Source organism: Nonomuraea sp. B10E15 (genome assembly GCF_039871615.1).
Taxonomy (GTDB): Bacteria; Actinomycetota; Actinomycetes; order Streptosporangiales; family Streptosporangiaceae; genus Nonomuraea.
In genome coordinates, this window is sequence record NZ_JBDPMB010000022.1 from 1 (window position 1) to 55179 (window position 55179).

The 55179-nt window shown below is 70.2% G+C and carries 57 protein-coding genes, 2 tRNA genes, 1 rRNA gene and 1 riboswitch (1 of these 61 only partly in view); of the genes, 30 read left to right on the plus strand and 30 right to left on the minus strand.

Going from position 1 to position 55179, the window contains the following annotated elements:
- From ABGB14_RS39495 to ABGB14_RS39525, 7 genes are all read right to left on the minus strand, one after another.
- Nucleotides 1-109 (minus strand): 16S ribosomal RNA (locus ABGB14_RS39495); the annotation flags it as partial.
- A gap of 430 nt (nucleotides 110-539) precedes the next feature.
- Nucleotides 540-3104, minus strand: a complete 2565-nt coding sequence (locus ABGB14_RS39500) for a valine--tRNA ligase (protein WP_347648984.1) — start codon at nucleotides 3102-3104, stop codon at nucleotides 540-542.
- An 81-nt stretch (nucleotides 3105-3185) separates the two neighbouring features.
- Entirely contained in the window at nucleotides 3186-4469 is a 1284-nt protein-coding gene (gene clpX, locus ABGB14_RS39505) for an ATP-dependent Clp protease ATP-binding subunit ClpX (RefSeq protein ID WP_132516300.1), read from the minus strand.
- Nucleotides 4470-4653: 184 nt separating this feature from the next.
- The gene (locus ABGB14_RS39510) at nucleotides 4654-5277 is read right to left on the minus strand and encodes an ATP-dependent Clp protease proteolytic subunit (RefSeq protein WP_132516299.1); all 624 of its coding nucleotides are present in this window, start codon (nucleotides 5275-5277) and stop codon (nucleotides 4654-4656) included.
- Between the two features lie 10 nt (nucleotides 5278-5287).
- A complete protein-coding gene (locus ABGB14_RS39515) occupies nucleotides 5288-5920 on the minus strand; it encodes an ATP-dependent Clp protease proteolytic subunit (protein ID WP_132332989.1) in 633 nt (210 codons plus the stop codon).
- Between the two features lie 383 nt (nucleotides 5921-6303).
- Nucleotides 6304-7695, minus strand: coding sequence for a trigger factor (gene tig, locus ABGB14_RS39520; RefSeq protein ID WP_347648985.1), 1392 nt, complete (start codon nucleotides 7693-7695; stop codon nucleotides 6304-6306).
- Between the two features lie 167 nt (nucleotides 7696-7862).
- The gene (locus ABGB14_RS39525; RefSeq protein ID WP_347648986.1) at nucleotides 7863-8729 is read right to left on the minus strand and encodes a helix-turn-helix transcriptional regulator; all 867 of its coding nucleotides are present in this window, start codon (nucleotides 8727-8729) and stop codon (nucleotides 7863-7865) included.
- Between the two features lie 234 nt (nucleotides 8730-8963).
- On the opposite strand from ABGB14_RS39525, the gene ABGB14_RS39530 reads away from it, so the two are divergent.
- From ABGB14_RS39530 to ABGB14_RS39540, 3 genes are all read left to right on the plus strand, one after another.
- Nucleotides 8964-9443 carry an ATP-binding protein gene (locus ABGB14_RS39530; protein ID WP_347648987.1) on the plus strand — a complete coding sequence of 160 codons (480 nt, stop codon included), beginning with the start codon at nucleotides 8964-8966 and terminating at the stop codon, nucleotides 9441-9443.
- A 97-nt stretch (nucleotides 9444-9540) separates the two neighbouring features.
- On the plus strand, nucleotides 9541-10263 hold the full coding sequence (locus ABGB14_RS39535) for a helix-turn-helix domain-containing protein (protein WP_347648988.1): 723 nt from the start codon (nucleotides 9541-9543) through the stop codon (nucleotides 10261-10263).
- Nucleotides 10253-11200: a VOC family protein gene (locus tag ABGB14_RS39540; protein ID WP_347648989.1), complete on the plus strand. Its 948-nt coding sequence runs from the start codon at nucleotides 10253-10255 to the stop codon at nucleotides 11198-11200. Before ABGB14_RS39535 ends, ABGB14_RS39540 begins: the two co-directional genes overlap by 11 nt.
- Here ABGB14_RS39540 and ABGB14_RS39545 read toward each other — a convergent pair.
- The 3 genes from ABGB14_RS39545 to ABGB14_RS39555 are packed head-to-tail and all read right to left on the minus strand — an operon-like array spanning nucleotide 11197 to nucleotide 12925.
- The gene (locus tag ABGB14_RS39545; protein WP_347648990.1) at nucleotides 11197-11709 is read right to left on the minus strand and encodes a DinB family protein; all 513 of its coding nucleotides are present in this window, start codon (nucleotides 11707-11709) and stop codon (nucleotides 11197-11199) included. The two genes, ABGB14_RS39540 and ABGB14_RS39545, sit on opposite strands and share 4 nt — an antisense overlap.
- An 11-nt stretch (nucleotides 11710-11720) precedes the next feature.
- The gene (locus ABGB14_RS39550) at nucleotides 11721-12470 is read right to left on the minus strand and encodes a hypothetical protein (RefSeq protein ID WP_347648991.1); all 750 of its coding nucleotides are present in this window, start codon (nucleotides 12468-12470) and stop codon (nucleotides 11721-11723) included.
- Between the two features lie 38 nt (nucleotides 12471-12508).
- Nucleotides 12509-12925, minus strand: coding sequence for a DoxX family protein (locus tag ABGB14_RS39555; protein WP_347648992.1), 417 nt, complete (start codon nucleotides 12923-12925; stop codon nucleotides 12509-12511).
- Between the two features lie 311 nt (nucleotides 12926-13236).
- Between ABGB14_RS39555 and ABGB14_RS39560 the strand changes: the two genes are divergently transcribed.
- Nucleotides 13237-13737, plus strand: a complete 501-nt coding sequence (locus ABGB14_RS39560) for a hypothetical protein (protein ID WP_347648993.1) — start codon at nucleotides 13237-13239, stop codon at nucleotides 13735-13737.
- A gap of 323 nt (nucleotides 13738-14060) precedes the next feature.
- Here ABGB14_RS39560 and ABGB14_RS39565 read toward each other — a convergent pair.
- Nucleotides 14061-14137 (minus strand) — tRNA-Pro (locus ABGB14_RS39565).
- Between the two features lie 89 nt (nucleotides 14138-14226).
- Here ABGB14_RS39565 and ABGB14_RS39570 point away from each other — a divergent pair.
- Nucleotides 14227-14297 (plus strand) — tRNA-Gly (locus ABGB14_RS39570).
- A gap of 67 nt (nucleotides 14298-14364) precedes the next feature.
- On the opposite strand, the gene ABGB14_RS39575 is transcribed toward ABGB14_RS39570, so the two are convergent.
- Entirely contained in the window at nucleotides 14365-15009 is a 645-nt protein-coding gene (locus tag ABGB14_RS39575) for an SAM-dependent methyltransferase (RefSeq protein WP_347648994.1), read from the minus strand.
- Between the two features lie 83 nt (nucleotides 15010-15092).
- Between ABGB14_RS39575 and ABGB14_RS39580 the strand changes: the two genes are divergently transcribed.
- The 4 genes from ABGB14_RS39580 (at nucleotide 15093) to ABGB14_RS39595 (ending at nucleotide 19074) form a co-directional block, all read left to right on the plus strand.
- A complete protein-coding gene (locus ABGB14_RS39580) occupies nucleotides 15093-15716 on the plus strand; it encodes a uridine kinase (protein WP_347648995.1) in 624 nt (207 codons plus the stop codon).
- Nucleotides 15717-16038: 322 nt separating this feature from the next.
- The gene (locus ABGB14_RS39585) at nucleotides 16039-16818 is read left to right on the plus strand and encodes a DeoR/GlpR family DNA-binding transcription regulator (RefSeq protein WP_347648996.1); all 780 of its coding nucleotides are present in this window, start codon (nucleotides 16039-16041) and stop codon (nucleotides 16816-16818) included.
- Entirely contained in the window at nucleotides 16815-17897 is a 1083-nt protein-coding gene (gene galT, locus ABGB14_RS39590) for a galactose-1-phosphate uridylyltransferase (RefSeq protein ID WP_347648997.1), read from the plus strand. Before ABGB14_RS39585 ends, galT begins: the two co-directional genes overlap by 4 nt.
- Before the next feature lie 66 nt (nucleotides 17898-17963).
- Nucleotides 17964-18106: riboswitch (cyclic di-AMP (ydaO/yuaA leader) on the plus strand.
- 5 nt (nucleotides 18107-18111) lie between these two features.
- Nucleotides 18112-19074 carry a hypothetical protein gene (locus tag ABGB14_RS39595; RefSeq protein WP_347648998.1) on the plus strand — a complete coding sequence of 321 codons (963 nt, stop codon included), beginning with the start codon at nucleotides 18112-18114 and terminating at the stop codon, nucleotides 19072-19074.
- A gap of 19 nt (nucleotides 19075-19093) precedes the next feature.
- On the opposite strand, the gene ABGB14_RS39600 is transcribed toward ABGB14_RS39595, so the two are convergent.
- Nucleotides 19094-19792, minus strand: a complete 699-nt coding sequence (locus ABGB14_RS39600; RefSeq protein ID WP_347648999.1) for a response regulator transcription factor — start codon at nucleotides 19790-19792, stop codon at nucleotides 19094-19096.
- Nucleotides 19789-20997: a sensor histidine kinase gene (locus ABGB14_RS39605; RefSeq protein WP_347649000.1), complete on the minus strand. Its 1209-nt coding sequence runs from the start codon at nucleotides 20995-20997 to the stop codon at nucleotides 19789-19791. Before ABGB14_RS39605 ends, ABGB14_RS39600 begins: the two co-directional genes overlap by 4 nt.
- 201 nt (nucleotides 20998-21198) lie before the next feature.
- On the opposite strand from ABGB14_RS39605, the gene ABGB14_RS39610 reads away from it, so the two are divergent.
- Nucleotides 21199-22023: a hypothetical protein gene (locus ABGB14_RS39610; protein WP_347649001.1), complete on the plus strand. Its 825-nt coding sequence runs from the start codon at nucleotides 21199-21201 to the stop codon at nucleotides 22021-22023.
- Between the two features lie 13 nt (nucleotides 22024-22036).
- Here the strand turns inward: ABGB14_RS39610 and ABGB14_RS39615 are convergent, their stop codons facing one another.
- Nucleotides 22037-23341 (minus strand): site-2 protease family protein, encoded by a 1305-nt coding sequence (locus ABGB14_RS39615; RefSeq protein ID WP_347649002.1) that lies wholly within the window; start codon nucleotides 23339-23341, stop codon nucleotides 22037-22039.
- A 155-nt stretch (nucleotides 23342-23496) separates the two neighbouring features.
- Between ABGB14_RS39615 and ABGB14_RS39620 the strand changes: the two genes are divergently transcribed.
- Nucleotides 23497-24093, plus strand: a complete 597-nt coding sequence (locus ABGB14_RS39620; RefSeq protein WP_347649003.1) for a response regulator transcription factor — start codon at nucleotides 23497-23499, stop codon at nucleotides 24091-24093.
- Between the two features lie 114 nt (nucleotides 24094-24207).
- On the opposite strand, the gene ABGB14_RS39625 is transcribed toward ABGB14_RS39620, so the two are convergent.
- On the minus strand, nucleotides 24208-25323 hold the full coding sequence (locus tag ABGB14_RS39625; protein ID WP_347649004.1) for a PP2C family protein-serine/threonine phosphatase: 1116 nt from the start codon (nucleotides 25321-25323) through the stop codon (nucleotides 24208-24210).
- Nucleotides 25324-25441: 118 nt separating this feature from the next.
- Here ABGB14_RS39625 and ABGB14_RS39630 point away from each other — a divergent pair, with 118 nt between their 5' ends.
- Both ABGB14_RS39630 and ABGB14_RS39635 read left to right on the plus strand, forming a co-directional pair.
- On the plus strand, nucleotides 25442-26671 hold the full coding sequence (locus ABGB14_RS39630) for a GNAT family N-acetyltransferase (RefSeq protein ID WP_347649005.1): 1230 nt from the start codon (nucleotides 25442-25444) through the stop codon (nucleotides 26669-26671).
- Between the two features lie 15 nt (nucleotides 26672-26686).
- Nucleotides 26687-26833, plus strand: coding sequence for a hypothetical protein (locus ABGB14_RS39635; RefSeq protein WP_347623940.1), 147 nt, complete (start codon nucleotides 26687-26689; stop codon nucleotides 26831-26833).
- Here the strand turns inward: ABGB14_RS39635 and ABGB14_RS39640 are convergent.
- Entirely contained in the window at nucleotides 26830-27297 is a 468-nt protein-coding gene (locus ABGB14_RS39640) for a ribose-5-phosphate isomerase (protein WP_347649006.1), read from the minus strand. The two genes, ABGB14_RS39635 and ABGB14_RS39640, sit on opposite strands and share 4 nt — an antisense overlap.
- Before the next feature lie 91 nt (nucleotides 27298-27388).
- Between ABGB14_RS39640 and def the strand changes: the two genes are divergently transcribed.
- On the plus strand, nucleotides 27389-27874 hold the full coding sequence (gene def, locus ABGB14_RS39645; protein ID WP_347649007.1) for a peptide deformylase: 486 nt from the start codon (nucleotides 27389-27391) through the stop codon (nucleotides 27872-27874).
- 9 nt (nucleotides 27875-27883) lie between these two features.
- A complete protein-coding gene (locus ABGB14_RS39650; RefSeq protein WP_347649008.1) occupies nucleotides 27884-28612 on the plus strand; it encodes an SDR family oxidoreductase in 729 nt (242 codons plus the stop codon).
- Nucleotides 28613-28637: 25 nt separating this feature from the next.
- On the opposite strand, the gene ABGB14_RS39655 is transcribed toward ABGB14_RS39650, so the two are convergent.
- Both ABGB14_RS39655 and ABGB14_RS39660 read right to left on the minus strand, forming a co-directional pair.
- Nucleotides 28638-30041, minus strand: coding sequence for an aldehyde dehydrogenase family protein (locus tag ABGB14_RS39655; RefSeq protein ID WP_347649009.1), 1404 nt, complete (start codon nucleotides 30039-30041; stop codon nucleotides 28638-28640).
- Nucleotides 30042-30170: 129 nt separating this feature from the next.
- The gene (locus ABGB14_RS39660; protein ID WP_347649010.1) at nucleotides 30171-30791 is read right to left on the minus strand and encodes a disulfide bond formation protein DsbA; all 621 of its coding nucleotides are present in this window, start codon (nucleotides 30789-30791) and stop codon (nucleotides 30171-30173) included.
- A 90-nt stretch (nucleotides 30792-30881) separates the two neighbouring features.
- Between ABGB14_RS39660 and pepN the strand changes: the two genes are divergently transcribed.
- The 3 genes from pepN (at nucleotide 30882) to ABGB14_RS39675 (ending at nucleotide 35821) form a co-directional block, all read left to right on the plus strand.
- Nucleotides 30882-33443, plus strand: a complete 2562-nt coding sequence (gene pepN, locus ABGB14_RS39665; protein WP_347649011.1) for an aminopeptidase N — start codon at nucleotides 30882-30884, stop codon at nucleotides 33441-33443.
- 94 nt (nucleotides 33444-33537) lie between these two features.
- Nucleotides 33538-34815 carry a serine/threonine-protein kinase gene (locus ABGB14_RS39670; protein ID WP_347649012.1) on the plus strand — a complete coding sequence of 426 codons (1278 nt, stop codon included), beginning with the start codon at nucleotides 33538-33540 and terminating at the stop codon, nucleotides 34813-34815.
- Between the two features lie 55 nt (nucleotides 34816-34870).
- Complete coding sequence (locus tag ABGB14_RS39675; RefSeq protein ID WP_347649013.1) at nucleotides 34871-35821, plus strand: hypothetical protein; 951 nt, start codon at nucleotides 34871-34873, stop codon at nucleotides 35819-35821.
- A 15-nt stretch (nucleotides 35822-35836) separates the two neighbouring features.
- Here ABGB14_RS39675 and ABGB14_RS39680 read toward each other — a convergent pair whose 3' ends face one another.
- Nucleotides 35837-36199, minus strand: coding sequence for a DUF5130 family protein (locus tag ABGB14_RS39680; protein ID WP_347649142.1), 363 nt, complete (start codon nucleotides 36197-36199; stop codon nucleotides 35837-35839).
- A gap of 7 nt (nucleotides 36200-36206) precedes the next feature.
- Entirely contained in the window at nucleotides 36207-36497 is a 291-nt protein-coding gene (locus tag ABGB14_RS39685; protein WP_347649014.1) for a hypothetical protein, read from the minus strand.
- A gap of 239 nt (nucleotides 36498-36736) precedes the next feature.
- Here ABGB14_RS39685 and ABGB14_RS39690 point away from each other — a divergent pair, with 239 nt between their 5' ends.
- From ABGB14_RS39690 to ABGB14_RS39700, 3 genes are all read left to right on the plus strand, one after another.
- Nucleotides 36737-37564: a nuclease-related domain-containing protein gene (locus tag ABGB14_RS39690; RefSeq protein WP_347649015.1), complete on the plus strand. Its 828-nt coding sequence runs from the start codon at nucleotides 36737-36739 to the stop codon at nucleotides 37562-37564.
- A 205-nt stretch (nucleotides 37565-37769) separates the two neighbouring features.
- A complete protein-coding gene (ilvD, locus tag ABGB14_RS39695; RefSeq protein ID WP_347649016.1) occupies nucleotides 37770-39608 on the plus strand; it encodes a dihydroxy-acid dehydratase in 1839 nt (612 codons plus the stop codon).
- Nucleotides 39609-39715: 107 nt separating this feature from the next.
- Nucleotides 39716-40210: a WYL domain-containing protein gene (locus ABGB14_RS39700; protein WP_165974528.1), complete on the plus strand. Its 495-nt coding sequence runs from the start codon at nucleotides 39716-39718 to the stop codon at nucleotides 40208-40210.
- 78 nt (nucleotides 40211-40288) lie between these two features.
- Here ABGB14_RS39700 and ABGB14_RS39705 read toward each other — a convergent pair whose 3' ends face one another.
- From ABGB14_RS39705 to ABGB14_RS39715, 3 genes are read right to left on the minus strand one after another with little or no spacing between them, the layout of a single operon-like run.
- Nucleotides 40289-40492 (minus strand): zinc ribbon domain-containing protein, encoded by a 204-nt coding sequence (locus tag ABGB14_RS39705; protein WP_347649017.1) that lies wholly within the window; start codon nucleotides 40490-40492, stop codon nucleotides 40289-40291.
- Nucleotides 40493-40548: 56 nt separating this feature from the next.
- The gene (locus tag ABGB14_RS39710) at nucleotides 40549-41343 is read right to left on the minus strand and encodes a GNAT family N-acetyltransferase (protein ID WP_347649018.1); all 795 of its coding nucleotides are present in this window, start codon (nucleotides 41341-41343) and stop codon (nucleotides 40549-40551) included.
- A 44-nt stretch (nucleotides 41344-41387) separates the two neighbouring features.
- On the minus strand, nucleotides 41388-41894 hold the full coding sequence (locus tag ABGB14_RS39715; RefSeq protein ID WP_347623960.1) for an HNH endonuclease: 507 nt from the start codon (nucleotides 41892-41894) through the stop codon (nucleotides 41388-41390).
- Between the two features lie 281 nt (nucleotides 41895-42175).
- Here ABGB14_RS39715 and ABGB14_RS39720 point away from each other — a divergent pair, with 281 nt between their 5' ends.
- The 4 genes from ABGB14_RS39720 to ABGB14_RS39735 all read left to right on the plus strand — a co-directional run bounded on the left by ABGB14_RS39720 (nucleotide 42176) and on the right by ABGB14_RS39735 (nucleotide 46113).
- Nucleotides 42176-44233 carry a prolyl oligopeptidase family serine peptidase gene (locus ABGB14_RS39720; RefSeq protein WP_347649019.1) on the plus strand — a complete coding sequence of 686 codons (2058 nt, stop codon included), beginning with the start codon at nucleotides 42176-42178 and terminating at the stop codon, nucleotides 44231-44233.
- 10 nt (nucleotides 44234-44243) lie between these two features.
- The gene (locus ABGB14_RS39725; protein ID WP_347649020.1) at nucleotides 44244-45044 is read left to right on the plus strand and encodes a helix-turn-helix domain-containing protein; all 801 of its coding nucleotides are present in this window, start codon (nucleotides 44244-44246) and stop codon (nucleotides 45042-45044) included.
- Entirely contained in the window at nucleotides 45041-45391 is a 351-nt protein-coding gene (locus ABGB14_RS39730) for a VOC family protein (protein WP_347649021.1), read from the plus strand. The genes ABGB14_RS39725 and ABGB14_RS39730 overlap by 4 nt, the downstream gene beginning before the upstream one ends.
- A gap of 71 nt (nucleotides 45392-45462) precedes the next feature.
- Nucleotides 45463-46113, plus strand: a complete 651-nt coding sequence (locus tag ABGB14_RS39735) for a DUF6461 domain-containing protein (protein ID WP_347649022.1) — start codon at nucleotides 45463-45465, stop codon at nucleotides 46111-46113.
- Nucleotides 46114-46119: 6 nt separating this feature from the next.
- Here the strand turns inward: ABGB14_RS39735 and purU are convergent, their stop codons facing one another.
- On the minus strand, nucleotides 46120-46974 hold the full coding sequence (gene purU / locus ABGB14_RS39740) for a formyltetrahydrofolate deformylase (RefSeq protein WP_347649023.1): 855 nt from the start codon (nucleotides 46972-46974) through the stop codon (nucleotides 46120-46122).
- A 341-nt stretch (nucleotides 46975-47315) separates the two neighbouring features.
- Here purU and ABGB14_RS39745 point away from each other — a divergent pair, with 341 nt between their 5' ends.
- The 4 genes from ABGB14_RS39745 (at nucleotide 47316) to ABGB14_RS39760 (ending at nucleotide 50192) form a co-directional block, all read left to right on the plus strand.
- Nucleotides 47316-48272 (plus strand): inorganic phosphate transporter, encoded by a 957-nt coding sequence (locus ABGB14_RS39745; RefSeq protein WP_347649024.1) that lies wholly within the window; start codon nucleotides 47316-47318, stop codon nucleotides 48270-48272.
- A gap of 26 nt (nucleotides 48273-48298) precedes the next feature.
- Complete coding sequence (locus ABGB14_RS39750) at nucleotides 48299-48955, plus strand: DUF47 family protein (protein ID WP_347649025.1); 657 nt, start codon at nucleotides 48299-48301, stop codon at nucleotides 48953-48955.
- An 81-nt stretch (nucleotides 48956-49036) separates the two neighbouring features.
- Complete coding sequence (locus ABGB14_RS39755) at nucleotides 49037-49765, plus strand: YbgA family protein (RefSeq protein WP_347649026.1); 729 nt, start codon at nucleotides 49037-49039, stop codon at nucleotides 49763-49765.
- Nucleotides 49758-50192, plus strand: a complete 435-nt coding sequence (locus ABGB14_RS39760; protein WP_347649027.1) for an NUDIX domain-containing protein — start codon at nucleotides 49758-49760, stop codon at nucleotides 50190-50192. The genes ABGB14_RS39755 and ABGB14_RS39760 overlap by 8 nt, the downstream gene beginning before the upstream one ends.
- Here ABGB14_RS39760 and ABGB14_RS39765 read toward each other — a convergent pair.
- From ABGB14_RS39765 to ABGB14_RS39775, 3 genes are read right to left on the minus strand one after another with little or no spacing between them, the layout of a single operon-like run.
- On the minus strand, nucleotides 50173-50916 hold the full coding sequence (locus ABGB14_RS39765) for an MBL fold metallo-hydrolase (RefSeq protein ID WP_347649028.1): 744 nt from the start codon (nucleotides 50914-50916) through the stop codon (nucleotides 50173-50175). The genes ABGB14_RS39760 and ABGB14_RS39765 overlap by 20 nt on opposite strands.
- The gene (locus tag ABGB14_RS39770) at nucleotides 50913-51701 is read right to left on the minus strand and encodes a hypothetical protein (protein ID WP_347649029.1); all 789 of its coding nucleotides are present in this window, start codon (nucleotides 51699-51701) and stop codon (nucleotides 50913-50915) included. The genes ABGB14_RS39765 and ABGB14_RS39770 overlap by 4 nt, the downstream gene beginning before the upstream one ends.
- Before the next feature lie 16 nt (nucleotides 51702-51717).
- The gene (locus ABGB14_RS39775; protein ID WP_347649030.1) at nucleotides 51718-52344 is read right to left on the minus strand and encodes a helix-turn-helix domain-containing protein; all 627 of its coding nucleotides are present in this window, start codon (nucleotides 52342-52344) and stop codon (nucleotides 51718-51720) included.
- Nucleotides 52345-52422: 78 nt separating this feature from the next.
- On the opposite strand from ABGB14_RS39775, the gene ABGB14_RS39780 reads away from it, so the two are divergent.
- Nucleotides 52423-53349 carry a zinc-binding dehydrogenase gene (locus tag ABGB14_RS39780; RefSeq protein WP_347649031.1) on the plus strand — a complete coding sequence of 309 codons (927 nt, stop codon included), beginning with the start codon at nucleotides 52423-52425 and terminating at the stop codon, nucleotides 53347-53349.
- Between the two features lie 41 nt (nucleotides 53350-53390).
- Here the strand turns inward: ABGB14_RS39780 and ABGB14_RS39785 are convergent, their stop codons facing one another.
- Together ABGB14_RS39785 and ABGB14_RS39790 are read right to left on the minus strand one after the other, a co-directional pair.
- On the minus strand, nucleotides 53391-53843 hold the full coding sequence (locus ABGB14_RS39785) for a hypothetical protein (RefSeq protein WP_347649032.1): 453 nt from the start codon (nucleotides 53841-53843) through the stop codon (nucleotides 53391-53393).
- Nucleotides 53844-53858: 15 nt separating this feature from the next.
- A protein-coding gene (locus ABGB14_RS39790; RefSeq protein ID WP_347649033.1) for a tetratricopeptide repeat protein crosses the window boundary here: on the minus strand, nucleotides 53859-55179 show its 3' portion. It continues 317 nt past the right edge of the window; 1321 of the gene's 1638 nt are visible here — the last part of the coding sequence; its start codon lies off the right edge, out of view; its stop codon occupies nucleotides 53859-53861.

Sequence of the window (55179 nt, forward strand, 5' to 3'; positions counted from 1 at the left end):
TACTCACCCGTTCGCCGCTCGAGTACCCCGAAGGGCCTTTCCGCTCGACTTGCATGTGTTAAGCACGCCGCCAGCGTTCGTCCTGAGCCAGGATCAAACTCTCCAAAAAAGGTCTGAACCCAACTAAAAAAAAGGAATCCATCAACCGACAAACGTCGATCAACGGGGTTGTGCATCATGCACTGGCTTTTAACACACTGTTGAGTTCTCAAGAAACGCACGCGTACATCCCCGCTGGAATCTTTGACCGACTCCAACGTGGAGGCTCACACTTCGTTTCCTCTAGATTACCCTATTCGGACGATTCTTGTCAAACCGCCCGATCCGGGATCTTCCGGACGTGCCCCGCTTGGAGGCAACCCTGCTAACTTACTCCAACATCCGGCCGTTGTCCAACCGCGTGGCCGGACCGCCCGAAAGTCGGGGTTGATCAGAGGGGTGTCGGGGTTGACTGCCCCGCCTCAAAAACTGTAGCAGCCCCGGCGGGGTCGAAGGTCCGTTCTCAGGTAACGAATAGACCTTCCCTTCGGGGCCGCGGTTCAAACCCCGAGCCGGGCGAGCTGTGCCTCGAGCCGTGCGATGTCGGCTGACGCCTGCTCGGCACGGCCCCGCACCTTGGCCACCACGTCGTCCGGTGCCTTGGCCATGAACTGCTCGTTGCCCAGCTTGGCCGCCACCTGCGCGGCCTCCTTGCGTGCGGCGGCGAGGTCTTTCTCCAGCCGCTTACGCTCGGCCACGACGTCGATGGCGCCCGCGGTGTCGATCTCCACGGACACCTTTCCGACCGTGAAGCGCGCCGTGGCACTGAACGACTCCGGCGGCGCCGTGAGGCGCAGCAGCGCGCGGATCGCCGTCTCCTGGCCGGCCAGCGGCGTGCCGGCCAGCCCGAGGCGGGCGGCCACCTTCTGGCCGGGCTTGAGCCCTTGATCGGAGCGGAACCTGCGCACCTCGGTCACCAGCTCCTGCAGCGCGCCGATCTCGGCCTCGGCCGCGGCGTCGGTGTAACGGCCGTCGGCCTTCGGCCACGACGCCACGACGACGGACGCGCCGCCGGTCACGGCCCGCCACAACTCCTCCGTCACGAACGGCACCAGCGGGTGCAGCAACCGCAACAGCGCGTCGAGCACGTGGCCGAGCACGAGCCGGGTGTGCTCCCGGCCCTCACCGAGCTGGATCTTGGCCAGCTCGAGGTACCAGTCGCAGACTTCGTCCCAGGCGAAGTGATAGAGCAGGTCGGAAGCCTTGGCGAACTCGAACTCCTCGAACGCGGCGTCAACGGCCGTGACGACCGACTGCAGGCGCGAGAGAATCCACCGGTCTGCCGGGGTCAGCTCGGCGTCGTCGAGGGTGCCCACGGTGGCGCCGTTCATCAGGGCGAACCGGGTGGCGTTCCAGATCTTGTTGCAGAAGTTGCGGGAGCCCGCCGCCCATTCCTCGCTCACCGCGACATCGGCACCGGGGTTGGCGCCGCGCAGCAGGGTGAACCGGGTGGCGTCGGCGCCGAAGCGCTCGATCCAGTCGAGCGGGTCGACCACGTTGCCGAACGACTTGGACATCTTCTTGCCGTACTGGTCGCGGACCATGCCGTGCAGCGCGACGACGCGGAACGGCGGCTCGCCGTCCATGGCGTACAGGCCGAACATCATCATGCGCGCGACCCAGAAGAACAGGATGTCGTAACCCGTGACCAGAACGGAGGTCGGGTAGAAGCGCTGGAGCTCGGGTGTCGAGTCGGGCCAGCCGAGGGTCGAGAACGGCCACAGCCCTGAGGAGAACCAGGTGTCGAGGACGTCGGAGTCCTGGGTGTAGCCGGCGGGCGGCTCCTCGTCGGGGCCCACGCACACGACCTCGCCACCAGGGCCGTACCAGACCGGGATGCGGTGGCCCCACCAGAGCTGGCGGGAGATGCACCAGTCGTGCATGTCGTCGACCCAGTCGAAGTAGCGCTTGGCCAGCTCGGGCGGGTGGATGCGGGTGCGGCCGTCGCGAACGGCGTCGCCAGCGGCCTTGGCCAGCGGCGAGACGTTGACGAACCACTGCAGCGACAGCCGGGGTTCGACCACGGTCTTGCAGCGCGAGCAGTGACCGACCGAGTGCAGGTAGGGTCGCTTCTCCGCGACGATGCGGCCTTCGGCACGCAGGGCGGCGACCACGGCGGGCCGGGCCTCGAAGCGATCGAGCCCCTGGAAGGGCCCGTGCGCGGTGATCACGCCGCGCTCGTCCATGACGGTCAGCGACGGCAGCGAATGGCGCCGCCCGATCTCGAAGTCATTGGGGTCGTGGGCGGGGGTCACCTTGACCGCGCCGGTGCCGAACTCGGGGTCGACGTGCTCGTCGGCGACCACAGGGATCATGCGGCCGGTGAGCGGCACCTCCACGAGCGTGCCGATCAGGTGCGCGTAACGCTCGTCGGAGGGGTGCACGGCCACGGCCGTGTCACCGAGCATGGTCTCGGCGCGCGTGGTGGCGACCACGATCTCGTCGGAGTAGCGGATCGAGATGAGCTCGCCTTCGTCCTCGCTGTGCTCCACCTCGATGTCGGACAGCGCGGTCAGGCAGCGCGGGCACCAGTTGATGATGCGCTCGGCGCGGTAGATCAGCCCGTCGTCGAACAGCTTCTTGAAGATCGTCTGCACGGCCCGCGAGAGGCCGGGATCCATCGTGAACCGCTCGCGTGACCAGTCGACGCCGTCTCCGAGCTTGCGCATCTGGCTGAGGATCCGGCCGCCGGACTCCTCCTTCCACTCCCAGACCCGCTCGACGAACGCCTCGCGGCCCAGGTCGTGGCGTGACAAGCCCCGCTTGGCCAGCTCGCGCTCCACGACGTTCTGGGTGGCGATGCCGGCGTGGTCCATGCCCGGCAGCCACAGGGTCTCGTGGCCTTTCATCCGCGCGTGTCGCGTCAGCGCGTCCTGGACGGAGTGGTCGAGCGCGTGCCCGATGTGCAGGACGCCCGTCACGTTGGGCGGCGGAAGGACGATGCTGTACGGCTCGCGTGTGCTGCCCGGGTCGGCTCGGAAGTAGCCTTCGGACACCCAGCGCTCATAGCTCCGGGTCTCGACGTCGGCCGGTGTGTATTGAGTAGGCAGCTCTGGCGTTGTCACAGTGACCAATTCTAGGGAGGCGGGAAAGCGGAACGCCCCATGGTTCGCGACCACGGGGCGTCCGGTGTGAACGGCTGCGGCTCAGGCCGACTTTTCGCGCGGCGTGCGCTGCTGCTTGGCGGCGAGCTGGTCGCGCGGGACGAGAGTCGGGATCGCGTGTTCCAGCACCGACTCGCGGGTGATGACCACGCGGGCGACATCCTGCCTGGAGGGCACTTCGTACATGACGGACTGGAGCACCTCCTCCAGGATGGCGCGCAGCCCGCGGGCGCCGGTGCCGCGCAGGATGGCCTGGTCGGCGATGGCCTCGAGGGCGCCGTCGGTGAACTCCAGCTCGACGCCGTCGAGCTCGAGAAGCTTGCGGTATTGCTTGACCAGCGCGTTGCGGGGCTCGGTGAGGATCTGGATGAGCGCCTCGCGGTCGAGGTTGTGCACCGAGGTGATGACGGGCAGGCGGCCGACGAACTCGGGGATCATGCCGAACTTGAGCAGGTCTTCCGGCATCACGTCGCCGAAGACGTCGGCGGTGTCGACCTCTTCCTTCGACCGGATGATGGCGTTGAAGCCGATGCCCTTCTTGCCGATGCGCGACTCGATGATCTTTTCCAGACCCGCGAAGGCACCGCCGCAGATGAACAACACGTTGGTCGTGTCGATCTGGATGAACTCCTGGTGGGGGTGCTTGCGGCCGCCCTGCGGAGGCACCGAGGCCGTGGTGCCCTCCAGGATCTTCAGCAGCGCCTGCTGCACACCCTCGCCCGAGACGTCGCGCGTGATCGACGGGTTTTCGCTCTTGCGGGCGATCTTGTCGACCTCGTCGATGTAGATGATGCCGGTCTCGGCCTTCTTCACGTCGTAGTCGGCGGCCTGGATGAGCTTGAGAAGGATGTTCTCGACGTCCTCGCCGACGTAGCCGGCCTCGGTCAGCGCGGTGGCGTCGGCAATGGCGAAGGGCACGTTGAGCATCTTCGCCAGGGTCTGCGCCAGCAGCGTCTTGCCCGAACCCGTCGGCCCGAGCAACAGGATGTTGCTCTTGGCGAGCTCGAGGCCGTCGTCTCTGCCCCGGTCGCCGGACTGCACCCGCTTGTAGTGGTTGTAGACCGCCACCGAAAGAGCCTTCTTCGCCTTGTCCTGACCGATGACGTAGGCGTCGAGGAACTCGTAGATCTCCCTCGGCTTGGGCAGGTTGTCCCACTTGAGCTCGGAGGACTCGGAGAGCTCCTCCTCGATGATCTCGTTGCAGAGATCGATGCACTCATCGCAGATGTAGACGCCTGGACCGGCAATGAGCTTCTTGACTTGCTTCTGGCTCTTTCCACAGAACGAGCACTTCAGCAGGTCTCCCCCGTCGCCGATGCGTGCCACCCCAGATACTCCTTTGCGTGGGACCGCCCTGCTCACGCGAGCAGTGTCTCCGGACATCCTCCGGACTAGGCCGAACCGCTCAGGTTTCGACGTTACCGTCTTCTGGGCCCTCAGTGAGCCCCCTAGCGGCGAGTCGCACCGGAACGTGCCCTCTTGGGCAGCGCTCCGGCGCGTCACGTCTCGTCTAGGAAGCCACGGCCTGAGCTCGCTTCTTCCTGGACGGGATGATGTCGTCGATCAGACCATACGCCTTCGCCTCGTCCGCGTTGAGAATTTTGTCGCGTTCGATGTCCTTGCGGATTTCAGCGGAGGACTTGCCCGAGTGCCTCGCCACGATGTCCTCGAGGAGGGAACGCATGCGAAGGATCTCGCGGGCCTGGATCTCGATGTCGCTGCCCTGGCCGCCGCCCTCGGTGGACGGCTGGTGGATCAGCACCCTGGCGTTGGGCAGCGCGAACCGCTTGCCAGGGGTGCCGCCGGCCAGCAGCACAGCCGCGGCGGACGCGGCCTGGCCGAGGCAGACGGTCTGGATCTCCGGCCGGACGAACTGCATCGTGTCGTAGATCGCCGTCATGGCCGTGAACGAGCCGCCGGGCGAGTTGATGTAGATGCTGATGTCACGGTCGGGGTCGAGTGACTCCAGCGTCAGCAGCTGGGCCATCACGTCGTTGGCCGACGCGTCGTCGATCTGCACTCCGAGGAAGATGATGCGGTCCTCGAAGAGCTTGTTGTACGGGTTCATCTCCTTCACGCCGTAGGACGTGCGCTCGACGAAGGAGGGGAGAACGTAACGGCTTTCGATGTTCATGTCAGCTCCCCTAGGAGACCGGGCCCTGCGTGGGCACCTGCCGTGCGCTGCGCACCACGTGGTCGATGAAGCCGTAGTCCTTGGCCTCTTCGGCCGTGAACCAGCGGTCGCGGTCGGAATCGGCCTCGATCTGCTCGAGTGGCTGCCCGGTGTGGTGGGCGATCCGCTCGGCCAGCGTCTTCTTCACGTAGAGCATCTGCTCGGCCTGGATGGCGATGTCTGCGGCGGTGCCGCCGATGCCGCCGGAGGGCTGGTGCATCATGACACGGGCGTGCGGCAGGCCGTAACGCTTGCCTCGGGCGCCGGCGGACAGCAGGAACTGCCCCATCGACGCGGCCATACCCATAACGACCGTGGATACGTCGTTAGGGACGTATTCCATCATGTCGTAAATCGCCATACCCGCACTTACCGAGCCACCCGGCGAGTTGATGTAGAGCGTGATGTCGCGGTCGGGATCGTCGGCCGCGAGCAGCAGCAGCTCTGCGCAGATGCGGTTGGCGATCTCGTCGTTGACCTCCTGCCCGAGAACGATGATGCGCTCGCGAAGCAGGCGCTGGTAAAGCTGGTCCTCAAGCCGGAAGGCGGAGCCGTTCTCACGGCCTCGAGACTCAGGCTGATAGAAGGTCGGCGGGCTGGTCACAGCGTCACCTTCCGATGCGTCGTAATCGATGGGCTTTGCTTGTGACCCTAACGCCCCCGGCCCACAGGTCATGCCCGGTCCCCCGTACTGTTCGCTGACGGCGCAGGTTCGAGCGAATGGTTGCCTGTTACGCTTCTTCGGCTTGTGCGGTCTTCGTCCCCTGGTGAGGCAGCACGCGTACGGCGGCCTCTCTCAGACGTCCTGAGAGGGCGTGCGCCGCGCGACGAGCGCCGGCCCGCCGTCCGCGGGGGCCGCGGGTCCTCCTGGCGCCTCACAAGCCGTCTGAGCGCTCCGGCCCGGGCCGGAGGGCGTCCGGTCACGACGTCCGGTCACGACGGAGCCCCCGGACCGGCGGGTCCAGGGGCTCCGGTTGGCTCGGAGCGTCAGGCGTCGGCCTTCTCGCCGTCGGCCTTCTCGCCCGAGGCGTCCTCTTCCTCGACGGCCTCGCCACCGTTGATCTCGCTGTAGATGCCTTTGAGGTCGACCTCGTTGCCCTCGGTGTCGACCACCTTGGCGGCGTCGCCGAGCACGGACTTGGCCTTGTCACGGACGATCTCGACCATGGCCAGCGTGAGCTGGTCGTTGTCGGCGAGGTGCTTGGCCAGTTCGTTGGGCTGCACGCCCATCTCCATGGCCCGGCGGACCACGAAGTTGGTCAGCTCCTGCTCGGAGACGCCCAGCTCCTCGGCCTTGACGATCTTGTCGAGCACGAAGCCGACCTTGATCGCCTTGGCGGCGCTGGACTCGAACTCGGCGAAGCGCTCCTCCTCCGTCGTCTGGTAGAGGCGGAAGAAGGCGTCACGGCTCAGGCCGCTCTCGGCCACCTGGTGGTCGAGGTTGTGCTTGCGGGCGTCGACCTCGGCCTTGAGCGCGCTGTCGGGGAGCGGGATGTCGATCTTGTCGAGCACGGCGTCGAGCGCCTTGTCGCGCGCCTGCACGACCTGGTCGATCAGCTTGTTGCGGCGAGCCTGCTCGCGGATGCTGGCCTGAAGCTCCTCAAGCGTGTCGAACTCGCTGGCGAGCTGGGCGAACTCGTCGTCGAGCTCGGGCAGGACCTTCTCCTTGACCGACTTGACGTTGATGATCACGTCTGCTTCCTCGCCGGCGTTGTCACCGCCGACCAGCTCGGTCTTGAAGCTCTTCTCCTCACCCGCGGACATGCCTTCGAGCGCGGCGTCGAGGCCCTGCAGCACGGAGCCGGCGCCCACCTCGTAGGACACCTCGCTGGCCTGCTGCTCCTCGATGTTCTTGCCGTCGATCTCGGCGCGCAGGTCCATGACCACGAAGTCGCCGTTGGCGGCGGGCCGCTCGACGCCGGTGAGCGTGGCGAACCGCTGGCGCAGCGCGTCGAGCTGGGCGTTGACGTCGTCGTCGGAGACCTCGGCGGAGTCGACCGTGACCTCGACGCCCTGGTATTCGGGGACCTCGAAGTTGGGCCGGATGTCGACCTCGGCGGTGAACTCGATCTGCTCACCGTCGTCGATCTTCGTGACCTCGATGTCCGGCTGGCTGACCGGGAACACGTCGACCTCGTCGACGGCCTGGCCGTAGAGCTTGGGCACCGCGTCGTTGAGGGTCTCCTCCAGCACTACCGCCCGGCCGAAGCGCTGCTCGATGATGCGGGCCGGAACCTTGCCAGGCCGGAACCCGGGGACGCGCACCTGCTGCGCGACCTTCTTGTATGCCGCATCCATGCTGGGGCGCAGCTCGTCGAACGGCACCTCGACGGTGAGCTTGACCCTGGTCGGGCTGAGCTCCTCGACAGCGGTCTTCACGGAATGGTCTCCTTGATCAAGCTACGAGTGATCGCGGGCGCGTCTCATCGGTTTCGGCTCACGCGCCGCGCCCACATGAGCGGTGTCGGGCATGCTCCGCCACGGCGGGATCCAACGCCGACTGCCAGTCTAGGGCAGATGCACACCCGACAACGACGTCACGACTCTCAGAACTCGTCCGCGATCGTCCGCAACAGCTCGATCGTCTCGTCCGGGGTGGTGCTCACGGCGCACAGCCGCTCCATCACCTCGGTGTATCGGTCCACGTCCTCGCGCTTGTCGAGGTAGAGCGCACTGGCGAGTTGCTCGACGTACACGACGTCCGGCAGGTCGCTGTCGGGGAAGCGCAGGATGCTGAACGCTCCGCCCTCCGCGCTGTGCCCCCCGAAGCTGAACGGCATGACCTGGATCGTGATGCTCTGCTGGCGCATCAGCTCGATCAGGTGCTCGATCTGGGCTCTCATCACCTCGGCGCCGCCGATGGGCCTGCGTAACGCGGCCTCGTCGATCACCGCCCAGAAGATGGGCCCGTCGGGTTTGTCCAGGATCCGCTGGCGTTCCAGCCGGAGGTCCACCCGTCTGGCGATCTCCTCGGCTCCGATGCCCGCCGCCCCGGCGGTCACCACGGCCCGGGTGTACTCCTTGGTCTGCAACAATCCCGGCACGAACTGGACCTCGTAGGTCCTGATCCTGGCGGCGGCCTCCTCCAGGCCGACGTACGCCTGGAACCAGGTGGGCAGGACGTCGTTGAACCGGTGCCACCAGCCCGGTTCGTTGGCGGTGGCGACCAGGTCGAGCACGGCGGAACGGGCCTGCGCGTCCACGACTTTGTACAACGTGAGAAGGTCCGCCACGTCGCGTTCCTTGAACCCCACCCGGCCCAGCTCCATGCGGCTGATCTTGGATTCGGAGCCCCGGATGAGGTGGCCCGCCTCCTCGCGGGTGACGTTGTTCGCTTCCCTGAGCTTGCGCAGTTGGGAGCCCAGGAGGATGCGCAGCGCCGTCGGCCCGGAACCCGGCTGGTTCTGCGTCACTTGCTTCCTCCTATCAAGGTCCGCACACACAGTGACACCACATCGCCACGTATGACAAGGTCTCAACCTCGTGTCCGATTCGGCGGCCGTAATCCTGACGCCGCTTGCTCCTGCACAATGCAACTGCACGTGCATTTGGGTCTTGCAGCGACCCGGCCGCGTGACCCATCATGGGTTAGTGCATATTGGGCCAAACATGCACTAACGAAGGTTCAACGGGGAGGTATCGGCAGCATGGTGGAGGATCCGCTGGCCACTGCCGATTGCCTGCAGATCACCCGCGAAGTCGGTTTCGAGCACCTTCTCATGGGCGGGAAGCCGTACACGACCTCGTGCCCGCTGCCCTTCCAGGCCGACTCGGTCAAGACCGCCAGAGACGTGACCCGCTCGACGCTGCGCGGCTGGGGCCTGCACGACCTGAGCGACGACGCCGCGCTGGTGGTGTCGGAGCTGGTGACCAACGCCATCAGGTACGCGATGTACGCGCGCGGGGGGCGGGGCATCGAGCTGCTGCTCATGCGGGTCGCACCGCACGTGTTGCTGGCGGTGGCCGACCCGAGTGACGAGGTGCCGCGGCCCAAGGAGCCCGACTTCATCTCCGAGAACGGGCGCGGCCTCTACATCGTCGAAACGTACAGCCAGTGCTGGGGCTGGGACCCGCTGGCGAGCGGCGGCAAGGCCGTCTGGGCGCTCTTCCACGCTGACGCCCCTTAGAGACCCTTCAGTTCCCGCACGACCCCCTTGACCTGCTTCCATGCATGGTCATGCGCTCCTGCATGCGCATCGGCGTGACCAGAGCACTATATTGGTCATGAGTCATCAGTCATGGGAGTCGGACATGCGAGGCGAGCACGACGGGCGGGCCGACCGGATCCTCGACGCGGCCAAGGAACTGCTGCTGCGCTGGGGATACCGGCGGGTGACGATCGACGAGATCGCGAAGCTGGCCGCAGTCGGCAAGGGCACCATCTACCTGCACTGGCGCACGCGCGAGCAGCTGTTCTTCGCCGTGGCGGCCCGCGAGGCGGTCGCGATGCTGGACGCCGTGGCCGCGGCCATGCGAGCCGACCCCGACGAGATCATGCTGCACCGCTACATGCGCAGGTTCTTCCTGGAGGCGATGGGCCGGCCGGTGCTGCGGGCCCTCTTCACCAGGGACGCGGAGACGCTCGACAAGTTCCTCTCCAGCCCGGCGAGGAAACCGCTGGAGGGCGCCAAGCTGATCGCCTCGCGCGACTATCTGCGGGTGCTGGCCGGGCACGGGCTGCTGCGCGCCGGGCTGCGTCCTGAGGATCTGGACTACTCGCTGCCGACCATCGTGTTCGGGTTCTTCGCGATCGAACCGCTGCTGCCCGCCGACGTGACGCTCGGGCTGGAGGAGAAGGCCGGGCATCTGGCCGACACCCTGCGCAGGACCTTCGAGCCCGAGCGGCCGTCCGCACGCGAGCCCGCCGCCGCAGAGGTCGTCGAGATCTTCGAACGACTCTCCCATGACTTCAGGGACGCCGCCTACGGAGGCAAACATGGATCATGACATCGACGGGCTGCACCACGTCGGCCACCTCGTCCGCGACATGGACCAGGCGCTGGACCGCTACCGGCGGCTCGGGTTCAGCCTGCCTGGCCCGGCCTATCCGGTGCTCGGCGAGCCTCCCGAGCCGTTCGGCGTGGGCAACACGCACGCGTACTTCCCCGGCAACTTCGTCGAGCTGGTCACGGTCGCGGGATCCGGGCGGGTGCCGGGCGACGCCAGGCTGATCCCCCTGAAAGCTCCCTCGGAGCGGCTGACCGCGCTCAAGGAGGCCGTCCGCGGCACCGCGGCCAACCTGGAGGCCTGCCTGCGACGTTTCGAGGGCGTGCACATCCTGATGTTCGACGCGCAGGACATCGACGGGGCCGCCGCGCGGCTGGCGGCGGCCCGCGTCGGGCACGGCGGCGTCCACGCCGCGCAACGCCCGGTCGAGACGGCGGACGGGACCCGGATGGAGCCCGTCCGCTACCTGGAGATCGACAGCATCGAGCCCGGCCGGGTCCCCGAAGGGCGGGTCGGGCTGGCCGCCAACGACCGCGCCTCGGCCGGCATCAGCCACCCCAACGGCGCGCACGGGCTGGTCGAGTGCGTGCTGTGCGTGGCCGACGACGCGCTCGACGAGGCCGAGCGGCGTTACGAGCGTTACCTGGGGCGTACGGCACGGCGGGACGGGCCCGTGCGCGTGTTCGAGCTCGGAGGAGAGGCCAGGGTCACGCTGGCCGCCGCGTCGGGACTGGACGAGCTGCTGCCCGGCGAGAGCGCGGCGGCGCTGCCCGGCTTCGTGGCCTACGCGGTCGGCGTGAACGACGCCGCGCGAACCGAACGCCTCCTGCGCGCCGGAGGCATCCCGCTGGGCAGGACCTCCGCGGGGGAGCTCGTCGTGCCCGCCCGCGCGGCGTTCGGCGCCGCGATCATCTTCCGTGAGACCGCCCGCCCCTAGTCGCCCTTTGCGCCGTCGATGCGCTCGCGTAGCAGGTCGGCGTGGCCGTTGTGGCGGGCGTACTCCTCGATCATGTGGACGAGGATCCAGCGGTGGGTGCAGTCGGCGCCCCTGTGTTCGCCGGCGGCGTCCAGCGGCGCGGCGGCCGAGATGGCGCGGGCCAGCTCGATCTCCTCCCGCCACGTGGCGAACGCCTCCTCGACGGAGGCGGTGTCGACCTCGTTGAAGTCGGCGTCGTTGTCGCGGTCTTTGTCCCACAGCTTGGGGATGTCCTCGCCGTTCAGCACACGACGGAACCAGGAACGCTCCACGTGCGCCATGTGCCTGACCAGGCCCAGAAGGGACAGGGTGGAGGGCGGCGCCGAACGGAGGCGCAACTGCTCGTCCGTCAGGCCGGCGCACTTGACGGCGAGCGTGCCGCGGTGCCACTCGAGCCAGGTGTCGAGGATGCTTCGCTCGTCGCCGGCCCGGGGTGGAGGAACGCGGGTGTCGGCATTGGTGTCGGTCACGCGGCCAGACTCTACCCGGCGGCCACCTCGGGCCGCGGCCGAGCCTGGAGGAGGCGGGACGCCGCCGCGCGCACGGTGTCGTCCCTGACGGTGGCGACGAAGTCGTCCGGCGTGTCACCGCACAGGTGGCTCAGCCCTGGGGTCTCCTCCAGGAGGGACCGGATGAGCGCTCGCTGGGACGTCAGGCGGCGGGGGCGGCGGCCGGCGTCCATGAGGCACCCGTGCTTGCCCGCGTAGACGAAGGCGGGCGGGAAGTGCAGACCCGGCTCCAGCGTGAGCGGGTGCGCGAGCGTGGTCCTCGTGTAGTTGGGCTCGGTGAGGTCGAGGGCGGCCAGCTGCCGCTCGTCCAGCCAGAGCACGAACAGCCTGGACGTCTCGCCGGGCGCCTCGATCGGCGCGGCGGGCACGTAGCCCGCCCTGCTCACATGGGCCGAGACGCCGGGGGCGACGCCCGGCACGTCGGCGAGCGTCATGGGAACGACGCCGCACACCCCGCGGTCGAGGAACTTCCTGCGCACCTGGCTCGGCGCGGCGTTGGATCCGACGGCGACGACGCGGTGACGAGCCGACAGCGGCCGGCAGCCCCGGTGTGCCAGCAGTGCGCTGAGCGGCTCGCCGGCCGCGCGCCACTCCCCCGGGCTGCTGCCCGCCGGCTTGAGCGGCGCGTACGCGTCGTCGAGCAGGACCCCGGAGGTTTCCGGGATCCGGCCTGGATAGGTGAGGGGGCGGGAGATCGGGTCGTCGTCGAACAGCTTCAACATGTCCTTGCCCGTGACGGGGGGCGGGCTTCACAGTCTATTTACCGCCGGGTGACGACCGTCCACAGCCGGACCGTACTCCGCCTGCGCCCCCAGGCGATCACGGCGCAGAGCACGAGCGTCGTCAGGGGCATCACCACGCCGCCACCCGACACGAACGACTCGGTCAGCGTCGCGCCCGCCATCAGCCCGACGAACGCCAGACCCGCCAGGCCGGCCAGCCGCGGCACGAACAGCGCCACCGCCCCCGCCACCTCCAGCACGCCCACCAGGACGCGGAACCAGTCTCCGAACCCGATGGCCTCGAACGTGGACCTCGCCGGCTCGACGTTCGAGAACTTCCCCATGGCCGACATCAGGAAGACACCGGCCACGACAACCTGGAGGAACCAGAGGACGGCGGAGAGGACGCGCCCGCCGGCCGCCGTACGATCGGCCTTGCTCTCTGTGGTGGTCACGGCGTTCTCCCCTGTCGATCGGCTTCCTGCTTCGACGCTAGGGGCGGACGCGGCCGGGGAGAATCGGCCTGGCTACCCGGAAGGGGTGCACGTAGATGCACCCCTTCCGGGAGCCGGTACGTACGAAGGCCGCTCACCGATCCGGTGTGCGGGCAGCGTGGCGATCACCTCGGTGCCGGGAGCGGTCCCGCCGGAGGCATGTCCTGACCCGATCCTTCCTCCGGGCCATGAACGCTACACATACTGGAGTCGTCGCTGATTCCGGCGAAGAGTTGAGTCGCTCCCACCCGCTGCTGGACGGAGTAGTCCCGATGAGAACCGGCCTCGTCTCCGCGGCTGTCGCATTCGCGCTTGTCGCCTCACTCGCCACCGGGTGCCGTTCGGAGTTCCTTCCCAGCGAATCGCGTGTAGCTCCAGAACTCATCGCTGACCTGCGAGGTACGGGAAGGGTGCTGGCGGCCACCACGACCGAGTGGTACTGGGACGGCCTCACCGAGATCACGGACATCCTCGTGGTGGACGTCGGTGGGTCGAGCTTCCGTGAGGCCCTCGACAGGGCACTGGGCATCCTTCGAGCGCGCGGATGGAAGGCTGAGAACCCGCCGAACCTTTGGCGTACACACTTGAAGTCGGACACATGGGTCAACGTATACATCGCAGTTGAGCCGCTGATGAGCTACGACGTTGCGACTTCAGATGGGTTCAACGAACCACTCGATGCGTCCAACATGATTCTTTTCAAACGCCTGTCTGAGCAGAACACGTCCGGACATCTGGTGGTCTTGGAAGCGGAACGCCGGACGGCCACGTGAGGAGGTGCTGGCGGCCGGCCGCCCCGCCGTGGCATCGAACGGCTGCATGAGCAGACGGAAGCTGTTCCGGACGCGGGCGGGAACAATCACGGGGCGCACCGAAGCGTCGGACGATGATGATCGCCATTGGCGAGGCCACAGCAGCACAGCCGTGACCGAAGCTTGTCCACCGCAAGCAGATTCGACCTCTCGTGCAGTCCGGAGCTCTCGCCATGGACCGTATCTTCGGCGCCTCGACCCTCAGCAGTGACGCGGCATGTCACTCACTTGCGACGCAGAAGGCCACTCCCCGTCCTGGGAAGTGGCCTTCTTGCTGTTCGTGCTGGTCGGGGCGACAGGATTTGAACCTGCGACTTCTTGCTCCCAAAGCAAGCGCGCTGCCAAGCTGCGCCACGCCCCGTCTCGCCGAGTGCGCATGCGGTCCGCGACTCCGGTACGCTTACGCCCTGACGACCGGATGAAGTCTAGACCAGACTTCGACCGGTTCGCGCGGACGTAGCTCAATGGTAGAGCCCTAGTCTTCCAAACTAGCTACGCGGGTTCGATTCCCGTCGTCCGCTCACGTGAGGAGAAGGCCAGGTCATCCCGCCTCGGGGGCCTGGCCTTCGTCGTGCCGCGCACTGGTGCTCAACCGTTGCCGAGCAGGTCGTAACCGACGAACGTGAACATGCGCTCTCCCGTGACCAGGGGTTGCGGGGTGCCGGTGAAGCGGTGCGCGCCGACGCCGTAGCCGGCGTCCGGTTCCGACAGCCATTCGAGGTGGAAGCCGCGCTCCTCGAACCAGCGGCAGATCTGCGGCACCAGGTCTGGCGGCCTGCGGTGGCGCGTCCAGACGACCGTGCCTCCTGCGCGGCACAGCTGGGCGAACGTGGCGATCGTACGCTCGACGTCCTCGCCCGCGATGTTGCCGAACACGCCGCAGGCGAGCACGATGTCGGCGGGGACCATGCCCTGGTAGTGGTCGGTGAGCGCGGCGTCGGCGGTGATCACCTCGACCTGGACCAGGCCTGCCGCGCCGGCCTTCTCCTCGGCCTTCGCGGTGTTGCCCGGGTCGAGCTCCACGAGACGGGCCAGCACGTCGTCGCGGCGGGGATGGCCGTCGAGCACCTCCAGCAGATCACGGCCCTGGCCGGCGCAGAGGCTCACGAGCCTCAGCGGACCTGGCGGGCAGGCGTCGAGTGCCAGCCGGATCCGCTGCTGCACGACCCGCAATCGTCGCGCCAGGCGCGAACCGGGGTCGTCGTACTCGTCGTGCCACGCCTGCCAGTCCATGGGCGGATCTTATGATCGAGTGCACTTCCGCGACCGCGGTGCGGCGGGCAGGCCGGGTGGGGGGCGCTCGTAAGCTGGTTCCGATGCGTGCGCGACCGATCTCCCGTGACGTTCTCGTCGACGAGCTGGCCGAGCGGGTCTCCCAGTGGCCACGCGGGCGTCGGGTGCGGGTGGTCGTCGACGGGGCGCCTGCCGGACGGCCGGAAACGCTGGCCGACGACCTCGTCGCGCCGCTCCGGCTGCGCGGCCGGCCTGTGCTGCGGGTCTCCGCGGGTGACTTCCTGCGGTCCTCGTCTCTGCGGCTGGAGCACGGCAGGGCCGATCCTGACGCCTTCTACGAGGACTGGCTCGACGTCAAGGCGCTGCGCAGGGAGGTGCTGGATCCCCTGGACGAGGGCGGCTCGGGGCGGGTGCTGCCGGCTCTGTGGGACAGCCGGATCGACCGGGCGTACCGGCTGCCCTATGAGGAGCTGCCGCCGGGCGGGGTGGTGATCGTGGACGGGACGCTGCTGCTGGGGCGAGGGCTGGCGTTCGAGCTGAGCGTGCATGTGTGGTTGTCCGCGGCGGCGCTGGGGCGCCGCACGTCCGAGGAGGAGCGGTGGCGCCTGCCCGCCTATGAGCGGTACGAGCGCGAGGTGCGGCCCCAGGAGGCGGCCGACGTCGTGATCAGGGCCGATCATCCCGACCGGCCCGCGCTCCTCGTGTGACCCGGCCCCGGATCGGCCGTCCGCGACCGCCGTGCGAACGGCAGGAAACGGGCTGCCCTCTCGGGCGTCGAGCTGCCGGGATGAGGGTGGCCGCCGGCGGGCGGCCACCTGTCAGCGTGCTGTCGGGCGCTTGCCGTGGTTCGCCTTCTTCTTCTTGCGTGCCTTGCCCTTGCGTGCTCGCCTGGCCATAAGCTCGCCTCCGGAGTCGGTGTCCTCCCAACGTCTCTCGCCCGTGCTGACCAGCGCAAGCCATCCGTAGCGAACTAACATTCCCCAACAGCGTCGTGTCATAATTTGGTGGAATCTGTTGGAAGGAGCGGGCGTGCTCGCACAGCAGCGTCAGCAGACGATCCTCGAACGCGTGCGCAGCAACGGCGGTGTCCGGGTCGCCGACCTCGTACGCGAACTCGGCGTCTCCGACATGACCATCCGCCGCGACCTCGAGGTGCTGGCCGAACGCGGTCTGCTGGAGAAGGTGCACGGTGGCGCGACCGCGCTCGGCCCCGGATCGACCGAGGAGCCGGGCTTCACCGCGAAGTCCGCCCGCCAGCAGCAGGAGAAGGAGGCCATCGCGCGGCACGCGGCCAGGCTGGTACGCCCCGGCACCGCCGTGGCGCTGTCGGCGGGCACCACCACGTGGGCGCTGGCCCACCACCTCATCGGCGTTACCGAGCTGACCGTGATCACCAATTCGATCCCCGTCGCCGAGGTCTTCCATCGCAACCCGCGCGCCGACCGCACCGTCGTGCTGACCGGCGGCGTGCGCACGCCGTCCGACGCGCTGGTCGGCCCGGTGGCCGTGGCCGCGATCCGCCGCCTGCACGTGGACACGCTCTTCCTCGGCGTGCACGGGATGAGCGTGCGGGCCGGCTTCACCACGCCCAACCTGCTGGAGTCGGAGACCGACAGGGAGCTTGTGACGGCCGCGCACCGGCTGGTCGTCCCTGCCGACCACACCAAGTGGAACACGGTGGGCATCAGCACCATCGCCGAGCTGAGCGAGGCCGACGTGGTCATCAGCGACGCGGGGCTGCCCGAGGACGCACGCACCGAACTGGCCGAGCGGGCCGGAGAACTGATCATCGCGGAGGACACGCATTGAAGCGCACCGTCACCCATCTGGCAGACGGCCGAGAGCTGATCTACTTCGACCGGCGCGACGACGCCGACCGGAGCGCGATCGACCGGCGCCCGCTTGAGCCCCGGCCGGTGGCGTCCGAGCTGCGCTACGATCCGCTGACCGAGGAGTGGATCGCGATGGCCGGGCACCGGCAGACGCGGACGTTCCTGCCGACGGGCACGTCCGCCGAGTGCCCGTTGTGCCCGTCGTCGGACACCCGGGCGACGGAGATCCCTGCGTACGACTACGACGTGGCGGTGTTCGAGAACCGCTTCCCCTCCTTCTCCACGAATTTTGGGACTTATCAAGATGTGGGTGGGCTGAGTGAGGTTCGTCCGGGAGTGGGGCGGTGCGAGGTGGTGTGCTTTACCTCGGATCACTCGTCATCCTTCTCGAAGCTCTCCGACGCCCAGGTGCGGCTGGTCATGGAGGCGTGGGCCGACCGTACGGCCGAATTGTCCGGGATCGAGGGCGTGGAGCAGGTGTTCTGCTTCGAGAACCGGGGCGAGGAGATCGGCATCACGCTGGCGCATCCGCATGGCCAGATCTACGCCTACCCGTACGTCACGCCCAGAACGAAACTCCAGCTCGGCGCCGCGGCCCGCTACCAGGGCCCGGGCAACCTGTTCGCCGACGTGCTGGCCGCCGAACGTGCCGCCGGGACACGGGTGGTGGCCGGCAACGAGCTGTGGACGGCGTTCGTGCCCGCGGCCGCGCGCTGGCCGTACGAGGTGCACGTGTATCCGCACCGGCAGGTGCCGGACCTGGCGGCGCTCACGGAGGAGGAGCGTGCGGCGTTCGCCCCGCTCTACACCTCGGTGCTGCGGGCCTTCGACGGGCTGTTCGGGGTCGTGATGCCGTACATCTCGGCCTGGCACCAGGCCCCGGTGCGGCGGGACCGCGAGCTCGCGTACCTGCATCTGGAGCTCTTCAGCATCCGGCGGGCGCCCAACAAGCTCAAGTATCTGGCGGGCTCGGAGTCCGCGATGGGCGCGTTCGTCAACGACGTGCTGCCGGAAGAGGCCGCGCACATGCTCCGATCACAAGTAGATCAAGAATAGATTTCTACTTAAGGTCGCATGTCTCGTGATCTACCACTAATATCCCCTTATGCATCGGCCGTAACAGCCGTTGCACCGCCTAATCCTGGGCGAGTTGCCCGGGAGCCGGGGACCCATCGCACCTGGGGTGAATCCACATCCGTGGTAGGGATACGCAGCTCCCATACCCGAACCCGTCAGCTAACCCGGCCGGCAGAGGGAGAGGAACACCTACGTGGCGGCTTCGTCCCCCGCGAGTCTTGCCATCGGTCTCATCACCGCCGCCGCCGTCGTCGTTTCGGCGGCCCCGGCGTCCGCGGCGTCCACGGCCCCCAAACCCAAGGAGTCGGAGCTGCGCGCGCAGCTCAAGCAGCTCAACAAGAAGGTCGACAAGCTGATCGAGGCCTACAACCTCAAGCGCGTCGAGCTGGCCAAGGCGCAGAAGTCCGCCAAGGCGGCCAAGGCCCGGCTGGCCACCGCCGAAGAGGCGCTGACGACGGCCGAGAAGCGGGTCGCCGAGATAGCCCGCCTGCGCTACCAGAACGGCAACCCCGGAGTGCCCGTATTCATGTTGCCGGAGAACAGCGGCGGCGCCGCGGTGCTCAATCAGGTCACCGCCGAGCAGCAGGCGTTCGTGCAGGGCGTGGCCAGGGCGCGCGACGAGAAGAAGAAGGCCTCCGCGCAGGCCGTCGAGCTCGCCGACAAGATCCGCAAGGACGCGGCCGAGGTGGCCGATCAGCGCGACGAGGCCGAGGACGTCATCGACGACATCGAGAAGAAGCTCCAGGACCTGGTGCCGTTCGGCACCAACCGCAGGTCAGACGGCGGCTGGGCACCCGAACTCCCGTCCGGCTCCGACAACATCACGCCGCGCACGCGGCTGATGAAGGAGCAGATCGGCAAGAACTTCGCGCTGCCCTTCACCGTCGGCTGCTTCCGCTCGGGCTCCAGCGGCGAACACCCCCTGGGCCGGGCCTGCGACTTCATGATGAGCACGGGCGGCTCGATGCCCTCCGCCGCCAACGCCGCCCTGGGCGACCGCATCGCGGAGTGGGCCATCAAGAACAAGAGCAGGCTGGGCGTCAAGTACGTCATCTGGAAGCAGCGCATCAACCACGGCTCGGGTTGGAGCACGATGTCCAACCGGGGCAGCATCACCGAGAACCACTACGACCACGTGCACATCTCGATGAACTGAGGGCAGGTCGGTTCGGCGATCACCGCGTCGACGGGTTGACGAGCCCGCCGTCGTAGGCGGCGATGACGAGCTGGGCCCGGTCGCGGGCGTGCAGTTTCGCCAGGAGGCGGCCGATGTGGGTCTTGACCGTGCCGACGGTGAGGTGCAGGTGCTCGGCGATCTCGGAGTTGGACATGCCCGTGCCGACGAGGGTGAGCACCTCTCGCTCGCGCTGGGTGATGTGGCCGAGGTCACGTGTGGCCGGAGCGGGATGGGAGCGTCGCAGCACGTCGGCGATGAGCCGGCGGGTCACGGTGGGCGCCAGCAGCGCTTCGCCGGCGGCGACGACCCGGATGGCGGCCAGCAACTCGGTCGCCGTGGCGTGTTTGAGGAGGAACCCGCTCGCGCCGGCCCTGAGCGAGGCGTAGACGTAGTCGTCCTGATCGAACGTGGTGAGCATCAGCACGCGCGTGCCGGGGCCGGCCGGGTCGGCGCAGATCCTCCTGGTCGCCTCGATGCCGTCCATGTCTGGCATGCGCACATCCATGAGGACGACGTCCGGACGATGCCGGCGGGCCAGGAGCACGGCTTCGGCGCCGGTGCCCGCCTCCCCCACCGTGACCAGCCCCGGTGTCGTGTCGATGAGGAGCTTGAAACTGTCGCGTACGAGGACCTGGTCCTCGGCGAGCAGCACCCGGATGGGCGGGGACGCACCGTGCGGGGCGGCGTCGATGCTCATGCCGGGTCGCCGTTCAGGTCGTAGGGCAGCCGAGCCGCCACGCGGAAGCCTCCTTCGGGGCGCGATCCCGCGCTGAACGTGCCTCCGTATGCCTTCGCGCGTTCCCGCATCCCGATGAGGCCGTGGCCGCCGTGGCCGCCGGGTCCCTGCCGCGGTGGCCGGCCGTGGCGAGGGCCGTCGTCGACGACCTCGATCACGGCCTCCCGCCCGTCGATGTCCACGGTGACCGAGCAGCGCGTCGGCCCCGCGTGGGTGACGACGTTGGTGAGAGCCTGTTGCACGATCCGGTAGACCGACACCGCTACCGCGGGAGGGAGCGCGCCCTCTTCGCGGACGGTGAGATCCACCTCGACCCCGGCGGAGCGGGCGTGTGCGGCAAGCTCGGGCAGGTCGGCCATGCCGGGGACGAGCAGATGAGCCTGCTGGGCATCTCCGTCGGAGCGCAGGAGGTCGAGCACGCGGTGGATCTCGGTGAGCGTGCTCCGGCTGGTCTGTTCGATGACGGACAGCGCGGCACGCACCTCCTGCGGGCGGGCGTCGGCGACATGGTTGGCGACGGTCGCCTTGACCGCGATCAGGCTCATGCTGTGGCCGATGATGTCGTGCAACTCCCTGGCTATGCGCCTGCGCTCGTCGCCCACCGCGGCCTCGGCGAGGTGGCGAACGAGGCGGGCGGTCGTGTCCCGCTTCCAGCGCACGGCCGTGCCGAGCACCCATGCGCCTGCCAGCAGCACACCGATCACGCCGATCTCGACCGGCCAGTAGGGAGGCAGCTCGCTGGGCGTGTCGGCGGGCGAGAGGCCGGGGAGCACCTGCGCGTAGAAGATCAGAACAGTGATCGCCGCGGCGGCCAGGCAGGCCGCCAGGCCCGCCGCCGACCAGGCGAGGGAGGCGGTGGAGGCCACGAGGTAGAGCACGAGCACCGTCGGCAGGAACGACACCGAGAGCGCGCCCGCCGCGGCGGCGCCGGCCACGGTCGCCAGCGCGGCCGCGGCGCACGCGACAGCGAGCATGGCCCGCGGCCGGCGCCGCCGGAGCGCGACGGGAAAGCTCACGACCGCCGCGACCGGCCAGGCCGACCAGGCGGGCCATGACGGCGACGGCCCCGGCGGATCGACGAGGGTGTAGCCGACGAGCAGCGCCACGACGACCGCCGCCACCGCGTCGGCCAGACCACTCCTGCCGAGCCGCCGAGCCCAGTTCATGACGAGAAGCTATCGCCTCACCCGTCACCCGGCATCTGACCACGGTAGGACAACCGCGTCTGTCTGGGGTCGTACCCGCCTCGTGCGTGCCGCGCCAGGATGTGACCTGAGCCCGACGCGCTCCCGCCGCCCCGCCCGTCACCATGCTGCTGAGCCCGGCACACCGAGCCGCGGCGACACCGACACGACGGGCAGGAACGCATGAATGTTGAGCTTCGCCGGCGCATCACCCGGTGGCGACAGGCCGAAGCGGAGCGGCTTGCCGCCAACGCCACGGCCGCCCTGAGCCGGCAACCGCCGTTCCCCGGACGATGGGTGAGCGCCGTCGCGCTGATCGGTGGCCCCGCCCTGCTCATGACCGGGATCCTCCTACGCTCCCCGTTCCACTTCTTCTTCCCTGATCAGCTCGCCGCCTACACCGGGCACCCCGCCCTCGTCACCGCCGCCTACGCCTGCTTCGCCTGCGGGATCATCCTGCTGTGTCCCGCGATCATGACGCTGGCGCAGAGGATCGCCGCCACCAGACCGCTGTGGGGGTTGTGGGGCGGATGCCTGGTGATCGCCGGCCTGTTCACCCGGGCCTTCCAGTACGGCACCGACCACCTGGCCTTCCACCTGACCGACAGCCTGGGCCTGCCATCGATGATCAGCGGTATCGACGACTACTATCTGGCATGGCGGGACACGCGCTGGCATCCGTTCAGGACGTTGTCGGGGCCGGCCTTCCTGGGCTGGATCGTGCTGGCCATCGGCGCCTACCGCTCCGGCGCGCTGGGGCTGGGCCGTGCGGTCGCGCTCGGCCTGATGTCGGCGCTCGCGCTCGGGACGCTCAAAGGCACTCAGATCCCGCAGTCCGTCATCGCCGCGGGCGGGCTCTGCGTCGCGTTGGTCCCTCTGGGGATCTCACTGCTGCGCAGCGGTCCCCCGCCGAGCAGACGCGCCTTGATCTGGCTCGCCGTCCTTCTCGGCTGGCTCGCCCTGGGCGCGGCCTTCGGCCCTGTCGTGGCACCGTTCACGCGGGGCTGAGACAGCCCGGCCGTCAGCCCGTCAGCCGCAGCGGGTTGACCAGGTCGGCGTAGATGAGCAGGCCCGCCATGATCATCATGACGATGGCGATCGCGTAGGTCAGGGGCAGCACCTTCGCGATGTCCACGTAGCCGGGCTCGGGCCTGCGCAGGATCTTGGCGTAGGCCCGCTTGATGCCCTCCCACAGGCCACCGGCGATGTGCCCGCCGTCGAGCGGCAGCAGCGGGATGAGGTTGAACATGCCGATCGCCAGGTTGAACCCGGCCAGCAGGTTGACGAAGATGGCGATCTTCTTCTCGTTGGACAGGTCGGAGGCGAGGATCTCGCCGCCCATACGGCCCGCGCCGACGACGCCGACCGGGCCTTCGGGGTCGCGCTCCTCGCCGGAGAAGGCGGCGTGCCAGACACCGACCATCTTCTCCGGCAGGTTGAGCAGCGAGCTCGCGACCCTGCCCGTCAGCTCGCCCATGTAGCCGATGACCTGGCCCATGCTCTGCTGCTGCATGACCTCGGTGGGCAGCACGCCGAGGAAGCCGACGTTTCTGTCGATCTTCTCGGGGTCTTCGAGGTTGGGCCGGTCCTGGGCGATGAGCGTGACGGTGAGCGTCATCGGCTTGCCGTCGCGGACGATGCCGAGCTGCACGGCGCCCGCCCCGTGGGAGCGGATCAGGTCGGTGGCGACGACCCAGTCGTCGATCTTCTTGCCGTCGAAGGAGACCAGGTGGTCGCCCGGCTTGAGGCCCGCCTGCACGGCCGGGGTGAGCCGGTCACCGGGCTTGCAGACGTTGCGCTGCTCGGAGATGGGGATCACGCAGGTGTTGGTCTCGGGCGAGACGATCGGGGCCCACGTCGGCAGGCCGATGCCGACCAGCAGGATGCTGAAGAAGACGAAGGCCAGCACGAAGTTCATCGCCGGGCCGCCGGACATGATGATGACCTTCTGCCACCACTTCTTGCGGTAGAAGACGCGGTCTTCGTCGCCCGGCCGCACCTCTTCCAGGGCGGCGTCGCGGGCGGACTCGATGAGCCCCTGGAACGGGCCCGTCGCGGTGCTCCTGGCCTTGGAGGGGTCGTCACCCGGGCGGGGCGGCAGCATGCCGATCATGCGGATGTAGCCGCCGAGCGGGATCCACTTGATGCCGTATTCGGTCTCGCCCTTCCGCCGTGACCAGGCCGTCGAGCCGAAACCCACCATGTACTGGGTCACCCGCACGCCGAAGATCTTGGCGGGCACCAGGTGACCGAGCTCATGCAGCGCGATGGAGAACATCAGCCCGAGGAGGAAAAGGATGATCCCCACGAGATAGAGCCAGTTCATCGAGTCGCGCTCCACGGCAGACGGCAGGACCGGCGAAGAAATCGCCAACCCAAGGGTAGTCGAATCTGCCGCCCGGTACGGCTTGCCCGCCTTTTGGAACGCATTGACAGTACGCGATCAAACGATCACCCTAAGAGACGATGGAGGGGGAGTCCTTGATCCGCATACTGATCGCAGAGCACCTGCCCTTGGTGCGTCGTGGCCTGCTGGCCATCCTTGGAGCCGAGCCCGATCTGCGGGTCGTGGCGCAGGCGGGATGCGCGGACGACGCGGTGCGGGCGGCCGTCGAGAGCTGCCCCGATGTGGCTGTGGTCGACGCGGGCCTGCCGGGGAGCTCCGTTCTGGCCGGGCTCTCCGAGCAGGCGCCGCGCTGCAGGGTGCTGATGTTGTCGGCCGATCCCCATCCAGGGCAGGTGCGCAGGGCGCTGGCCGAGCGCGCGCTGGGATTCATGAGCCTGTGCGTGCCGCCGGAGCGGCTGGCCGAGGGGGTGCGCCTGGTGGCGGCGGGCCGCCGGGCCATCGAATCCGAGCTGGCCGCGGCCGCGCTCCAGTGCGAGACGAATCCGCTCACCAGGAGGGAGCTCGACGTGCTGCGCGTCGCGGCGGGCGGGGCCCGCTCGACCGAGATCGCCGACCAGCTCTTCCTGTCGGTGGGCACCGTGCGCAACCATCTGTCGCGCATCATGTGCAAGACCGGGGCCCGCAACCGGCTCGACGCCGTGCGCATCGCCAGCGACCAGGGCTGGCTGTGACGGGACCCGGTGGAGCCGCGCCGCTCCGCCGGGGCCCGAACCTCTAGAGGATCTCAGCAGCGTCGAGCCCGCTGCCAGTGACTGCCAACACGACCTGAACCATGTGGTTCGTCATCAGGGGCGCCAGATCAGCACCAATGCGCAGTCGTCGTTGTGGCCGGAGGCCATGGCGTTGACCAGCGGGCGCGCGCCGTCGCGGAAACCGGACGGCAGCAGCCGCTCCGCCTCGCCGAGCAGCCGGTCGAGCCCGGCGTCGATGTCGCGCCCCGGCTGCTCGATGAGGCCGTCGGTGAAGAGCAACAGCGCATCGCCCTTGCGCAGGGTGCCGCTGTCGGGCTCGCAGTGCAGGTCGGGCACCACGCCGAGCACCACACCCTTGGCCGAGGCCACCTGCCAGTTGCCGGTGCCCGCGTCGAACTTCACCACCGGCGGATGTCCGGCCGAGGTGATCGTGTAGTCGCCCGTGTCGAGGTCGAGCCGCACGTGCACCGCGGTCACGAACCCCTCGTCGCCTCGCTGGCGGTGCAGGTAGGTGTTGCAGGCGGGCAGGAAGTCGTCGACCGATCCGAGCAGCCCGCCGAACGTGCCGGACAGCAGCAGCGCCCTGGTGCCCGCGTCGACGCCCTTGCCGGACACGTCGACCAGGGCGATCTCGACGGAGTTGCCGTCGCGCATGGACACCAGGAAGTCGCCGCCGAACGACGACCCGCCGGCCTGCTTGAGCACCACCTTGCCGCCCCAGTCCTTGGGCAGCGGGGGCAGCTCGCCCTGGCTCTTGAGGCGGTCGCGCAACTCCAGCAGCATGGCGTCGCCGCGCAGCCCCTGCACGCCGAGCTTCCCCCTGGTGCGGGCCATGAGCACGGCGAGCACCGTGGTGAACACGATCGTCACGGTCAGTCCGACGCCGATCCGTGCGGGGCCCAGCGCGATCGCGATGTAGCCGAGCGCGACGCCCACGCCCACGAGGAGCTTGACCAGGCTGCGCAGCCGGAGCTGGAGCCCGCCGATCAGGGTGACGAGGATGAGCAGGGAGGGTGAGAACCACTCGGTCGAGGCCTCGACCGCGAGGAACCCGATGACGAGCGCGAGAACGGTCAGCGTGAGGAGCAGGTTGCGGTCGCGGGCCAGCGGCCCCCGCCGGATGAACCGGACGGCCGCCACCAGCCCCGGCACCCGCACCAGGACGGCACGGACCCGTGGCGGGATCAGCGGCGCCGGTCGGGAACTCATGATGGGCCTGACTGTATCGGTCTGACCGGTGTTTGGGCAGCCCACTTGACCAAGGCCTTGATCATTAAGCACGTATATTCGGTGGCCCTCCCGCTTTGCCCGCTCCTACCGTGGACAGATGACGTATCCGATCCGCCCGATTGACGAGTCCGAGTGGCCGGCGTTCGCGCTGGTGCTCGAAGAGGCGTTCGGCTGGCGGCCGAATCCCGCGCAGAACGAGCGCTACAAGGCCGAGACGGAGTTCGACCGCACGCTCGCGGCCTTCGACGGAGACCTCATCGCGGGCGTCACCTCCATCTACAGCCTCACCATGACCGTCCCCGGCGGGCAACTCCCCGTCGCGGGCGTGACGGCCGTCAGCGTGCTGCCCTCCCATCGCCGCCGCGGCGTTCTGTCGTCGCTGATGCGCAGGCAGCTCTCCGACATCCGGGAGCGTGGGGAGAGCGTCGCCGCTCTCTACGCATCCGAGGCTCCCATCTACGGCAGGTACGGCTACGGCAGGGCGTCGAGCGAGCTGTCGTTCCACCTCAGGAAGCAGGGTTCGGCGTTCGTCGGCAACGCTCCGTCGGACCCGTCGCTCAGGCTCAGGGTCGCCAGGCCCGCCGACGTACGCGCCGACCTGGAGAAGGTGTTCGCCTCCGTCGTGGCCCGGCGTCCCGGCCGCTACGAGCGCAACGCGCGGTTCTGGGACGCCGTGCTGGCCGACGAGGAGGCCGACCAGGGCGGGGCCGGCCCGTTGCGCTCGGTGCTGGCCGAGGACAACGGCGGCGTGCGCGGCTACGCCCTGTTCCGGATCAAGTCGTCGTGGGACGCCAGCGGCCTCCCCGACGGGGAGCTGAAGCTGCTGGAGCTGGAGGCGGCCGACCCGGCGGCGTACGCGCTGCTGTGGCGCAGCGTGCTCGACCGCGATCTGGTCTCACGGATCGACGCCCGCCCCAGGCCGGTGGACGACCCCCTGCTCACGCTGCTTGCCGACCCGCGGCAGGTGCGCGCGAGCTGGAACGACGAGTTGTGGGTACGCGTGGTCGAGGTGGAAAAAGCTCTCGTCTCCCGGTCGTACTCCGCGCCTGTGGACGTGGTGATCGAGGTCGAGGACGACGTGTGCCCGTGGAACGCCCGGCGCTGGCGGCTGGCCGCCGGCCCCGCGGGCGCGGCGTGCACGCCCGTCGAGGACCAGCCTGACGTGACGCTGCCGGTGGCCTCGCTCGGCTCGGCGTTCCTCGGTGACGGCCTGCTCATGCAGCAGCTGGCGGCGGGGCTGGTGCACGAGCACTCCACCGGCGCGCTGCGTTCGCTGGCCACCGCCATGTCGTGGAACCCGAAGCCATGGGCAGGGCTGACGTTCTGACGTAGGGTCGGGGACATGGCCCTGCAAAGCCTGCAGATCACCGCGACCGTCGCCATGCGTGCCCGCGACGTGTCGAGACCGTCGAAAGAGCAGCAGGAGGCCGCCGACCGGCGGCCTCTGCGTGACGAGATGCCCAGGCGCGAGCCCAAGCGCAAGGGTTAGGGCAGGGAGGGCAGCTGGCCGATCGTCTCGTAGGTGTCGAGCTGGGCGATCCGCCTGCTGTGGCGCTCGCTGCCGGAGAACGACGTGGTCAGGAAGACCTCCACGAACCTGGTCGCCTCGTCGAGGGCGTGCATGCGCGCACCGACGCTGACGACGTTGGCGTTGTTGTGCTCGCGGGCCAGGGCGGCCGTCTCATCGCTCCAGGCCAGTGCCGCGCGGATGCCGCGCACCTTGTTGGCGGCGATCTGCTCGCCGTTGCCCGAGCCTCCGATGACCACCCCCAGACTGCCGGGGTCGCCCGAGACGCCTTCGGCCGCGCGCAGGACGAACGCGGGATAGTCGTCCTCCGCGTCGTAGACGAAGGGACCGCAGTCGATCACGTCGTGACCGTGGTCCTTGAGCCAGGACACGAGGTGGTTCTTCAGCTCATAGCCGGCATGGTCGGCACCGATGTAGACACGCACATGACCAGTCTTCCACAGCCCTCGCCGATCAGGCCCTCTTGTAGAGTAAGGACCTGTTCCGCTGTCCAGTCCTTACGAAAGCAGAAATCGTATGCGCGAGATCCGCATCATCGGCGATCCGGTGCTGCGCACGACCGCCGATCCCGTCACCGACTTCGACCGCGACCTGCGCCGGCTGATCGACGAGATGTTCCAGGCGATGTACGCGGTCAACGGCGTCGGCCTGGCGGGCCCCCAGATCGGCGTGTCACGGAGGTTGTTCGTCTACGACATCAGCGGGCGCAAGGGTCACGTGGTCAATCCGCGGCTGACCGTCGACGACCCGGAGGAGGCGCTCGACGAGGAGGGCTGCCTGTCGGTGCCCGACCGCCGCACGGGCCAGCCGATCTACGCCCCTGTCGCGCGGGCCGCGGGCGTCACCGTCGAGGGCGTCGACCGGCTGCAGCGGCCCGTGCGCGTCAAGGCGCGCGGATCGCTGGCGCGCTGCTTCCAGCACGAGACCGAGCATCTGGACGGCAAGCTGTACGTCGACCGCCTCCCCAGAAACGAAGCCCGCGAGATCATGCTCAGGGCGTAGGTTGGCCGCATGAGCGTACTTTCAGGAAAAGGCGCACTGGTCACCGGCGGCTCCAGAGGCATCGGCCGGGCCGTCGTGGAGCGGTTGACGGGCGACGGGGCGCAGGTCGTCTTCTGCTACGAGCGCTCCGAAGAGGCGGCGCTGCAGGTGGCCAAGGAGACGGGGGCACACGCCGTACGCGCCGATCTGGGCGACGAGGACGATCTCGAGCGGTTGTTCGCCGAGGCGGAGGCGCGGCTGCCCGGGCTTGACATCCTCGTCAACAACGCCGCGCTGAGCCTGAGCAAGCCGCTGGCCGACATCACCGGCGACGACTACGAGCGGGTCTTCGCGGTGAACACCCGGGCGGTGTTCCTGGCCACGCAGTGGGCGGGCCGCGTCATGCGCGACGGCGGGCGGATCATCACCATCTCGACGCTCAACACCCAGGTGCCCGCGCCCGGTCTGATGCTCTATTGCGGCAGCAAGGGGGCGGTCGAGCAGTTCGCCAAGGTGGCGTCGCGCGAGCTGGGCGGGCGGGGCATCACCGTGAACGTCGTCTCGTCCGGCGCGACCGACACCGACATGCTGCACGGCGCCAACCCGCCGGAGGCGCTGGAGCAGACGGAGGCGTTGACCGCGCTGCGGCGTCTCGGCAGGCCAGACGACCTCGCCGCCGTGGTCGCCTTCCTGGCGGGGCCGGACGGGCGCTGGGTCACCGGCCACAACGTGCACGCCACCGGCGGGCTGCTCGTCTGACCCGCCGGCGCGGCACCTCAGGCGGCTACAGCTGCAGCGCCTTGATCTCCAGGAACTCCTCGAGCCCGTACTCGCCGAGTTCCCGGCCCACGCCCGACTGCTTGTAGCCGCCGAACGGCGCCATCGGGTTGAACCGGCCGCCGTTGACGGCCACCTGGCCCGTGCGGAGCCTGCGGGCGACCGACACGGCGTGTTCCTCGGTGCCCGCCCAGACGGCTCCGGCCAGGCCGTACTTCGTGCCGTTGGCGATCTCGACGGCCATGTCCTCGGTCGTGTACGGGATCAGCGTCAACACGGGGCCGAAGATCTCTTCCTGCTCGATCGTCATGCCCGGCTCCACACCCGCGAACACGGTCGGCTCGACGTAGTGGCCCCGTTCGTGAGGCTGCTCGGTGCCGCCGGCGACCAGTCTGGCGCCTTCCTCCTGGCCCCTGTTGATGTAGCGGACGACGCGCTGTCGCTGGGTCGCCGACACCAGCGGGCCGATTCTGGTCGACTCGTCGAAGGGGTCGCCGACGGTGTAGCCGCGCGCCGTCTCGACGGCCAGCCGCACGGCCTCGTCGTACTGGTCGCGGTGGACGATCATGCGGGTCAACGCCGAGCAGGTCTGGCCGGCGTTGACGAAGCAGTTGGCCACGCCCACCTTGACAGCCAGGGGCAGGTCGGCATCGGGAAGGATGATATTTGCTGACTTGCCGCCCAGCTCGAGGGCAACGCGCTTGACCGACTCGGCCGCGAGCGAGGCCACCCGCCGGCCCGCGCCGGTCGAGCCGGTGAACGACACCATGTCGACGTCAGGGTGGGCGGCCATGGCCTCCCCGACCACCGGTCCACGCCCGCTCACCAGGTTGAACACGCCCGCGGGCAGACCGACCTCGTCGAAGATCTCCGCCAGCGCGTACGCCGCGAGCGGCGCCACCTCGCTCGGCTTCAGCACCACGGTGCAACCGGCGGCCAGCGCGGGACCCGCCTTGCAGATGATCTGGTGCAGCGGATAGTTCCACGGCGTGATCGCCGCCACCACCCCGACCGGCTCCTTGAGCACCAGCGAGTTGCCGGCCCGCGACTCACGCGGATGGCTCTCCGCCAGGCGCGCGTAGGAGGACAGCACGGTCGCGGGCATGAGCGTCTGCACCTTGAGCGCGAAGCCGAGCGGCGCGCCCATGTCGGTGGCGATCGTCTTGGCGATCTCGTCAGATCGCTGTCTCAGCAGGTCAGCGGCGTCGCCGAGCAACTTCCCGCGCTCGGCGGCGGGGGTCTCCGCCCATCGGGGGAAGGCTCTTCTGGCCGCCTGCACGGCCGCATCCACGTCGCCGGGCGTGCCCGCGGGGACGCGGTCGATGATCTCTTCCGTGGCCGGGTTCGCAACCTCGATGGACTCGTCCGAAGTCGAGGCTGTCCAGGAGCCGCCGATATAGAGCTGACGCATGGCACCATCTTGACAGCGCTTGACACGGCAATGAAAGGGCTCATCCCTGGTCGGGATGAGCCTTCTCCACCACCGCCGGCTTTATTCCACCGCCAGCGTAAGACGACGCAAAGGGCATAGACGGAAACGTCAGTCGAATTGCGGGCGTTTGGTGCGCGTGCGCTTCAGCTCGAAGAAGTCCTCGTACGCGGTGACCGCCAGCACGCCGTCCCAGAGCTTGCCCGCGTCCTCACCTCGGAGGATGCGGGTGATCACGGGCCCGAAGAAGGCGTTGGCGCCGAGGCGGATGATGGGCGTGCCGACCTCCTGGCCGACGAGCGTGATGCCCTCGTCGTGGGAGGCGCGGATGGTCGGGTCCCACTCTTCGGAGTGCATGGCCTCGACGAGGCTCGTGTCGAGGCCGGCCCGCTCGAGCGCGGCCTCGACGGTCTCGCGCAGCCGCTCGGGCTCCTGGCTCCTGCCCTCGTTGTGCAGCAGCGTGCCGAGAGCGGTGTAGAGCTCGCCGACGGCCTGCTCGCCGTGCTTGGCGGCGGCGGCCGCCACCACCCTGACCGACCCCATGGCCCGGGCGGCGCGCTCGCGGTAGTCGTCGGAGACGTCTTTGTCCTCGTTGAGGATGTGAAGCGACATCATGCGCCAGCGCGGCTCGATGGGGCGAACCTTCGCCACCTCGATCAGCCACCGTGACGTCACCCACGCGAAGGGGCAGGATGGGTCGAACCACAGGTCCACGGGAATCTTTTCAGTCACGTGGGGCCATAACCTGAGGTGGTTCGGGTCCTATTCCCGCCGTGGCAGGATACCGACAAACTTCTACGAAGCGGTGAAAAGGAGCGCAACTTGGCAGGCAACCTGACCCGAGACGAGGCCCGTGAGCGCGCCCGGCTGCTGAAGGTCGAGTCTTACGAGGTCGCACTCGACCTGACGGAGGGGGACGAGCGCTTCGAGAGCGTCACGACGGTCCGCTTCGCCAGCACCAGCCCGGGCGCGTCCACCTTCATCGACCTGCACGGCGCCCGCGTGCGCAAGGTCGTGCTCAACGGCGAGGAGCTCGACGTGGCGAGCTACGACGCCGCCGCCGGGCGCTTCCCGCTGCCCTCGCTCGCCGAGGCCAACGAACTACGCGTGGACGCCGACTGCTCCTACATGCGCACCGGCGAGGGGCTCCACCGCTTCGTCGACCCGGTCGACAAGAACGTCTACCTGCACAGCCAGTTCGAGACGGCCGACGCGCACCGCATGTACGCCTGCTTCGACCAGCCCGACCTCAAGGCCACCTTCCAGCTCACCGTGCTGGCCCCGGCCAGCTGGGAGGTCATCTCCAACGCCACCGCCACCGGCGTGGAGGAGCTGCCCGAGCAGGCGGGCAAGCACGGCGCCGTGCCCGCCGCCAGGCGCTGGCAGTTCGCGCCCACCCCGGTCATCTCCACCTACATCACCGCGCTGGTGGCCGGCCCGTACCACAAGGTGACCTCCGAGCACGACGGCATCCCGCTGGGCGTCTACTGCCGGGCCTCGCTGTCCGGCCACCTCGACGCGGACAACATCTTCGAGGTCACCAAGCAGGGCTTCGACTTCTTCCACCGGGTGTTCGGGGTGCGCTACCCCTTCGGGAAGTACGACCAGCTCTTCGTGCCCGAGTTCAACGCCGGCGCCATGGAGAACGCCGCCTGCGTGACGCTCCTGGAGGACTACGTCTTCCGCTCCCGCGTCACCGACGCGGTCGTCGAGCGGCGCGCCGAGACGATCCTGCACGAGATGGCGCACATGTGGTTCGGCGACCTCGTCACCATGCGCTGGTGGGACGACCTGTGGCTGAACGAGTCGTTCGCCACCTACATGTCCGTGCTCGCCCAGGCCGAGGCCACGCGGTGGGGCAAGGGCGCGTGGACGACCTTCGCCAACGTGGAGAAGGCCTGGGCCTACCGCCAGGACCAGCTCCCCTCGACCCACCCGATCGCCGCGGACATCCCCGACATGCAGGCGGTCGAGGTCAACTTCGACGGCATCACCTACGCCAAGGGCGCCTCGGTGCTCAAGCAGCTCGTCGCCTACGTGGGCCTGGACAACTTCCTCGCCGGCGTGCGCGACTACTTCGCCGAGCACGCCTGGGGCAACACCGAGCTGAAGGACCTGCTCACCGCGCTGGAGCGCACGTCGGGCCGTGACCTGTCGTCCTGGTCGAAGGAGTGGCTGGAGACCTCGTGGGTCAACACGCTGCGGCCCTCGTTCGAGGTGTCAGGAGGCCGGTTCACCCGGTTCGAGGTGCTGCAGGAGGCGCCGGCCGACCACCCGACGCTGCGCTCCCACCGGGTCGCCATCGGCCTGTACTCCATGGCCGGCGGGGAGCTGACCCGTACGAAGCGGGTGGAGCTCGACGTGGTGGGCGCCCGTACGAACGTGGCCCAGCTCGTCGGCGAGGAGCAGCCCGACCTCGTGCTGATCAACGACGACGACCTGACCTACGCCAAGATCCGCCTCGATGAGCGCTCCTTGAAGACGCTGGTCGACGGCGGCATCGCCGCGTTCACCGAGTCGCTGCCGAGGGCCCTGTGCTGGTCCGCGGCCTGGGACATGACCCGCGACGGCGAGATGTCCACGCGCGACTACGTCAGGCTGGTCGTCTCGGGCGTGGAAACGGTCTCCGACATCACCGTCCTCCAGGCGGTGCTGCGGCAGGCGCGCATGGCCGTGCAGCAGTACGCCGACCCGGCGTGGCGGCAGGAGGGCCTTGAGCTGCTGGCCGGCAAGCTGCGCGCGCTGCTCGCCTCCGCCGAGCCGGGCTCCGACCACCAGCTCGCCTTCCTCCAGGCGTTCGCACCCGTGGCCGGCTCCGACGAGGACCTCGACCTGCTGCAGAGCATCCTCGACGGCTCGGCCGTCCCCGATGGCCTGACCGTCGACGCCGACCTGCGCTGGTCGCTCGTGCACGCGCTCGTCTCCTGCGGCCGCCTGACCGAGCCGGACATCGACGCCGAGCTGGAGCTCGACCCTACGGCGACGGGTGAGCGCTCGGCCGCGCACTGCCGGGCCGCGATCCCGACCGCCGAGGCCAAGGCCGCCGCGTGGGACCGGATCGTGGGCGGCGAGCTGGCCAACCACATCGCCCGTACGACCATCGGCGGCTTCCAGGACCCCCGCCACCCCGAGCTGCTCGACCCCTACCGCGAGAAATACTTCGCCGAGGTGGGACGGATCTACAAGGAATGGACGTTCGACCAGGCGTCCACGTTCGCCGTGGGATGCTTCCCCGCGCTGCTCATCGAGCCGGCGACCGTCGAGGCGGCGGAGCGCTACCTCGCCGACGAGGAGCCGCCGCAGGCGTTGCGCCGGCTGATCCTCGAGGGCGCCGACGGCGTGAGCAGGGCCCTGCGCAACCGGAAGACGGACGCCGCCACCTGACGCGCCCGCCGCGGGCCCCCGCCGTCCCGGCGAGGGCCCGCGAGCTGCGCCGACTTGGCCATGGCGGCGCACCGGCGATGTTAGCCTCAAGTACGTGCTAGGCGCCGGGACCACGCTCAATGATCGCTACGTGCTGACCGGCCGTCTCGGCGGCGGCGGCATGGGCGAGGTCTGGCGTGCCGACGACACGGTTCTCGGGCGCGCGGTGGCGGTCAAGGTGCTCATGCCCGCGCTCACCGAGAACCCCTCCTTCACCCAGCGTTTCCAGAACGAGGCCAGGGCCATGGCCACGCTCCGGCATCCCGGTGTGGTCGACGTCTACGACTACGGCGTCAGCGAGGTCGACGGCCGCCAGGTGAGCTTCCTGGTCATGGAATACGTGGAGGGCGAGTCGCTCGACCACGTGCTGCGGCGCGGAGTGCTCGGCCCGGAGGTCACCATGCGGCTGGTCGCCGAGGTGGGCGACGCGCTGGCCGCCGCCCACGCGCAGGGCATCGTCCACCGCGACGTCAAGCCGGCCAACCTCATGATCAGGCCCGACGGCAGCGTGGCGCTCACCGACTTCGGCATCGCCCACTCCGCCTCCGCGGGGCATCTGACGGCCACGGGCACGATGCTCTGCTCGGCCGGCTACTGCGCCCCCGAGATGGCCACCAGCAGCGACGTGACCCCCGCGGTCGACGTATACGCCCTGGGCGTGGTGGCGTACGAGTGCCTGACCGGGCAGTTGCCGTTCCGGGGCGACACGCCCGTACAGATCATCTTCAAGCACCTCAACTCCCCCGTCCCGCGCCTGCCCGCCGACGTGCCGGCCGGGCCGCGGCAGGTGGTGGAGCGGGCGCTGGAGAAGACGCCCGAGGTGCGCTGGCCGTCGGCCGCGCTGATGGCCGAGGCCGCGCGCAGGGCGCTGACCTCTCCCACCACGCTGCCCGTGCCGCGCCGCCGCCGCCCGGTGCGGGCGGTGCTCACCATCACCGCCGCCGTGGCGGTGTCCGCGGCGGTGGCGGGATTCATCTGGCTGCGTCCGGTGACGCCCACGACGGTGGGCCGGATGGAGCCGCCGACCGTCACCGCCACGGCCATGGCGACCTCGCCGTCGCCTTCGGCCACCACGAAGCAGCCGGTGCCGCCGGCCAAGCGCACCTCCAATCCCAGGCCCTCCCGCTCCACCACGGCGTTGCCGACGCCCACCCCGACGGTCACCGCCACCGAGACCGAGACCGAGACCCCGACCGTCTCGCCGACCACTCCCCAGCCCGAGCCGACCGAGGAGCCCACGACCGAGGTCCCCGAGGAGCCGACGTCTGAGCCCACGATCTCCCGGCCGCCGCCTCCGGGCGAGATCCAGTGCGTCCGGGCCCCGTGCCCGTGACAGGCCTGCAGCGCCGGCGTCCTTAGCGGCTCGCCGAACGTGAGAAAGTCTTCGCGTGGACTCGACTCGTGACCTTTTTGTCGCCCTTGCCCGCCGTTATGCCTTCGCCGACCTCGGTGCGCTGGCACCCGCAGCCGACGTCGCCGAGGTGTGCGAGTTCGGTCAACGGCTGCTCTCGCTCGACGCCGAGGACTTCGCGGCCGAGGCCCGGGTGGTGCCCGCCGACCTGCGGCGGCGCGCGCGAGCCTGTCACATGCCGCAGACCCCGCGCGAGCAGCCGCGCGGAGCGCTGGAGTCCCTGCGGCCCGCGTACGAGCTGCTGCTCGAGGTGATCTCCGTACGGTGGCACAGGCGCGAGCTGAGCCCGATGATCGCCGCGGTGCACATCGCCAGCGAATACCTGCCGCTGCTGGCCTTCGAGCCGCAGCTCGGCCACGCGGGCGATCCCGCGCGCTGGCCCGAGGCGCTGAGCGTGGCGGGCAGCAGGTTCGGCGTGATCGGCGACCGGGAGTGCGACCACACGAAGTCCGAGCAGTCGGCCACCAACCGGACCCTGCGGGTGTCGGCCGAGCCGGGCGAGGGCTGGCGAGCCTACTTCGACCGCCAGCACAGCCAGGTCGCCGGCGCGCTCGCCGTGTGCGTCGCCACCTGCCGCAACCCGTGCACGGCCATGGACTGGATCGAGCCGGAGCCGCGGGCCGAGCTCCAGCTGCGCGCCCGCACGGCCCTGGCCTTCGCCGAGACCCCGCTCGTCCGGCTGCGCCACGCGGCGCCGGTGGGGCACGGATTCGGGGTGCCGTCGCCGGAGGAGGTGCTCGACGCGTGGGAGCGCAGCCGGGCCGGGCTCGACAAGAACGCCATCGGGTCGGCGGCGCTGAAGGACGACGGGTTCCCGCTGCCGGGGCTGCCCGCGCTGTTCTCGGCCGTCGCCGACGCCCCGATCGAGCCGGCGACCCTGCTCGACGGGGTCAGCCGGCACATCGTCAGCCTCCTCGAACGCGGCTGAAGCCCCGGGCGGGGATCAGCGGCGGGCCGCGGCCTGCTCCGCGAGGGCGGCTATGCCGTACAACAGGCCGCCCACCAGGTCGCCCGCGCTGAAAGAGGTGGCCATCGACATCGCGGTCAGCCGGCAGGCGCTGTCGGGCAGCCGGAGCCGGGCGGTGTCGCCGGTGACGATCTCCAGCGCCCGCCCCACGGGATCCACGAAGATCACCACGGCGCCGGCGGCCTCGTCGCCCAGGGCGGCGTGCAGGCGTTCGGCGAAGTGCCGCCTCGAGCCCTCCGGCCGGCCGATGAACAACCCGAACCGCAGGCCGCTTCGTTGCTCGGCGGCCTGCACGGCCTTCCTGATGTCGTCGGCCTGTGGGGCGGTCAGTCCGCGCATCGTCACCTCACCACCCCGCGGACGCGCCGCCGACGCGCCTGCCCGGCTCGGCCGTCTCGGCGGCGGCCACCCAGTCGTGCTCGGGAACGTCCGCCCAGTGCGCCACCCGGTCGGCCAGCACCAGCGCGGACGTGCTCACCCCGCGCTCGCTCCTTGACGGCCCGCCGACCCACACCGGCCACGATCCCTTCCGGCGCCGTGGCGCCCGGCCCGGCACCATGACCAGCAGGCTGATCAGCACGAACAGCCCCATGGACACCCCGATGAGCAAGAGCAGAATCTCCGCCGCGCTGTTCACACCCTGACCGTAAACCGCTGCGGCGGGTCCGGCCAGACCCGTCACGGGGTGTCCGGCACACAACACATGATCAGTAGGCCCCACGCCACGTTAGGATCTTCAACAGGCCCCTGGGCATCTCTAGAGAAGAACGTAAGACATACCCGGAAAACACGCGTGGAACACGATGAGCTGGGCCATAAAACTATGGACACGGCAACACTAGGAATCGATCGAACCCCCGGGCTACGGTGAGTTACGTGGACTCCGACATCCAGCGAGAAGACGGTCACAACGCGTCACCCATCTGGGTGAGCGACAAGCCAGAAAGCGAGCAGACCGCCGCCGCGAAGCCTTCGGCGCCCACCTCCACATACGCGCCGGTCAAGCGCGTGTCCGTGCGCAGCCTGCTGCAGCAGCCGCGGGTCCGCCGCCTGCGCAACCGCGCGATCCTGGCGGTGGTCGTCGGCCTCGTCGCGGGCTTCCTCGTGGGCGACTGGCGGGCCGGCGTGACCGCGGGCGTGCTCGCGGCCATCGCGGAGGCGATCTATCGGGCGCGATCCAACTCCTCCGTGCCCGCGTGGCGGCGCACGTCCGTGGCCGAGCGTCGCACCGAGGCGCAGCTGCGCAAGCTCGAGCGCAACGGCTACCGCACGCTGCACGCCAGGGCGATCCCGGACAGCGAGGCCCAGATCGACCACCTCGTCGTGGGCCCGACGGGCGTCTACGCGGTCGACTCCGAGAAGTGGGACAAGCGGCTGCCCGTGCGCGTGCAGATGGGCAAGAAGCTCTTCCACGGGCCGTTCGACATGAAGCCCCGCATCAACGAGGCCAAGTGGGAGGCGTCGCAGGCGAGCGAGCTGATCAGCAAGCTGTTCGGCCGCGAGGTCTCGGTCGTGCCCTCCCTTGCCATCTACGGGCCGCAGGTGCCCTGGAAGATCATGACGATCCGCGGCGTGGACGTCTACCAGGGTGACCGCGCCCGCAAGTGGATCACCAAGCGCGAGCGGGCGCTGACCGAGGGCGAGATCGACCGGATCTACGACATCGCCGCCCAGGTGCTCCCGGCCCGCTACGGCGAAGACTGAGCCACTTGGCGGCTTCGCGTTCGGCCGGCGGCCTCTCTCCCATCGCCGCAGGCTGAACGCCCTTCGGAGCGGCCTCTTCGTGCGCCCCGCCCGCTCCTCGTCGTGACGCGGGCGGCCGGCGGCAGTCCGATGCATGGACAGACGTCTCAGTTGCCGGGCGGGTGGCCGTAACATGTGAAGACTTGCTAGCGATGGGAGAAGCGCAATGCCGGCCCTCAGGTCACGTACAGTCACCCACGGCAGGAACATGGTCGGTGCCCGGGCCCTGCTCCGGGCGACCGGCGTAGCCGGGGGCGATTTCGGCAAGCCCATCATCGCGGTGGCCAACAGCTTCACGCAGTTCGTTCCCGGCCATGTGCATCTGCGCGAGGTCGGCGACGTCGTGGCGTCGGCCGTCAGGGAGGCCGGCGGCATCCCCCGCGAGTTCAACACGATCGCGGTCGACGACGGCATCGCGATGGGCCACGGCGGCATGCTCTACTCCCTGCCCTCGCGCGAGCTGATCGCAGACGCCGTCGAATACATGGTCAACGCCCACTGCGCCGACGCGCTGATCTGCGTGTCCAACTGCGACAAGATCACGCCGGGCATGTTGCTGGCGGCGTTCCGGCTGAACATCCCGACGATCTTCGTCTCCGGCGGGCCCATGGAGGCCGGCAAGACGCCGGGCAGGAAGCTCGACCTGATCGACCCGATGATCGCCGCCGCCGACGAGTCCGTCTCCGACGCCGACCTGCTGAAGATGGAAGAGGCCGCCTGCCCGACGTGCGGCTCCTGCTCCGGCATGTTCACCGCCAACTCGATGAACTGCCTGGCCGAGGCGATCGGCCTCGCGCTGCCCGGCAACGGCACGATCCTGGCCACGCACAAGGCCCGCAAGAAGCTGTTCGAGGACGCCGGCCGGCAGCTGGTGGAGATCAGCCGCCGCTACTACGAGGAAGACGACGAGTCGGTGCTGCCGCGCTCGATCGCGACCCGCGAGGCGTTCGAGAACGCCATGACCCTCGACGTGGCGATGGGCGGCTCGACCAACACGATCCTGCACATCCTGGCCGCGGCCCGCGAGGCCGAGGTCGACTTCGGCCTCAAGGAGATCAACGAGCTGTCGCTGCGGGTGCCGTGCCTGTGCAAGGTCGCCCCTGCCACCAGCAAGTTCCACGTCGAGGACGTGCACCGCGCCGGCGGCATCCCGGCCATCCTGGGCGAGCTCGACCGGGCCGGTCTGCTGCACCGCGACGTGTCCACGGTCAACGGCGGCACGCTCGCCGACGTGCTGGCCCGCTGGGACGTGCGCTCGCCGTCGGTCCTGCCGGAGGCCGTGGAGTTGTGGCACGCGGCGCCCGGCAACGTGCGCACGGTCAAGGCCTACTCGCAGGACAACCGCTGGGACTCCCTCGACCTCGACCGGGCCGAGGGGTGCATCCGCGACATGGAGCACTCCTACACCGCCGACGGGGGGCTTGCCGTCCTCTACGGCAACATCTCGCGTGACGGCGCGGTCGTGAAGACCGCAGGGGTCGACGAGTCGATCTGGAAGTTCAGCGGGCCCGCGGTGGTGTTCGAGTCGCAGGAGCAGGCCGTCGAGGGCATCCTGGGCGGGCGCGTCAAGGAGGGCGACGTGGTGGTCATCCGCTATGAAGGCCCCAAGGGCGGGCCCGGCATGCAGGAGATGCTCTACCCGACCTCCTTCCTCAAGGGCAGGGGCCTGGGCAAGGCCTGCGCCCTCGTCACCGACGGGCGCTTCTCCGGCGGCACCTCGGGGTTGTCGATCGGCCACGCCTCGCCAGAGGCGGCCGAGGGCGGCACGATCGCGCTGGTCGAAGACGGCGACATCATCGACATCGACATCCCCAACCGGTCGATGGAGTTGCGGGTGGCCGAGGCCGAGCTGGCGGCCCGGCGCGAGCGGCTGCTGGCCGAGCTGGGTCGCTTCCGCCCGCGCGACCGCGACCGTCCGGTCAGCGTGGCGCTGCAGGCCTACGCGGCGATGACGACGTCCGCGTCCACGGGCGCCTCGCGCGACCTGTCGCAGCTGTCGCGATAAGCGCTGCTCCTGTACGGCAGGCGACCGGGTTCTCGCCTGCCGTACAGGCTCTTCCCTCGCCGCACAGATTTTCGAAAATTGTCAGTGGTCGTCCGTATTCTTGGGGTATGACGACAGTCGTGAAGCACGATACTCGCCCGCTGACGACCGCCGAGATCGCCGCCCTCGCCCTCTCCCTCGCCCACCTCGGAGCGGGCCCGCAGGCCGTCACCGCCAGGCGTGGCCTGCAGCACGCACTCGAGCACCTGGAGCTCGACGACGACGTCATCTCCACCACCCTCGCGACCCTCACCGAGCCGCTGCCCGTCGACGTCGCCTCCCGGGCCAGGCTCATGGCCGACGCCATCACCAGCCGCCTCATGATCCGCCTCCACTACCGCGACGCCTACGGCACCGTCACCGCGCGCGACGTCGAGCCGGTGACCTGCCTGGTCCACCGCGAATACTGGTATCTGGTCGGCGTGTGCAGGATGCGCCGGGCCATCAGGGCGTTCAGGTTCGACCGGATCATCGCGGTCGAGCCCACGCTCACGCCGTCCCGACCGCATCTCGCCGACCGGTTCCTGCCGTTCCAGCGCCGCAAGCGCGCCAGGGCCGCGTAGGAACCTCACCACCGGTTCGACCTGCCGCCCCCGGCCGCCGGGCCGGTGGCGGCAGGCCCCGGAGGATCTCGCCGACGCTCAGGAGGAGCAGCAGCCTCCGCCGCAACAACCGCCGCCGCCCTGGGGTGCGGCCGCGCCGCCCGTCATGGACACCGTGGACAGCAGCTTCACCGTGTCGTCGTGGCCCTCGGGGCAGGCGGCCGGGTCGTTGGCGGCCGACATGGAGCGGGAGACCTCGAACGTGGAGCCGCAGGCGCGGCAGCGGAAGTCGTATCGCGGCATGCGCCGAGTCTACCTCCGGCCGCCGTGCGGCCACCAAGGGCCGCCGCGCCCGGCCGTCAGTAGGTGAGATGCGCGTAGTCGGACACCGGCTCGTAGCCGATGGCCTGGTAGATGGCGTTGCTCGTCGGGTTGTCGAGGTCGGTGAAGAGCACGACATGGTCGCACCGCTCGGCCAGGCCCGTCTGGCTGGCGAACGCCGTGACGGCGGCGCCGTAGCCGCGCCTGCGGCACGAAGGCGGTGTGTATACGGGCCCGATGCGGCAGACCCCGCCGGCCGCCGGTGACAGCCCGGCGAACGAGACCGGCGCCCCGTCCATCTCCCACACGAACAGCTCGCGGCGCGCCAGCCGCTGCGCCGCCCGCTCGGCCAGGTCGGCCGCGGGCATCGCCACCTCGTCGTGGAACGCGTGATACCAGCTCACCAGCAGCGGGAAGTCGCCCGGGACGGCGACCCTGCCCCGGCCCGGCACGTCGGGCACGGTGAGCGCGCCGAGGCGGTAGAGCCGCTCCGACACCGCCCTGCCGGGCTTCCCGAGCAGCCGGATGGCCTCGGAGGTCAGCTCGACGGGGCCCACGAGCGCGGGCAGCTCGCGGTCGAGCGCCTCGACCAGGGGCGCGACGGCCTCGACGGGCATCGAGAACAGGCCGATGGGATGCGGCGGGGTGCGGAAGACCGCGCCGCGAACCTCGCCGTCCACCGTCCACCAGCCGAAGAGCGGGTCCTTGGCGGGCATGCCCGCACGCAGGTTGGCGAGGACGGTCAGCGGGACGGTGTTGCGCACCGGGTCGCCGAGCAGGAAGGGCTCGGCGACCGCGGCGTATTCCTCAACCTCTGAGGTGAAGGTCCACATGCCTGCTCATGGTGTCAGGACGCGAACCTCCGCATCAAAACCTTTCAGGCCGCGGCCTCGAGGTAGGGCGCCCACTGCGGGTCTCCGACGAGCGAGGCGCCGATGAGCCTCCAGTGGGCGCCCCGTGGCACCGCCGGGCTGACGCGGAGCGTCCACCCCAGCTCCTCCAGGTATTTGTCGGCCTTCCTGTGGTTGCAGGTCGTGCAGGAGGCGACGCAGTTCTCCCAGGTGTGCGTGCCTCCCCTGGACCGCGGGATGACGTGGTCGATGGTCTCGGCCCGCTGCCCGCAGTAGGCGCAGCGGTAGTCGTCGCGTCGCATGAGAGCGGCCCTGGTCAGAGGGATGCGCGACCGGTAGGGAATGCGGACATATCTGCGGAGCCTGATCACCGAAGGCACGTCGAGCGTACGGCTCGCGGAACGCAGCACCGCGCCCCGGCCGTCGCGGTGCACGACGTCGGCCTTCTCCCGCAGCACCAGCACGATGGCCCGGTGCAGCGAGAGGGTGGTCAGCGGCTCGTAGGTGGCGTTGAGCAGCAGGACTTGGCGCATCATCGGGCCTCTCCCTGCTGCGCGCGTATCAAAGGGGACATGCCGCGGCATGTCCCGCCTGTCGGGCCCTCCTGGGGCACTCGTGCTTCCGTCACGTGGACCTCCGCCGGACGGCCCAGCGGATGGTCACCACGGCACCGTCCTGTCACCAAGTCTGGCGTTTGTACCGTGGTCCCCGCCACCCCAAAAGCATCCGGCGGACTGACTAAAGGGACGCACGGTACGTTTTATGCCCGCTCGACCAGCGCTTTACGCATCCCCGTTGGCATAGGGTTCCTGGCATGACGCGAGAGCCGTACCCGACCGCACGACGCGAAGAAACCAGTGACATCCTGCACGGAACACCCGTGCCCGACCCCTATCGGTGGCTCGAGGACCCCGACGGTCCCGAGACCAAGGGATGGCTGCTCGCGCAGGCCGAGCTGTTCGGCCGGGAGCGCGGTCCGCAGCGTTTCAAGAGCCGCATCGCCGAGTTGCTCAGGTCGGGCTCGGTGGGCGTGCCGGCCTGGCGCGGCGGGCGCCACTTCTTCTCGCGCCGCACCCCCGACCAGGAGCACGCCGTCTACTACGTCGTCGAGCCCGACGGCACCGAGCGGGCGCTGATCGACCCCATCGAGATCGACCCCTCCGGTCTGACCACGCTCGACGCGGTGCAGCCCGACAAGGAGGGCCGCCTGCTCGCCTACCAGATCTCGGTGGGGGGCAACGAGGAGTCGGTCCTCTACATCATGGACGTCGCGACGGGAGAGCGCGTCGAGGGGCCCATCGACCGCTGCCGCTACTCCCCCGTCGCCTGGCTGCCCGGCGGGGAGGCGTTCTACTACGTGCGCCGGCTGCCGAGCACCGAGGTGCCGGAGAACGAGACGCAGTTCCACCGCCGCGTCTACCTCCACCGCGTCGGCACCTCCACCGAGGACGACGTGATGATCTTCGGGCAGGGCCTGAAGCTGACCAACTACTACGGCGTCTCCGTCTCGCGTGACGGGCGCTGGCTGCAGGTCTCGGCGCACGAGGGCACCGCGCCGCGCAACGACATCTGGGTGGCCGACCTGACGGAGTCCCCCGCCGACCGGCCCGAGCTGCGGGTGGTGCAGGAGGGCGTGGACGCGCAGTCGGCGCTGGTGTTCGGCCGCGACGGCCGCCTCTACGTCCACACCGACCGCGACGCGCCGCGGGGCAGGGTGTGCCTCGCCGACCCGGCCGCGCCGGGGTTCGAGACCTGGCGCGACCTCGTCCCCGAGGATCCCGAGGCGGTGCTGAGCGACTTCGCGATCCTCGACGACCTCGAGCGCCCGGTCATGCTGGTGGGCTGGACCCGCCACGCCATCAGCGAGATCACCGTGCACGACCTCGAGACCGGCGAGCGCGTGGGCGAGGTGCCCGCGCCCGGCCTCGGTTCCATCGGCGGCATCGCCGAGCGTCCCGAGGGCGGCCACGAGGCGTGGTTCGGCTACACCGACAACACCACGCCGCCCACCATCCAGCGCTACGACGCCCGCACGGGCGAGACCACCCTCTGGGCCGCCTCTCCCGGCGCGGTCGAGGTGCCGGAGGTGCGCACCTCGCAGGTCGTCTACCGGTCTCACGACGGCACCGACGTCCGCATGCTGGTCATCTCCCCGGCCGGCGACGCCTCCGGCCCCCGCCCCACGATCCTCTACGGCTACGGCGGCTTCGGCCTGTCCATGACGCCCGGCTACTCCGCCTCGATCCTGGCCTGGGTGGAGGCGGGCGGCGTCTACGCCATCGCCAACCTGCGGGGCGGCGGTGAGGAGGGCGAAGAGTGGCACCGCGCGGGCATGCTGGCCAACAAGCAGAACGTGTTCGACGACTTCCACGCGGCCGCCGAGCACCTCATCGCCACCGGCGTCACCACGAAGGAGCAGCTCGGCATCTCCGGCGGCTCCAACGGCGGCCTGCTCGTGGGCGCCGCGCTGACGCAGCGGCCCGACCTCTACTCCGCCGTCGTCTGCTCCGCGCCGCTCCTCGACATGATCAGGTACGAGAAGTTCGGGCTCGGCGCCACCTGGAACGTCGAATACGGTTCCGCCGACGACCCCGAGCAGTTCGCCTGGTTGCGGGCCTACTCGCCCTACCACCACGTCGACGAGGGGCTCGCCTATCCCGCGACGCTCTTCACCGTCTTCCAGTCCGACACGCGCGTGCACCCGATGCACGCGTGGAAGATGTGCGCGGCGCTCCAGCACGCCACGACGGGCGGGCGTCCCGTGCTGCTGCGCAACGAGACGGAGGTGGGCCACGGCGCCCGCTCGGTGAGCAGGACGGTCGACCTGTCGGCCGACACGCTCACCTTCCTGGCACGGCACACCGGCTTGTAACCTCGGCGGCATGAACGCGTTGGGGCTGGCCATGCTCGAGGCCGCCCCCAGTGCCCTCCTGCGCCCCTACGTGACGCGTCTGTGCGCCTACAGCGAGCGATACGCCGAGCCGGTGACCAGGTCCGAGACGGCGATGCCGGGGGCCGTGCTGATCCTCGCCTTCGGCACGCCGATGGAGGTGCAGGGGCAGCGGGTCTCTGCGTTCGCGGGCGGGCTCGGCGACCGCTTCACCGTCACGCGCACGATGGGGCCGACGGAGGGTGTGGAGGTGTTCCTCACGCCGTTCGGGGCGCGCCGGCTCTTCGGCCTGCCGATGCGGCATCTGACCAACCGGGTCGTGCCGGTCGGCGACCTGCCAGGGGCGTGGGAGGACACGGTGGTCGGCAGGCTGGCCGGGACGCCGTCATGGCGTGCCCGGCTGGCGCTGGCCGACCGGCTCCTGTGCGAGCGCATCCTGTCCGGCCCTGAGGTCGGTCCTGAGCTGCCGTGGGCGTGGGCCCGGCTGCTGGAGTCGGGAGGCCGCCTGAGCGCGTCGTCGCTGGCCGAGTCGCTCGGCTGGAGCCATCGCCATCTCGTCGCCCGTTTCCACGACCAGATCGGGCTCACGCCGAAGACGGCCGCGCGGGTGATCAGGTTCGGCAGGGCGGCGCGGCTGGTGCGGGCGGGCATCCCCATCGCGCTGGCGGCGGCGGAGTGCGGCTATTACGACCAGGCCCACATGAACCGTGAGTTCCGGGTGCTGGGCGACACGACGCCCGGTCAGATTCGTCCAAGACCCGAGCCGCCGGAGCGGGCACGCTCAGACGCATGAGCAGAACCGTCTACGCACTGGCCAGATACCACGACTGCCAGGCCGCGCTCGACTTCCTGATCACCGCGTTCGGGTTCAGGGTGCACGAGGTGGCCAAGAACGACGAGGGCGCCGTCAACCACGCCGAACTGATCGTCGGGGACGACATCATCATGATCGGCCAAGGTGAGCCCGGCGGGCCGGGGATCTACGTCGCGGCCGACGACGTCGACGCCCACCACGACCGCGCGAGGGCCGCGGGGGCCCGCATCACGATGGACCTCGTGGACCAGCCGTACGGGTCACGTGAGTACGGCTGCGCGGACCCGGAGGGCAACGCCTGGTACTTCGGGACGTACCGGCCCTGACGGGTTCATGCCGGGCTCCTGTCGGGTTTCTGACGGGTTTCTGTCGGTGGCGCCTGCCACGATCCGGGGGCATGACCAACGATCCGCTCGCCCCCTACCGCTGGCTCCAGGCCGCCGACGGCGACCCGGGCAACCCCCTGGGCGACATCTTCTGCGTGTCCTTCTTCCGCGGCCTCGGCCCCGCCGAGGTGCTGCGCCGCTTCGGCCCGGCCGAGCCGCCGGGCAGGGAGATGGGCTTCGCCGAGCTGGACGAGGAGGTCCACGCGTTCGTCGAGGAGACCGCCGGGGGTGACGGCGGCGGTCACGTCGGCGTGGTCCCGCTCGGCGAGTGGTCCGTCGCGATCGAGTTGTGGGGCTGGACGGCGACGTCGCCGGAGGTCATCGAGCCGCTCTCGCGGGGTTGTGAGGTGGTGACCGTCAGCAGGCACGACTACGCGGAGGACGATTTCAGCTACGCGATCGACGGCGCCGTCGTCACCACCTTCCGGCCCATCATGCCCAGCGAGCGGCACGGCGATGACAAGGACCGGCTCAACGAGCTGATGCGCGAGGTGGGGCTGACCCCCGAGGAGGATGACGACGGGTGGGAGGCGCGGTGGGAGGACATGTCGGCCAACGGCCTGGCCCGGGCGTTCCTGCTGGCGGCCCGGATCACCGGGGTGGAGTTCACCGCCGGCCTGTTGTCGGGCCCGCTGCTCGTCGGCGCCATCGGCGAGCCCTAGAAGAGCTCAGCGGGGGAAGACGACCGTCTTGTGCCCGTCGAGCAGCACGCGCTGCTCCGCGTGCCACGTGACGGCCCTGGCCAGCGCCACGCACTCCACGTCACGCCCGATGGCCGCGAGGTCCTCGGGCGAGTGACTGTGGTTGACCCTGGCCACCTCCTGCTCGATGATCGGCCCCTCGTCGAGGTCGGAGGTCACGTAGTGGGCGGTCGCGCCGATCAGCTTGACCCCGCGGTCGTGGGCCTGGCGATAGGGCCTGGCGCCCTTGAACGACGGCAGGAACGAGTGGTGGATGTTGATGGCCCGGCCCGCGAGCTTCTCGCAGAGCTCCTCCGACAACACCTGCATGTAGCGGGCCAGCACCACCATGTCGACCTGATAGTGCTCGACCAGCGCCAGCACCTCGGCCTCCTGCCTGGCCTTGGTCTCGGGCGTGATCGGCAGGTGGTGATAGTCGATGCCGTGCGCCTGGGTGAGCGGGCGCAGGTCGGGATGGTTGGAGGCCACCGCGACGATCTCGATGTCGAGCGACTTGGCCCGCACCCGGTAGAGCAGGTCGTTCAGGCAGTGGTCGAACTTGCTGACCATGATCAGCACCCGCGGCCTCACCGCCACGTCGCGCAGCCTGAACTCCATGCCGAAGTCGGGCGCGAGCTCGGCGAAGGCGCTGGTGATCTCGTCCTCCCCCAGCGGGCCCGCGAACTGCACGCGCATGAAGAACCGCTGGGCGGCCCTGTCCCCGAACTGCTGGCTCTCGATGATGGTGCAACCGCGCCCGGCCAGCAGGCCGGAGACGGCGGCCACCACACCGGGCCGGTCGGGACACGACAATGTCAGGATGTATTCGGCGGGATCGGTCATGCTTCACTCTCGCGGGCGTGGGGTCAGCGGGCGCCTTGCGGTCGGTGCAGGCAGCGTACAACCGTGGCGACCACGTCCGAGAGTACCTGCCGCCGATGTGCGGTCGGGGGCGGCGAAGTGTCCGGTCACAGGCAGGTGAGCAGGGGTTGACCCCACAACCTTCAGCCGGGGCGAACACCCTGATAACTGGATCTTCATCCATCTTCCACACGAACACGGGTAGTTCGTCGTCATCAGGAAAGACTGTATCCGGGGGTCACGGGGCAGTCGTCTTTCCGCCATGAGTGCCGTGAGTGGATCGAGGTGGCCCCGCCCGGGCAGGGCGGGCCGGGATGGAGCGCTTGCCGTTGGACGCCGTCGTGCTGATCGTGGTCGCCGGTCTGTTCGCCGTCGTCTCCGGCGTCAACGACGGCGGCGCCGTCCTGGCGACGGGCCTCAAACTGCCCACGGTGCGCCCCGCGACCGGTGTTCTCGTGCTGGTGCTGATGGTGGCGCTGGTTCCGCTGGTCACGCACAAGGTGGCGCTCACGTTCGTGACCAGGCTGGCCACCTTCGACGAGCCGGGCGGGCGCCTCGCGATGACGTGCGCGGTGGTCTCGGCGCTCATCGTGGTGACCGTGCTCAGCGCGAAGGGCCGGCCGACCAGCCTCACACTCGCCGTCGTGGGCGGTCTCACCGGCGCGGGGCTGGGCTGGGGGCTGCCGGTCTCGGCGGGGTCGGTGGGGCTGGTGCTGGCGTTCGGGCTGGCGGCTCCCTTCGTGGGGGGCCTGCTGGCCTGGGCGCTCATCCGGGTCCTGGTCTCGGTGACCACGGCGCGCGCGCTGCCGCGCTGGCACTGGGCGGGCTTCCTGCTCCAGACCCTCGCGTACGCGGCCAACGACGGCCAGAAGATGCTGGCCGTGTTCATGATCGCGATGGGCTTCACGGACGCGCCGCCGGCGTACACGTCGCTGGTGGCCGTCCTGTTCGGCCTCGGCACCCTGTACGGCCTGCCGAAGGCGGGCCGTACGCTCGGCCGCGAGATCATCGCCTCCCGGCCCCCGCACGGAGTCGTGGCCGAGCTGGCCGCCGGCACGGCGGTGATCGCCTCCGCGGGCGTCGGCATGCCGGTGAGCATGACCCAGTCCATCGCCGGCGGGCTCATCGGCGCGGGCGTCGCGCAGGGCGGCGGCCGGGTCCGCTGGTACGCCGCCGTCAAGATCGTTGTGGCCTGGGTGCTGACCCTGCCGGCGAGCGGACTGCTCGGCTGGGCACTGGCGTCGATGGTGAAGGGGATCGCGAGCGTGGACCTGTCATGAAAGGGAGGACGAGCGGTGGAGCGCCGTTGCGCATCGAAGGCGGCCGGGTCGTGAAGCGGCTGCGGCGGATCCGGGACCTCATGACCGGCCGTATGGACAGCGCGCTCACGGAGGCGCTGCTCGGGCAGCTCGAAGCCACCAAGGAGGGCGCGTGGCTGGCCATGGCCATGATCGGCGGTGAGGTGGGCAGGACGGGCGCGCATGAGCAGATGCGCTCGATCGAGCACCTCGGCGACGAGGAACGGGCCCGGCTCGTCGACGAGCTCAAGACGGCCCTGGTCACGCCCATCGACCGCGAGGACCTGTTCAGGCTGTCGCGCTCGATCGACGACGTGCTCGACTCGCTGCGGGACTTCGTGCGCGAGTCCCATCTCTACCGGGTGCCCGACCAGATCCGCTTCACCCCCCTGCTCGACCAGGTCATCGTCGGCATCGACGCCCTGGAGAACGCCGTCCGCGACCTCGCCTCCCGGCCCTCCGCGGTGGTGCAGGACGCGCTGGAGGCGAAGAAGGCGGGTGGGGCCATCCGGCGCATGTACCAGTACGAGATCTCGCGGATCTTCTCGGGGGAGCTCACCGCGGACGCGATGAAGCAGCGCGAGCTGGTGCGCCGCCTTGAGATCGTGGGCGTGTCCATCGGCGACGCCGCCGACGCGATCGCCGACGGCGCGATGAAGCGCTGAAGCGCCGCCCTTGGCGAAGACCGGCATTGATCTTCCCGCGGTTGGTTGCCCGGCCCGGCGCCGCCGGGCTCCACTGTGAACATGCCCGCCGTACGGCCTCGCGTGGCGGTCGACCGTCTTCCGGCGGACGACCGCCTCCTTGCCGGCGTGCTCGGACCGTACGTCGAGTGGGTGCCCAGCCGGACGGCCGGGGAGATCGGCGTGGACGGCCGCGTCACCGACAGCGGCGACCTGGGGGGCGTCCCGGGAGGCGGCCCGGGAGGCGGCAGGGCGCTGCCGCTGCTCGTGGCCGGCGACGACGCGCGGGCGCTGGCGGCCTTCGCGGAGCGGATCTTCGCGCACGCCAGGCTGCGTACGTTGCTGGGCGGCGACTGGGGGCCGCGCGACCTGGTCGAGTTCCACACCCGGCACAAGATGCAGGTGCTCGCCCACGACCCCGCGCGATACCGCCAGGCCGGGCGGGTGGTGGCCGGGGCCGGCGCCCGCCCGCTCGGCGAGGTGGCCGGCGAGTACGCCGAAGCGTTCCGGCGGGCACTCGCCACCCCCGCCACGGTCGGCAAGAACGTCAACGTGCTGCAGCACTGTCTCGGCATGCTCGGTCTCGACCCGGCCAGGCGGGACGAGGCGCTGGCCGCCATCGAGGCCTACCAGGCGGGCCGGGCGCCGTTGAGCCACCCCGCGACGCTGTTGCGCCGGCGGGCCACCGGTTACGTGCGCGGCCAGACGTACTTCGCGCCCTACCCCGACGGCCTGCGGGACGCCCTGGGTAGTCTCTCTCCGGATGAATGCCCCACAGGAGAGCGTGAGTGACCGTCCCGCGGCGCGTGTCGTCTGTCTCGACCGTGACGGCCGGGTGCTGCTCATGCACTGGTACGACCCGGTCGGCCGGGTGGACGTCTGGGAGCCGCCGGGCGGCGGCATCGACCCCGGAGAGACGGCGCTGGAGGCGGCCAGGCGCGAGCTGACCGAGGAGACCGGGCTGCCGGCCTCGGCCGTGTCCGGCAGGTGCGTCGAGGTCGGACGCGACTTCTCGTGGCTCGGAGTCCGGTACGTGAAGACGGAGCCGTTCTTCCTGGCGGTGTTCGACGAGGTCTGTCCCGTGGTGGTCCCCAAGGCGCTGACGGAGGAGGAGCACCACGTCTTCCGCGGCTACGCCTGGGCCGAGGAGTTGCCCGCGGGGGTCGAGCCTCCCCTGCTGGCCGAGGTCGTGGCGGCGCTCACGGCAGATCCACGGTGACGCCCGCGGACGCGACCTCGATCGGGCCGTCGTAGGACGTGGCGGCCGCCTCCAGCGCGGGCTCGGGCGGGGTGTCGGGCCACAGGTGAGTGAGCAGCAGCCGGGCCGCGCCGGCCGACGCCGCGGTGCGGCCCGCGTCGAGGGCGCTGGACAGGTACGGCGCATCCTCATCCGGCACCTGTTCCGGATATGTCGCCTCTGCCACGAGCAGGTCCGCATCCTTCGCCAACGCCACCAAGGAGCCGGACGGACCCGTGTCGCCGGTGCAGGCGATCACCCGGTCGCCGCCGCTCAGCCGCAGCCCCGCGTTGGGCACGTGGTGCGGCAGGTCGAATGAGTCGAGACGGAAGGGTCCGAGGCGCCGCGGAACGCCGGGCGCCAGCTCGTGCACCACGAAGCTGCCGGCCAGCATGCGCCCGCCGTCCAGCGCCAGAACGGCGTCGAGCGCGCCCGGCGGAGCGTGGACGGGCAGCGGGGGAACGGGCCGCCCGGCGAGCGCGCGGGCGCGCAGCAGCGGGTTGAGGTCGGCGCAGTGGTCGGGGTGGCCGTGCGTGATCAGCACCGCGTCGACCTCGCCGGCCTGCCGGCGCTCAAGCAGCCTGGGCAGCGTGGCGTAGCCGGGGTCGACGTAGATCAGGAAGCCCTCCTCCTCGACGACGTACCCGCTGCACGCCTGACCCGCCGCCGGCCAGGCGCCGCAGCCGCCGAGAACCGTGAACCTCACGCGCCGCCACCCGACGAGTGGCCCAGCTCCGCCAGCGTCGCCGCCAGCAGCCCGCGCAGCCGCATGCCGGCCACCTTCTCGTGCTCGGCTTCCACGGACAGCCCCTGGTTGACCTGCTCCTGGTAGACCGCGCGCTCGCGCGGACCGGTGTAGGGCAGCGCGGTCAGCGCCACGGCAACGGTGGTGCGCGTGCCGCCCCTGGGCAGGACGGTCACGGCGTGCGTGCGCAGGCAGGCCTCGTCGGGGGCGCCGTACCAGCCGCACTTGACCGCGGCCTCCGGCGAGCGCGTCGCCTCGCGCGCTCCGAACGTCTGCGGGCCCTCCACCTGCCGCATCCACTCCATGACGGTCCCGGCGGCCGGATCGCCGGCCGCCCCGGCCTGGGCGAGCACCGCGTACGCGGTCGCGACCTCGTCGGCGGCGACCTCGACCGAGCCGAACCTTGACGGGTCTCCGTTCGGCGGTGACCAGGCAACGCCCGTGCGCCGGCGGATGTCGTCGAGGATGACCTCGGGGCCGACGGCCAGCCACAGGTTGAGCGTGTCGGCGTTCGACGAGATGACCACGGCGGGCTCGGCGTGGCGGCGCCACCGCTCGGCGTCGGTGACGCGGCCCGCGCTCACCCACGCGTACAGCGGCTTGAGCAGGGAGGCGCAGCGCAGGCGGGCCATGCCCGACCGGATGCTCACCTGGCGGGCGGGCGGCCCGCCGTAGCCGCGTCTGATGCCCGCGGCCTGGACGCTGGCGCCGGCATCGAGGTCACGGAGCAACTCGTTGAACGACACGCACCCCACCGTAGACCTACGGCGCGCTCCCCCATCGACCTTCGTACCACTCGACGCTCGGCGGGTCTCCTGGCAGCTCGGTGGCGCCGGGCGCGCGCAGGCCGTCGAGCGCGATGGCCAGCAGGCGGTCCCTGACCTTGCGATGCTCGTCGTCGGGCGGGCCTGGAGCCGGGCGGCTGAACTGCTCCATGAGCAGCGAGACGTCCAGCGCCGTCACGTCGCTCCTGAGCACGCCCGCCTCGTGCGCCCTGGCGACGAGCCGGTCCGCGGTCTCCTCCGCCAGCCTGGCCACCCGCCACATCTCGGCGGTCACCTCGATGGTGCCCGCGACCGGGGCCAGCGCGCCGGAGCGGAACTCCACGCACGTGCGCACGTACAGGACCAGGCCGTCCCACGGGTCGGCCTCGGCCAGCCCGTCCTGCGCGGCCGCCACGGCACGCTCCATGGCGATCAGGCACAGGCGCTGGAGCAGCTCCTCCTTGGTGCGGTAGCGGCGGTAGAGGCTGCCCATGCCCACGCCCGCCTGCTTGGCGATGGCCGACACCGGCGCGTCGAACCCCTGTGTGGTGAACACCTCGTGCGCCGCCCGCAACAGGCGCAGATCGTTGCGCGCCGCCTCGGCCTGCCGGCCGCGTCTGCTCATGGCGTCCAGGATATTCCGGAGCGCGCCACTCCGTTACACTTGTCGGAGCGAATCGCTCCGATCAAGGGAGGTTGTGGCATGCGCGCGGTGGTGGTGCGGCGGTGCGGAGGGCCGGAGACACTGGTCCTGGAGGAAATGCCCGACCCTGTCGCCGGGCCGGGACAGGTGCTGATCAAGGTCATGGTGGCGGGCATCACGTTCGTGGAGACGCAGGTGCGGGGCGGTCGCGGGCCGCGGGCGGCCGAGCTGCCCGCGATCCTGGGCAACGGCGTGGCGGGCACCGTGCAGGCCACGGGCGAGGGCGTCGACCCCGCGCTGGCCGGCACGCGGGTGGTGAGCACGCTCGGCGGTTACGGAGGCTACGCGGAGCTGGCGGTGGCCCGGGCCGGCGACCTCATCCCCATCCCGGAGGGCCTGTCGCCCGAGGCGGCGGTGGCGCTGCTCGCCGACGGGCGCACCGCGGTGGGCCTGGCGACCGCCGCGGCGCCCCGCCCCGGCGAGTGGGTGCTGGTGGAGGCCGCGGGCGGTGGCGTGGGGAGCCTGCTCGTGCAGCTCGCCCGCGATGCCGGAGCCCGCGTCGTCGGCGCCGCGAGCAGCGCCGCCAAGCGCGACCTCGCGGCCGGCCTGGGGGCCGAGCTGACCGTCGACTACACCGACCCGGGCTGGACGGAGCTGGTCCGAGCGGCCACCGGCGGGCTGGACGTGGTCTTCGACGGCGTCGGCGGCGAGACCGGCGCGGCCGCGCAGAGGCTGCTCAAGGACGGTGGCAGGATCAGCGTGTACGGCATGGCGGGCGGCCCGATGACGAAGCCCGACCCCCGCGTGACGGCGGTCGCCTGGCCCGCGACGGACATGCGCGAGCTGGCCCGGCAGGCGCTCGCGCTGGCCGCCGCCGGGCGCCTGCGGCCCACCATCGGTGCGACGTTCCCCCTGGAGTCGGCCGCCGCGGCGCACGCCGCCATCGAGGCGCGCGGCGTAACCGGCAAGACCCTGCTCCGCATCTGAGCGCCACCGGCCCCGACCCCCGCACGCGGCCGCGGGACGGGTCACGCGCCGGACCGCACCACCGCCACGGCCAGCGCCACGGGCACGAGGGCGACCACCGCCAGCACGGCGGCCACCCGCCACCGCCGTGCCACCCCCCTCTCCGTCACGAACGCCCCCACGGCCCCCGCCCCGCCGAAGGCCAGCGCGGCCGCCACGACGTGCGCGAACGACGACGTCCACGAGGGCAGCGACTCTCCGGCCAGCCGGAAGGCCACCAGCACCCCGGCCGCCGCCAGCGCCACCCGGCGCCCGGGCCGCACGCCGACCCGCTCAAGCGCGCGGGCCGACCAGGCGAGCAGGCCCAGCGAGATCAGGACGACGACCCCGATGGCCGGCACCAGGCACCCCCAGTCGTCACAGCCGACACCCGCCCACGCCAGGCGTACGGTGGCCCACCACAACACCCCGAGCGCGGCGCACACCGCGGCAGCCCGCCCCACACGCCCCGTCATGAGTGCATCGTCCCATCAGGACGGCCGGACGGCCCTGCGCTCGTCCGCCTCCGCTTCGGTGTCGCGCCCCAGAGCCCGCAGGGCGACGGCCCGGTTGGCGTACAGGTCGGGCTGCGGCTGGAGCTCGATGGCCCGCGTCAGGTCCTCGGCCGCGCCCTCCACGTCTCCGTCGGTGAAGCGCAGCACCCCCCGGTTGCCCCAGGCGGCCGCCAGCCGGGGAGCCCGCTCGACGGCCAGGTTTAGCACCACCCTGGCCTCTGCGAGCCGCCCCGCAGCCGTCTCCAGCTGGCCCAGCACCGTGAGCAGGTGCGGGTTGCCCGGCGCCAGCGCGAGGCCGGCCTCGACGTCTCCCCTGGCCTCGTCGTCGCGGCCGGCGGCGGCCAGCAGCCCGGCCCTGTTGATGTAGGCGTCCACATACGCGGGGTCGAGCTCGATCACCCGGCCCAGGTCGGCCAGCGCCCCCTCGACGTCGCCCCGCACGGTACGCAGCTCGGCCCGGTTGTAGTGCGCCTCGGGCAGCGGCGGCCCGGCCCGCATGGCCTGCTCGAAGTCGGCCAGCGCCTCCTCGTGCCGGCCGAGCCCGAACAGCAGGTTCCCCCGCTCCAGGTAGTAGTCGGGGAAGGCCGGGTCCACGGCGATCGCGGCGGCGTAGTCCTCCAGCGCCTCCTTGGCACGCCCGAGCGAGGCCAGCAGCTGGGCCCGGTTGGCCAGCAGCACCATCCGGTGCAGCGGGTGCCGCTCCCCCAGCTCGCCCGCCAGCTCGATGGCCGACTCGACCAGTGACAGCGCGACGTGGGGCCGGCCGTGCCGCAGCTCGATCAGCGCCAGGCCGTTGCGGTCGAAGCCGAGCTTGAACGCCCGCTCCAGGGGGTCGGGCAGGAGCGTGGAGATGGCGATCGCCTCGTTGACCCACCTCCTGGCCCTGACCAGGTCGCGGCGGGCGGGGTCACGGTGGCGGGCGTCGAGCATGGCGGTGCCGTACGCGCCGGCGGCGTGCATCGCCGGATCCTGGCTGACCTCGCGAACCCGCTCCCACACCGCGAGGGCGTCGGCGGCGCGGTCGAGCCCGGCCAGGGCGGTCGCCGTACGCTGGGCGAAGCGCCACCAGAGCGCGCTGCCCGGCTCGGTGCGGGACATGCCGAGCTCGCCCAGCTCGGCGACGGCGTGCAGGAAGCCCTCCCGCACGCACCGGTCCACCACGGCCCGCAGCTCGTCGGCGTCGCGGTCGTCGGGCGGGTGCGGCGGCCCGCCGGAGAACACCGTGATCTCCAGCAGGGCCGGCGAGATCCGCCGCATCATGACCTCGAGCAGCTCGACGTCCGTGGCATCGGCTTCG

Excerpts from the sequence above, each read along its gene's own strand:
- ABGB14_RS39510 (WP_132516299.1), bottom strand. The coding sequence starts at position 5,277 with ATGAACATCGAAAGCCGTTACGTTCTCCCCTCCTTCGTCGAGCGCACG.
- ABGB14_RS39530 (WP_347648987.1), top strand. The coding sequence starts at position 8,964 with ATGGTGGAGGATCCGCTGGCCACTGCCGATTGCCTGCAGATCACCCGC.
- ABGB14_RS39535 (WP_347648988.1), top strand. The coding sequence starts at position 9,541 with ATGAGTCATCAGTCATGGGAGTCGGACATGCGAGGCGAGCACGACGGG.
- ABGB14_RS39540 (WP_347648989.1), top strand. The coding sequence starts at position 10,253 with ATGGATCATGACATCGACGGGCTGCACCACGTCGGCCACCTCGTCCGC.
- ABGB14_RS39550 (WP_347648991.1), bottom strand. The coding sequence starts at position 12,470 with ATGTTGAAGCTGTTCGACGACGACCCGATCTCCCGCCCCCTCACCTAT.
- ABGB14_RS39560 (WP_347648993.1), top strand. The coding sequence starts at position 13,237 with ATGAGAACCGGCCTCGTCTCCGCGGCTGTCGCATTCGCGCTTGTCGCC.
- ABGB14_RS39575 (WP_347648994.1), bottom strand. The coding sequence starts at position 15,009 with ATGGACTGGCAGGCGTGGCACGACGAGTACGACGACCCCGGTTCGCGC.
- ABGB14_RS39580 (WP_347648995.1), top strand. The coding sequence starts at position 15,093 with ATGCGTGCGCGACCGATCTCCCGTGACGTTCTCGTCGACGAGCTGGCC.
- ABGB14_RS39600 (WP_347648999.1), bottom strand. The coding sequence starts at position 19,792 with ATGAGCATCGACGCCGCCCCGCACGGTGCGTCCCCGCCCATCCGGGTG.
- ABGB14_RS39605 (WP_347649000.1), bottom strand. The coding sequence starts at position 20,997 with ATGAACTGGGCTCGGCGGCTCGGCAGGAGTGGTCTGGCCGACGCGGTG.
- ABGB14_RS39610 (WP_347649001.1), top strand. The coding sequence starts at position 21,199 with ATGAATGTTGAGCTTCGCCGGCGCATCACCCGGTGGCGACAGGCCGAA.
- ABGB14_RS39615 (WP_347649002.1), bottom strand. The coding sequence starts at position 23,341 with ATGAACTGGCTCTATCTCGTGGGGATCATCCTTTTCCTCCTCGGGCTG.
- ABGB14_RS39625 (WP_347649004.1), bottom strand. The coding sequence starts at position 25,323 with ATGAGTTCCCGACCGGCGCCGCTGATCCCGCCACGGGTCCGTGCCGTC.
- ABGB14_RS39630 (WP_347649005.1), top strand. The coding sequence starts at position 25,442 with ATGACGTATCCGATCCGCCCGATTGACGAGTCCGAGTGGCCGGCGTTC.
- ABGB14_RS39635 (WP_347623940.1), top strand. The coding sequence starts at position 26,687 with ATGGCCCTGCAAAGCCTGCAGATCACCGCGACCGTCGCCATGCGTGCC.
- def (WP_347649007.1), top strand. The coding sequence starts at position 27,389 with ATGCGCGAGATCCGCATCATCGGCGATCCGGTGCTGCGCACGACCGCC.
- ABGB14_RS39650 (WP_347649008.1), top strand. The coding sequence starts at position 27,884 with ATGAGCGTACTTTCAGGAAAAGGCGCACTGGTCACCGGCGGCTCCAGA.
- ABGB14_RS39655 (WP_347649009.1), bottom strand. The coding sequence starts at position 30,041 with ATGCGTCAGCTCTATATCGGCGGCTCCTGGACAGCCTCGACTTCGGAC.
- ABGB14_RS39680 (WP_347649142.1), bottom strand. The coding sequence starts at position 36,199 with ATGCGCGGACTGACCGCCCCACAGGCCGACGACATCAGGAAGGCCGTG.
- ilvD (WP_347649016.1), top strand. The coding sequence starts at position 37,770 with ATGCCGGCCCTCAGGTCACGTACAGTCACCCACGGCAGGAACATGGTC.
- ABGB14_RS39700 (WP_165974528.1), top strand. The coding sequence starts at position 39,716 with ATGACGACAGTCGTGAAGCACGATACTCGCCCGCTGACGACCGCCGAG.
- ABGB14_RS39705 (WP_347649017.1), bottom strand. The coding sequence starts at position 40,492 with ATGCCGCGATACGACTTCCGCTGCCGCGCCTGCGGCTCCACGTTCGAG.
- ABGB14_RS39710 (WP_347649018.1), bottom strand. The coding sequence starts at position 41,343 with ATGTGGACCTTCACCTCAGAGGTTGAGGAATACGCCGCGGTCGCCGAG.
- ABGB14_RS39715 (WP_347623960.1), bottom strand. The coding sequence starts at position 41,894 with ATGCGCCAAGTCCTGCTGCTCAACGCCACCTACGAGCCGCTGACCACC.
- ABGB14_RS39720 (WP_347649019.1), top strand. The coding sequence starts at position 42,176 with ATGACGCGAGAGCCGTACCCGACCGCACGACGCGAAGAAACCAGTGAC.
- ABGB14_RS39725 (WP_347649020.1), top strand. The coding sequence starts at position 44,244 with ATGAACGCGTTGGGGCTGGCCATGCTCGAGGCCGCCCCCAGTGCCCTC.
- ABGB14_RS39730 (WP_347649021.1), top strand. The coding sequence starts at position 45,041 with ATGAGCAGAACCGTCTACGCACTGGCCAGATACCACGACTGCCAGGCC.
- ABGB14_RS39735 (WP_347649022.1), top strand. The coding sequence starts at position 45,463 with ATGACCAACGATCCGCTCGCCCCCTACCGCTGGCTCCAGGCCGCCGAC.
- purU (WP_347649023.1), bottom strand. The coding sequence starts at position 46,974 with ATGACCGATCCCGCCGAATACATCCTGACATTGTCGTGTCCCGACCGG.
- ABGB14_RS39755 (WP_347649026.1), top strand. The coding sequence starts at position 49,037 with ATGCCCGCCGTACGGCCTCGCGTGGCGGTCGACCGTCTTCCGGCGGAC.
- ABGB14_RS39775 (WP_347649030.1), bottom strand. The coding sequence starts at position 52,344 with ATGAGCAGACGCGGCCGGCAGGCCGAGGCGGCGCGCAACGATCTGCGC.
- ABGB14_RS39780 (WP_347649031.1), top strand. The coding sequence starts at position 52,423 with ATGCGCGCGGTGGTGGTGCGGCGGTGCGGAGGGCCGGAGACACTGGTC.
- ABGB14_RS39785 (WP_347649032.1), bottom strand. The coding sequence starts at position 53,843 with ATGACGGGGCGTGTGGGGCGGGCTGCCGCGGTGTGCGCCGCGCTCGGG.